Consider the following 55,614-nt stretch of genomic DNA (forward strand, 5'->3'; position numbering starts at 1 on the left):
CCCAGCCGTGCAGATGGCCGACCCGAGCAAGACCTACGCGAGGCCCAAGCCGAAGCCTGCGCCGAAGCCAGCCGCCCCCGAGCCAGAGGTTGTTTACCGGGAAGTGCCGGTCCCGGTGCAGGTGCCGGTCCAGGTCAAGCCTTGCGTGAAGTATGTGGAACAGAAAATCCACACCCGGCAGAAAATGGCCGATGGCAGCACTAGGGGTGGTGTCGAGATTCGCAAGGTGCCCGTCCCCTGTACTTGATTTCTAATTCTCAGAACCCGCCGATGGCGGGTTTTTTTATGCCTGGAGATTGGCATGAGCGATATCCACATCCTATTCCCCGAGCCGGTCCCCGTGACGCTGGGCCGCCTCCAGGTGCTGATCAACCCCGTGCGCCTGCCGGACTTCGAGCGCTTCGGCGAGGCCGGTGCCCGACTCTTCGAGATGCTCGGCAACTTCACCGCCGAGGAGATCTACCGCTACGCCAAGCAGTCCGGCGACCTGCAGGTGATCCTGCTGCGTTGCACCAGCCTCACCCGCTGGTCACTCAGGCGCGTGCCGGCGGCGTCTGCCGTCGAGCTGATGGTGCACGTCGTGCGGGTGAACTCCAGTTTTTTCGGACGGGCCCTGGTGGCGGCGGCAAGCGTCGTGGCTGGGCAGACGCCGTCCAGCAACTGATATCCGCCGGCCACACCTGGGCCGATATCCAGACCTACACCCTCCCGCAGATCGAGGCCTTTGCCGCTGCCCTCCACGAGGACAGCCGCGCTGCCGCCCTGCTCGATCTGCAGGTGGCCCGAGCCGCTCGCTGCGAGAAGGGCTAGCTGGTGATCGAGGGCGTCAACCGCGCCCAGCCGGCTTTCGACCGCGCCGACAGCCAGCTGGCCAACCTGATGGAATCCGCCAAGTCGGCCGGCCTGGCCCTGGCGGGTGCGCTGTCGGTGGCCGCCGTGGGTGCCTTCGTGAAGTCATCCATCGACGCCGTGGACATGACCGGCGAGCTGGCAGAGCGGGCCAACATGGCCGCCAGCGAGTTCGCCGGCCTGCAGTACGCGGCCAAGTACGCCAGCATCGAGGGGGAGGCGCTGAGCGCCACCCTCACCAAGTTCAACGCCAATATCCAGGCCGCCGCCGACGGGTCGAAGAAGCAGGCCGAGGCGTTCGATACCATCGGCGTCTCGCTGCGCAACCAGGACGGCAGCCTCAAGGGCACCACCCAGCTCCTGCTGGGCGCTCAATGACATCAGCGGTTACCTCATCACCTTCACCAAGGACGGCAAGAAGGCGACCGAGTCGGCCGAGATCATGGGCACCGGCCTCAAGATCCTCACCAGCATCTGGATCGTTCTGGCCGGCGAGTTCAAGCGCTACGGCAAGTTGTTCGGTGCCGTCTTCGCTGCCGCTGCGCAGGCGATCCAGGGGAACTTCGAGGGCGCCGTCAACACCATCAAGGACGGTGTGCAGGACGTCGGCGAGAACATCGGCGACACGAAGGACGAGCTCACCAAGCTCTGGTCCGGCGAGTACGGCGAGCAGGCCATGGCCGACCGCGCCGCCGCCGCCGCCGAGCAGTTCGACGCCGCCGTGTCCGGCATGGGCACCAGTGCGGGCGAGGCCCAGCAGCATGCCGACGACCTGACCGCGATCCAGAAGCAGCTCCTGCAGGAGTCGCAGGAGTACCTGGCCGAGCAGATGAAGGCCCAGAGCAAGGCCAACAGCGAACTGGACAAGGCTCAGAAGGCCCAGGTCGACACCGCCAAGCGCTACAAGGACGCCCTGGCCAAGCTCAACGCCGGCGCCACCGGCACCCCGGACTTCGGCCAGGCCAATGCCCTCAAGGTAGCGGCGGCGCGTGCGCTGTCGGCCAAGGACGCGGACGGGGCCAAGACCAAAGCCCAGGCTGCGCTCGACGTCCTGCAGAAGATTCAGGAGGCCGGCGGCAACACCTACGGCTTCGGCGGCGTAATCAAGCAGCTGCAGGGCATCGAGGAGCAGGCCGACAAGATCAAGCTGGACAAGGCCAAGAAGTCCGTGGACGAGGCGAAGGCCAGCGTGGCCGAGCTGAAGGCGCAGATCGCTGAGGTGACCAATGTAAAGGTCAGCCTCAACCTTCCGGATGATGAAGTCCAGGCGATCATGGACAAGTTCCAGAAGCTGAGGGAAACCATCGGCGCCGCGCTGACCATCACGCCGACTGTCACCGCCCCCACCACCGATGGCGGGACGCCAGCGCCCGTGAAGAAGTTCGCCGGCGGCGGCCACGTCGTCGGTCCCGGCTCCGGTACCAGCGACAGCATCCTGGCCCGCCTCTCCAATGGCGAGTTCGTCATGCGCGCCGAGGCGGTGCGCCGCTACGGCGTGGGTCTGCTGTCGCGCATGAACGGGCTTGGCGTCCCGCGCTTCGCCACGGGCGGGGCGGTAGGCCAGGTCCTGGCATCCGGTGGCGGATCGCGCAGCCTCGGCACCGTGATCCTCAAGACCGCAGACGGCGGCAGTTACACGCTGCTCGCCGACCAGACCAATTTCGACGCGCTGACGCGCAATGAGTCCCGCAAGTTCGGTGACCGGGGGGTGAGTTGATGGACGTGAAGCTGGGAGGCCTGGCGATCACGCCACTGGCCAGCGGTGGCTTCCCCGATCAGAGCTATCAGCCAGCGTCCGAAGGGGTGACCGAAGACCGGAGGACATCCGGCTCGATGGTCAAGATGGTGCACTTCCGCAAGACCATCATCACCATCAGCGGCGCCGGCCTGATGGGCCTGGGTTTCGATGCCCTGGACTTCGACCAGCCCCTGGAGCTGCTGTGCACCAAGCCCCGCATGCTGATCACCGAGAACCTGACGGGGGTGATCCCGGGGAGTATCCGGCCGGACGCTGCACCCTGGGCCTTTGCCAGGGTCGGCAATCGTGAGGTGCGCACCCCCATCGCCATAGCTGGCAACGCCTTCACCATAACGCCCCAGGCTGGCGCCACGAGCTACAAGGTGGCATGGATGCCGCGCTTCATCGTGTCATGCGAGCCGCCCCAGGAGGCGCTGCGCGCGGGTCAGTTCCCCTACGCCTGGTCATTCGACGCCAGGGAGGTCTAATGCAAATCAACGGAATCACGCTGAACGGGGCCACCCTGAACGGCGGGGCCCGGCGCGGCCGTGGAATCGTCACCCAGGAAGTGCAGCCCAACTTCTCGATTCGCTGGAGCGTGCAGCTGCTGCTGAACGGGGTGGACGTCACCCAGTACCTGAGCGGGACCATCCGCATCGAACGCGAGGAGTTCGCCCGGTGCATCGCCGACTTCAACCTGCTGCTGGATGCAGGCGCCGTGAACCCCGACAGCTACGTGGGGCAGGATGTCGAGATCTACTACATCCACCACCAGGCCGCCGCCGACGTGTCGGTGCTGCGCTTTCGCGGCAAGCTGGAGCGCCCGCGCTTCAACCTGCAGACGCGGGTGCTCGCGTGCGAGTGCAGCGACCGCCTGAACGAGACCGTGGAGCCCATGGCCATCGAGGACATCGACGCCTTGGTGGGCGGCTTGTGGTCGCCTGACGTCTTCCAGCCGGTCGAGGGCCGTTCTCGCTGGGCCTACGCCAAGGAGCGCCTGAGCACCCTGCCTGTGAGCCTGCAGCGCTCCGTCGAGGGTCAGCTGCAGGTGACGCCATGGGCCGCCACCAGCGTGCCGCATTGGCTCATCAGGCCGGACACCGCGATATTCCAAAGCATCGACTACTTGCCTGTGGAGCTGAGCGAGCGGATCAACGTTGTCGAGGTCGAGGCGGACTATCGCTTCATCCGCCTGCGGCAGCGCCATCAGGAATTTTCCTGGCGGCACCCGGACATCGTGGGCGACTCGACCGAGACCGGTTTTTGCGTCTGGCGCCGAGACTCGACAGAGCTGCCCAACATCGAGATGGTCACTGGCGCAAGTTCTGATGCTGGCTTTACCGCGGTCCTGAGCAATGCCTTCTGGCTTCGCCTGCCAGAGAGCGGGATCTACTGTACCCCTCCGGCCGGCTGGGTAAACCGCTACCCGGACCTACTGCTTCGAGCCAGTTGGACCAGCGCGATCCGCTGGGCGCAGCGGGTTACCGAGCAGTACACGCTGCGCCTGGAGGCGCCGGCCAGCGTTGCCCAAGCCGGGGAAGTGATCAGCCGCGACCGCATCGCGATGGACACCGAGAGCGACCAGGAACAGACCTTCCTCAGCGCCACCTACACCTCGCCGGAGCCCGGCGCCGTGCAGGATGCCTTGGGCGATTGGGTGGTGGACATCCGCAACGAAGAGCGCCGCCTGCTGGGCCTGAGCACCATCCTGGCCATCGGCCGGGTCTCCATCCTGGGCGCACACCGGGGCAACCGGTTCGCCTTCACCCTGCCGACCGCCGAGGCCGTGGGTATTCGCCTTGAGCACACGGTGCGCGTCGAGGACGAGATCCTCGGGCACCCGATCAGCTGCCAGGCCAAGGTCGTCAACATCATTGACGAGTGGGACCTGAAGACCGGTCGTTGCTACACGAACTTCCAGCTTGCCGTGAGCCAGGGCGGCAGCAGCGAGACCGATCCGCTGACGCCGCCGACCACCCCTAACAGCACGCCTCCCGGCGAGCCTTGGCCGCTTATCGAGTTGCCGAACCAGTTGGGCGGCCGCAACGAGAGCCCTATCTACGATGAGTCGATTGACGGCTTCAGCGGCAACTACGACGACAACGACTTCGACATAAATCCTGCCCTTGAGCGGTTCCCCAGAAAGTTCTGGGTGAGAGCGCGAGAGATCCCGGCGGAGCACATGGACGAGTTCCCGGTGGAGGTCGGCAAGACCTACCGCGTGAGCGTCCCAACTGATCACTTGGAGCTTTGACATGTCCCTCGCAGACGAACGCAAGACCATCCGTGAAGGCATCACCGCCTCCCGGGCGGCCACGTCCGAGGTATCGCGCACCGCCACCTCCGAGTCGTCGCGCGAAGCGTCGCGCCAGGCTATCGCCGCCGGACGCCAGCAGAGTTCGGAGGCAGCCCGGCGCGCCATTGGCCGGTCGCTGGAGGAGCAGCGGCGGGGCAAGACCCTGCAGGACGACCTGAATTCGCTCAAGCCCGGGGCTCGCCAGTCGAAGACCCTGTCAGCTAGGGAGGCAAGCGGCGGCAGACCGGCAACCCGTGGGTCTGCCACCTGGGACCCGGCCACCCCGGCAGCCGCTGGAGGAGGCGGCGGCATCGCCAGTCCCCTGACCGAGAAGACGAAGACCGAGGGCACGGCCACCGTCCCTGACCGCGACTACTACGGCACCGTGGTGGTGGCGACCAGCGACGGGATCTTCACCATGGAAATCAAGCCCATCAAGACGTTGCGCCTGGCCGATGCCGACGGCGCCGACGTGGTGGTGAACCTGGCGGAGCCTGCACCATGATGAACGTAGCGGGCATCCCCACGGACGAGGTGGTCATCTTCGGATGGCCCTGGCACGGCCTTGTGCGTAGCGCCACCAACCCCAGCCAGGGCGAGGTTGTGCTGCCAAACGGCACCGCGCGTGAGCATCCGCTGCCGGAACAGCTCTGGTACACCTACCGGGTCAGCGTGCCGGGCACGCCCAATGTGACACGCACGCCCGAGCAGCTGGCGTCCGATGCGGCGGCGGGGCGTTCCTGGYCAATGTGACACGCACGCCCGAGCAGCTGGCGTCCGATGCGGCGGCGGGGCGTTCCTGGTGGAACCAGGCCATCCTCTGCGGCTCCCAGTTCCAGCTCTACGGCCGGGACCTGGGCGGCTGGCTCTACTGTGCACCGGACGGCACCCGGTGGATCATCAACCTCGACGCCGGCACTGCCCGGCGCATGGGAGAGGTGGGTGGTTCTGCCGTGCTGAACACCATCAGCGTGAGCTGGCCGGTCGACGATGGCCAGGGGTCTCCGGCTATCGATTGGGGCACGGGCGATCCGGATGTCTACGTGTGGCGGCACCCGGTGCCGTGCGACATCAGCCCAGACGGGCGGCGGGCCGTACTGATGCTTTACGCCAACGATCCCAGCCCGCTCATCATGGCTGGTGAGCGTCCCATACCTCTCGGCTTCCTGCTGGTCGAGATATCGGGCAGCGCCGGCGAGCCGTTCACAGCCACTGTGACGGTGCTGCACACCCGTAGCGAGACGCTTGGAACCCTGACCTATCAGAACGATATGACCGTTACCCACGGGCCCAGTGGTGTCATCACCAGCACCGGCCAGGTCAACCAGGAGCAGAACGGCCGCATCCGAGCGGTTTGGTTCGGGCCAACCGGCGACCTGGTGCGCTGCTACGTTGACCGCCGCGACGAGGAACAGGCTGAGTTCGCCGAGCCCAACTTCGGCTACCGGCGCCGTCTCAGTCGCTGGAGGTTGCGAGTCGGCGAGACGCTGGTGGCCGAGGCGCGCCTGGAGGGTACCTACGAGTCCCTGACTCCGGGAACCCCTACAGACTCTGGCACAGTTCGCTACATCGGGCGGCTCAATGGGCAGGAGTTCTACAACCACGTCTTAGAAGGGGTGCAGAGTGCCAGCGAACCGCCGGCCCCGCTGACAGTGGAGCAGCAGGCCGGGCCGAGTTCGGCGTGGGGCCCTCTGATCCTTGGGGAGAAAATAGACGTCCTGCACATCAGCAACAACATGGTGGTGTTCTACGTTCGAACCACTGAAGACGGCGTCCTATTCCAGCACCACTACATAGGCGCCGGCACACCGGCCAGCGCTGAATCCCCCGTGATCGTCAACGAGTCGGATCAGACCAGCACCGTGCCGTCCGACCGCCGCGAAATCCTGTACGGACCGCGCTCATACAGTTCTTGGAACCCTGTCACCCACGTGGCGGCCCCGCTGGCCGCTACCCCTGTTGGATGGATTTGACCCATGGCCAAACCCTTGTTCGTGAACAACTGGACGGCGACCCTGCAGGCCGAGCTGTCGGCCGGCTCCGCCTCCATGGTGGTGGAGACCGAGCGCGCCGCCCTGCTGCTGGGCCTGACCGGTGGCGACTACTACCTGCTGACCCTGGTAGGCACCGATGCCAACGGCACCGAAAACGCCTGGGAGATCGTCAAGGCGACGGCGAACGCCGCCGGCGTGCTGACCATCACCCGCGCCCAGGAAGGCACCCCGGCGCGCCAGTGGCCAGCCGGCACCGAGGTCAGCCTGCGGGCGACCGCCGGCCTGTTCGCCCAGCTGCGGGACGCTGGCGGCGGAACTGGCCCAGGCCCCGGCGGCGGAATCGAGGACGTCCCCGCTGACGGCCGGGCCTACCGGCGCCGGTTCGAGGAGTGGGTGCGCGATCCGGTGTTCGAGATCCCCCCGGACGCCTGGACCGACAGCATGCCGGTCACGTTCACCAACTCCACCGCGCTGATCATGAGCGGCACGCTGATGATGGTCCCGTACCTGGCACCCCACGACATGACGGTCGACCAGATGTCGGTGATCGTCACCACGGCGGCGGCCTCCTCGAATGCCTCCCTGAAGATCTACGAGAGCGACCTGGCGGGCTGGCCAGGCGCTGGGCTTCCCAGTGCCAACGGCCTCGCCCCGCTGGGGAGCACCGGCCAGGCCATCGCCACCCTGAGCGCCCCGGCCGAGCTGGTCGGCGGGCGCCGCTACTGGCTGGCGGTGCACACCAACGGCATGCCCCAGCTGCGCGCCTCCACGGTGGGAGCCCCCGTGCTGGGCGTCAGCGCTGACGGCAACAGCCGCTATTGCTCGCTGTCGCGTTCGGTGTCCTGGGCCACGGGCGCGCCCGACGTCTGGGAGTTCGAGCGCAGTGACCTGTCCACCACCAACCCGCCGCTGATCCGCCTGCACCGCGCCGCCGGCGCCTGACACACCCGACACGAGGAGTAGCCAGCATGACGCCGGCCCGCCTAGACCTGCCCGTCATCCCGGGCGCCACGCTGCAGCAGCCCCTGCTGCTGATGCAGCCCGTTTACCAGTACCGCCCCATCACCGGCCTCGCCGGCACCGCCCCGGTGCGCCTGCAGGTGCCCGCCCACGGCCTGCCCGGGGATTGGCTGGTGTGGTGCGAGGGTGTGCCCAACTGGCCCGACCTCAACCAGGACAAGGCCCGAAGCCCCGGCCGCCTGGCCCACGTGGTGGACGCCGACACCCTGGAGTTCAACGACCTGGCCGGCCAGGGACGCACCGCCGCCAGCGGCCTGCTGGTCTACCGGCTCCCGGTGGACCTGACCGGCTGCGAGATCCGCGCCGAGATCCGGGGCGAGGGTGCAGCCCCCATCCTGCTGACCCAGCAGAACGGCGGCGTGCAGCTCCAGGGCCTCGGCCGGGTGCTGCTGATCCTCACCGCCGAGCAGACCGCCGCCATCACCTGGGCGCGCGGTGAATGGGACCTGACCATCACCCACCCCGACGGCACCGTGAACCGCTGGGTGGCCGGCCAGGTGCTGGTGAGCAGCGGAGGAGGGTGCGCCCATGGCTGCTGATACCCCGGTCGTCGTTGCCGTGGCCGAGGCCGTTGCCCTGGTGGTGGAACCGACCCGCGTCGCCGGGGTGGCCATCGCCGCCGGTGGCCAGGGCCCGCCGGGCCGTGACGGCGCCCCGGGCGGCACAACCTTCGAGTGGACCCAGGACATCCCGCTCGCCGTATGGACCGTGCCCCACAACCGGGGCCGGTTCCCCAGCGTCACCGTCGTGGACCACCTCGGCAACCGGGTGGAGCCCGACGTCACCTACATCGACCAGAACATCGTCCAGATCACCCACGGGCGGCCGGAGATCGGCAAGGCCTATTTCAACTAGGAGCACCCCATGAAATTCACCAACACCATCGACGCCAACGGGTTCAAGGTCACCGGCATGGCCGACGGCACCAACCCGCAGGACGCAGTCACCAAGGCGCAGTTGGACGCGGCTGTGCAGGGCTATTCCTGGAAGGCCCCCGTGCGCGCGGCCACCACGGCGAACATCACCCTGTCCGGCGCCCAGACCATCGACGGCGTCAGCATCGTTGCCGGGGACCGGGTGCTGGTGAAGAACCAGACCGCAGGCGCTGGCAACGGCATCTACATCGCCGCCGCCGGCTCCTGGGCTCGCGCCACCGACATGGACACCGCCGCCGAGGCGCTGGGCGCTGCTGTGTTCGTCAGCGAGGGCACGACCCAGGGCAACCAGGTCTGGCTGATGACCACCGACGCCCCCATCACCATCGGCACCACCGCCCTGGTGTGGACCCAGGTCGGCGCCGGCACGAGCTACACCGCCGGTACCGGCATCTCCATCTCCGGCGGCGTCATCGCTGTCGATACCTCGGTCGTGGCCCGCAAGGCGAGCGCCACCATCGGTGACGGCACCGCCACCACCATCACCGTGACCCACAACCTCAACACCCAGGACGTGGCCGTGAGCGTGCGCGAGGTCTCCACCAATGCCGGCGTGATCGCGGACTGGGTGGCCAACGGCGCGAACACGATCCAGCTGACGTTCGGCGTGGCGCCGACCTCTGGGCAGTACCGCGTGACGGTGACCGGCTGATGAAGTATCTCGGTCGGGTTACGGATCCCAAGGACCTCGTCAGGCAGGAGCAAATCGCCGCGATCCTTGTGCGCCAGACGATCTATGCGACGGGCGGAACCTCCACCACCTGGACGCGCGCCGCAGGTGTCAGTCGCATCGAGGTAGAGGTCTGGGGCGGTGGTGGTGCCGGTGGTAACGGCTCCAATGGCGGTACCTCCTCGTTCGGCTCGATCAGCTGCACAGGGGGCCAGGTCGGCAGCGGGGGCTACGGCGGCGCCGGTGGGACGGCATCCGGCGGTCAGTTGAATATGCCTGGCGGGGCCGGCGCCGGCGTTGATGGGTCTGGCTACGGCGCTCCAGGTGGCTCATCACCCCGGGGCGGCGGCGGAGGTCTTAGTCGGTCGGCTGGCAGCGGCGGAGGAACTGCAGGCGGTCAGCCTGGCGGCGGCGGCGGTTCTGACGGCCTACCCAGCCAGACGGGGGGAGCTGGTGCGTACGCGTTCTCCTCCATCGCCGCTCCCGCCTCTGCTTCTGTGGTGGTTGGTTCAGCCGGGGTCTCATCTGGCGGTGGCCGCGACGGAGGTGCAGGCATGGTGATCGTCAGGGAGTACCTGTCATGAGAGCACGAATAGAGAGCGGCATCGTCGTCGAGACTGCCAGCTACGACCCGTGGCCCGAGTTCAATCCGTCTCTGCTCTGGGTCGAGTGCCCGGAGTGGGTGCGGCAGGGTTGTCGTTACGACGGCGCCGTGTTCCACCCAGATGCCACGCGCGAGGAACAGGTGATCACCAACCTCACGGCGGTGGTTCAGTCCTACATGGACGGTGTGGCACGGCAGCGCAACTACGACAGCATTCTCAGCCTCTGCACCTACGCCACCAGCACTGTCCCCAGGTTCCAGGCCGAGGGTCAGGCTGGGGTCGTGTGGCGGGATGCGTGCTGGCAGTTGGGGTATGACCTCATCGCCCGGGTGCGCGCCGGCGAGGCCCCCATCCCCACCGAGGCGGAGCTGCTGGCTATGCTGCCGCCGATGCAGTGGCCAACCATCGAAACCGACTGAGCCCCGCCACCGAGCGGGGCGTCTTCTTTCTGGAGCACCACCCATGCAGATCACCGAGCAGCAGCTGCTGCAGATCCTCCCGAACGCCCGCACTGTTGCGGGCGTTTTCGTTTCCGCCATCAACCGAGCGGCGGCCCGATACGACATCACCAGCCGCGTGCGTCTCTGTGCATTCCTGGCCCAGGCTGGGCACGAGAGCGCCGAGCTGACCCGGCTGGTGGAGAACCTCAACTACGGCGCCGCAGGCCTGGCAAACACCTGGCCCGGCCGCTTCGCCGTGGATCCGACCGCCCGCCAGCGTGTGCCCAACGGGCTCGCCCTGCGCCTGGAGCGCCAGCCCGAGGCCATCGCCAATGCGGTCTATGGCAATCGGATGGGCAACGGCCCGGCCGCCTCCGGTGACGGCTGGCGGTACCGTGGCCGGGGCCTGTTCCAGATCACCGGCCGCGCGCAGTACCAGCGGTGCGGTCGTGCACTGGGCCTGCCCCTGCTGGAGCAGCCCGAGCTGCTCGAACGGCCAGAGCCTGCGGCGCTGTCGGCGGCGTGGTTCTGGGAGGACAACGGGCTCAACGCCCTCGCTGATGCCGGCGACTTCGAGGCCGTCACCCGGCGCATCAATGGCGGGCTCACTGGCTTGGCAGAGCGGTCGCTCCTCTGGGGCCGTGCCCGGGCGGTGCTGTCGTGATCGCCTCGGTACCGCTGCGCCTGGTGCTGGCCGGCGTGGCGCTGCTGCTGGCCGCTGCTGGTGGTGCTTGGCTGGCTGCCCGGTATTACCGCCCGCTGCTGGACGAGGCGCAGGCCAGGGCAGTGCGGTGCCAGCAGGCGCGCCAGGACCTGGAAACCGCCGTGGGCGAGCAGAACGCCCGGGTGGCGCAGTTGCGTGCCGAGGCTGAGCAGCGGCTGCAGGCCGCCGCCCAGGCCCAGCAGGAGGCGCGCCAGGCCGCTGCCGGCGACTACGCGGCGGCCCAGCGCCTGCAGCAGGAACGGATCGGCGGCGACCAGTGCGCCGCGGCCGAGGCAGTGATCAACCGGGAGCTGGGTCTATGAGGCTGGGAATCGTGGTGGGGGTGGTGTTCGCGCTGGCGGGGTGCGCCGGCCGGCAGGACGCCGAGCCGCGCCTAGTGCGCGTGGAGGTCCCGGTGGCGGTGCCGTGCCGGGTGGAGGAGGTGGCTGTGCCGCCCTGGGCAGCATCGACGCTGCGGGCAGGTGATTCACTGGAGGTGAAGGTGCGGGCGCTGCTGGCAGAGCGCCGACAGCGGATCGGCTATGAGCGGGAGCTGGTGGGCTCTCTTAAAGCGTGTAGATAAGTTTTGAATTTCATTTGCCGCGAAGAGTCTGAATCAGCTTTCCTATCTCTTGGACCAAAGTTGAGATTGCACCATAGTCTTGAGTTTTTTCAGACTCTTCTTTTCGGTTGTTTGAGTAGCTAGTTACAAATCTAGCAAGAGTAATGAAAAGTATCAGCGCGAGTGCGGTTGAAAAGGACGCAGGTATCAAAGGTGCCAAAGTGCGCAACGATAAGTTGGCAATCTCTTCATCTGATTTTTTCGCTTTTTCAGGATTCAATCCGGCAGAAATTTTAGACTTTGTTTGCTTTTCGTCTGCATTAGCAATGGATGCAGATTGAGTGAAAACTCTGTCGTGATAGTCCCTTTCGAACAGGCCAAGGAAGTGGCAGGAAATGTATAGGGAGAAAGTGAGGCATACGACTATGCCGGTGATAGTCGCGAAGAAGAAAGTTTTTGCGAAGAAACGGCTGAGTCGCTGCCTCTCAAGATCTTCATTCGCGAGCTTGGTTTGAGCCTCAGCTAGTTGCTGTTGAGATAACATTTCAGCAGTGTTTGGAGAAGGGGGCTCATTTTTTGGCCCCCCCATATCGACAGCTGTGAAGTCTACGTTATCGGTCAATTAATCAATCCGAGATTCTTCAGTCTGTACGTCATTGCAGGATTTGAAACTACAAATATTTCGGAGAGCTCTTGTATAGTCCTAACGGAGCGAAAAAGCTCACGGACTTTATGTTCAGGCATCAAAAGCTCAGCCGCAAAAGTATTTGCTGCAGTTTCCGGTGGGTCATAATTTTGGAAGCTGCTATCCCGCAACATCGGTTTGCCTTCGTTTACATGGCCAAGAAGAACGTGACCAAGTTCATGAGCGATAGTAAACCGATTTCTATAACTGATTTCATCTGAGTTGTAATCGCAGAAGAAACAGATTTCTGGAGCTTGCTGCATGGAGGCTCGTCCACTTAAACCGCCCAACTGGTGCGTTGAGAGCGGTCGGACGTATATGGGCATCTCGATTCGGCGACCTGTTACAGGGTCGTCTCGATACATAACGATACCTTGAGCAATAGCGACCGGATCCACGGGAAGCGCACCGTTCCAGGCAAGCTGGAGCGCTTTGCGGGCGGTCTCGGCTGCGGTGTAGGTGGACATTGCTGACCTCGTGTGAGCGATTGACTATCGCGCCTGCGTGTGCTTCGAGCATAGCAGGGCGGGGGATTATATATACAGGGCTGCCCTTATAGCTATAGACGCCGCTGTGAGGGGTAGCGTCACATTTTACTGTTTTTTTGTACAGTATTTTGTGATCGGACGCCCCATTGGCGGGCGTTGCGGAACGAGCCCCCTCAGGCTAAGGACGCTACGGGATGGAGTGTGTTCGAGATTTTTTGTACGTCAAATTGTACGTCTAGCGGAAAAAACAAAGGCCTGCATCGCTGCAAGCCTTTGATTTATATGGTGCCGGCACCAGGAATCGAACCCGGGACCTACTGATTAACAGTCATTTGCTCTACCGACTGAGCTATCGCGGAACAACGGTGCGTATCTTACTGATTAGAAAGGAGAAGTCAAGCACCTGGCTTGACCTTCTCCTGCCTTGCTCAGAGCACTTGGGTGATGGCGTGGGTGACGCTGTCCAGGTTGCTGCCGTTCAGTGCAGCTACGCAGATGCGGCCGGTGCTGACGGCGTAGATGCCGAACTCGTTCTTCAGGCGCTCGACCTGCTCGGCAGTAAGACCGGAGTAGGAGAACATGCCGCGCTGGCGAGCAACGAAGCTGAAGTCGCGCTTGGCGCCTTGGGCGGCGAGTTGCTCGACCATGGCGAGGCGCATGCTGTGGATGCGGCTGCGCATCTCGGCGAGTTCGGTTTCCCACATGGCGCGCAGTTCATTGCTGTTCAGCACGCTGGCTACCACGGTGGCACCGTGGGTCGGCGGGTTGGAGTAGTTGGTACGGATGACGCGCTTGACCTGGGACAGGACGCGGCCGGCCTCTTCCTTCGAGCTGGTGACGACAGACAGCGCGCCAACACGTTCACCGTACAGCGAGAACGACTTGGAGAAGGAACTGGACACGAAGAACTGCAGCCCGGATTCGGCGAACAGGCGGACGGCGAAGGCGTCCTCGTCGATACCTGCACCAAAACCCTGGTAGGCGATGTCCAAGAACGGGACGTGCTCGCGCTCGCGCAGGACTTCCAGTACCGCCTTCCAGTCATCCAATTCCAGGTCGACGCCGGTCGGGTTGTGGCAGCAAGCGTGGAGGACCACGATGGAGCGCGTGGGCAGGGCTTTCAGGTCTTCCAGCAGGCCGACGCGGTTTACGCCATGGGTAGCGGCATCGTAGTAGCGGTAGTTCTGGACCTGGAAGCCGGTGGACTCGAACAGCGCACGGTGGTTTTCCCAGCTCGGATCGCTGATGGCCACAACGGCGTCGGGCAGCAGGCGCTTGAGGAAGTCTGCGCCGGTTTTCAGCGCGCCGGTGCCGCCTACAGCCTGGGTCGTGACGACACGGCCTTCGGCCAACAGTTGAGAGTCGGCGCCGAAGAGCAGCTTTTGCACGGCCTGGTCGTAGGCGGCAATGCCTTCGATCGGCAGGTAGCCGCGAGGTGCATGGGCTTCGATGCGGGCTTTTTCGGCTTCGGCTACGGCGCGGAGCAGGGGGATACGGCCTTGCTCGTTGTAGTAGACGCCTACGCCGAGGTTCACCTTCGTGGGGCGGGTATCGGCGTTGAATGCTTCGTTAAGGCCCAGGATCGGGTCGCGTGGGGCCATTTCGACAGCAGAAAACAGACTCATGATGCGGCTGCTCGAGGAGAGGGAAGGGTAGGGGGCCTGAGCAACCCCGAGCGTCTGCATTGGGGTTGCGCAATCGGGCCGGTATTATAGCGGTCACGGTCGCCAGGGGCGACATCAAACGCCCGCTTTTCGCCAGTTTTGACGCCCTCTGCGCGAGGGGGTCACATCGCAAGTCCGAGGATCGCCATGTCAGACTTTCAGCTCGTCACGCGTTTCCAGCCCGCCGGCGACCAGCCCGAGGCCATCCGTCAGATGGTGGAGGGCCTGGAAGCGGGCCTTTCGCACCAGACCCTGCTGGGCGTCACCGGCTCCGGCAAGACCTTCAGCATCGCCAATGTGATCGCTCAGGTGCAGCGGCCCACCCTGGTTCTGGCGCCCAACAAGACCTTGGCAGCCCAGCTTTACGGTGAGTTCAAGGCCTTTTTTCCGAACAATTCCGTCGAGTACTTCGTCTCGTACTACGACTATTACCAGCCTGAGGCCTACGTCCCGTCCTCGGACACCTACATCGAGAAGGATGCCTCGATCAACGACCACATCGAGCAGATGCGCCTCTCGGCGACCAAGGCGCTGCTGGAGCGACCGGACGCGATCATCGTGGCCACCGTGTCCTCGATCTACGGCCTGGGTGACCCCGCGTCCTATCTGAAGATGGTGCTGCACCTGGACCGTGGGGACCGCATCGACCAACGCGCCTTGCTTCGGCGCCTGGCGGACCTGCAGTACACCCGCAACGACATGGATTTCGCCCGCGCCACCTTCCGGGTGCGTGGTGATGTGATCGACATCTTCCCCGCCGAATCCGACCTGGAGGCCATCCGCGTCGAGCTGTTCGACGACGAGGTCGAGAGCCTTTCCGCGTTCGACCCGCTCACCGGCGAGGTGATCCGCAAGCTGCCCCGCTTCACCTTCTACCCCAAGAGCCACTACGTCACGCCGCGCGAGACGCTGCTCGAGGCGGTAGAGAAGATCAAGGAGGAGCTCAAGGAGCGGCTGGAGCAGTTGCGTGGCGCCAACAAGCTGCTGGAGGCCCAGCGACTGGAGCAGCGCACTCGCTTCGACCTGGAGATGATTCTCGAACTTGGCTACTGCAACGGCATCGAGAACTACTCCCGCTATCTGTCCGGGCGTGATCCCGGGCAGGCACCGCCCACCCTGTATGACTACCTCCCACCGAATGCCCTGCTGGTGATCGACGAATCCCACGTCACCGTCCCGCAGATCGGCGCCATGTACAAAGGCGACCGTTCCCGCAAGGAAACCCTGGTGGAGTACGGCTTCCGCCTGCCGTCCGCCCTGGACAACCGTCCGATGCGCTTCGATGAATGGGAACTGATGGCGCCGCAGACCATCTTCGTCTCGGCCACGCCGGGGCCTTACGAGGGTGAGCATGCCGGTCGCGTGGTCGAGCAGGTGGTGCGCCCCACCGGCCTGGTGGACCCTGAAATCGAAGTGCGACCGGCCGCGACCCAGGTGGACGATCTGCTCTCGGAGATCCGCAAGCGTGTCGCGCTGGACCAGCGCGTCCTGGTCACAACCCTGACCAAGCGAATGGCGGAGGACCTCACCGACTACCTGGGGGATCACGACGTTCGCGTGCGCTACCTGCACTCCGACATCGACACCGTCGAGCGGGTCGAGATTATCCGCGACCTGCGCACCGGCGCCTTTGATGTCCTGGTGGGGATCAACCTGTTGCGCGAGGGCCTGGACATGCCCGAGGTCTCGCTGGTAGCCATCCTGGACGCGGACAAGGAGGGCTTCCTGCGTTCGGAGCGCTCATTGATCCAGACCATTGGCCGCGCCGCGCGGAACCTGCACGGCCGGGCGATCCTCTATGCCGACAACGTCACGGGATCGATGCAGCGGGCAATCGACGAGACCGAGCGTCGCCGTGCCAAGCAGATCGCCTTCAACGAGGCCCACGGCATCGTGCCCAGGGGCGTCCAGAAGGACATCAAGGACATCCTCGAAGGCGCGACCGTACCGGGGGCGCGCAGCAACAAACGCAAAGCCCAGGCCAAGGCGGCCGAAGAGAGTGCCCGCTACGAGGCCGAACTGCGCTCGCCCAGCGAGATCAACAAGCGCATCCGGCAGATGGAAGAGAAGATGTTCCAGCTCGCCCGCGATCTGGAGTTCGAGGCCGCTGCGCAGCTGCGGGACGAAATCCAGAAGCTGCGCGACCTGCTGCTGAAGGTCTGATCGGGGATCAGTGGGCCGCAGCGCCGGCCCCGCTGCCACCGGTCGGCAGGCTGCGGGTCAGCAGCACGGCAATCATGCTGACCCCGAGGGCGATGCCGATGAAATGGAAGGCGTCGTTGTACGCCATGATTGCCGCCTGCTGGTGGGCGATCTCGCTCAGCTTGCCCAGCGCCGCCTGATCGCTGCCGAGCTTCTCGGAAAGCAGGGCGAGGCGCTCTGCGACCTGGGGATTGCTGGGCACCAGGGATTCACGCAGGTAGTCGAAGTAGACCTTGGCGCGGCTGTCCAGCAGCGTGGCCAGCAGGGCGATGCCGATGGCGCCGCCCAGGTTGCGCAGAATGTTGAACAGGCTGGAAGCCGAGCCGGCATCCTGGGGCAGGATGTAGGCGGTGGCGATCAGCGAAATGGTCACCATCACCAGGGGCTGGCCCAGGGCACGAATGATCTGGATATGGTTGAACTGCGGGCCGGCAAAGTCCGGATTGAGAACACCCGAGGCGAAGCTGGCCGCGCCGAACAACCCAAAGCCGATGGCGCACAGCAGCTTCGGCGAAATGATCTTCATCAGCTTGGGCACCAGCGGGATCAGGAACAGCTGGGGCACGCCCATCCACATGATCACCTCGCCGATCTGCAGGGCGTTGTAGCCCTGGATCTGCGCCAGGTAGAGCGGCAGCACATAAATGGACCCATAGAGCCCCACGCCCAGGCCCAGGCTGGAGATGCTGCTGAGCCCGAAATTGCGGTTGGCCAGGATGCCCAGATTGATCAGCGGGTTGGGGCGCGAGAGCTGCAGGATGACGAACAGCACCAGGCTCACCAGGGCGATGCTGCCCAGGCCGACGATCAGGTTCGATTCCAGCCAGTCCTTGCGATGCCCCTCTTCGAGGAACACCTGCAGGCAGCCCAGCCCCATGCCGAGGGTGACGATGCCCGCGTAGTCCGTGCGCTTGAGCAGTTCCCAGTGGGGCGCCTTCTTCTCCAGGCCGTACATCAGGCCGGCGATCATCAGCAGGCCCGGGGGCACGTTGATGTAGAAGATGTATTCCCAGCCGAAGTTTTCGGTGAGCCAGCCCCCCAGCGTCGGACCGATGGAAGGCGCGAAGGTGGCGGTGATGGCGAACAGCGCCATGCCCTTGGCGCGGTGGTGTTCCGGCAGCTTGATCAGCGTGAGGGTGAAGGCCAGGGGGATCAGTGCCCCGCCGGTGAAGCCCTGCATGGCACGGAAGACGATCATGCTCTCCAGGTTCCAGGCCAGGGAGCAGAGCAGCGAGGAAGCGAGGAAGCCCAGGGAAACCCACACGGCCAGCCGGCGTGCCGAAAGCAGCTGCACCAGCCAGGCAGTGAGGGGAATCATGATGATCTCGGCCACGAGGTAGGAGGTGGAGATCCACGAGCCCTCTTCCAGCGTGGCCGACAGTGCGCCTTGGATGTCCTTGAGCGAAGAGTTGGTGATCTGGATGTCCAGCACCGCCATGAAGGCGCCGAGCATGGCGCTCATCACGGCGATCCAGTCTCGTCGGCTGGGCTCGCCGGTGGGGCGCAGCAGCGCGTCAGCGGCCACGGTCATTCATCCCGCTGGATGGAGACCTTCACCAGCACCGACATGCCGGGGCGGATGCGGCCTTTCAGGGGGCTTTCGCGGTCGAAGGTGATCTTCACCGGGATGCGCTGCACCACCTTGGTGAAGTTGCCGGTGGCATTGTCCGGCGGCAGCAGGCTGAACTGCGCGCCGGAGGCGGCGAACAGGCTGTCCACGCGGCCTTCGATCGGCGTGCTGGGGAAGCTGTCGAACACCAGTTCGACCTTCTGGCCCGGCTGCATGTGTTCGATCTGGGTTTCCTTGAAGTTGGCCTGCACCCAGATGTCCTGGTTCGGTACCAGGGACATCAGGTGGGCACCCACCTGCACGTACTGGCCGTTGCGTGCCGCGCGCTGGCCGACGAAGCCGTCGATGGGGGCGCGGATCTCGGTGCGTGCCAGGTTCAGTTCGGCCTGGGCGATGTCCGCCCGGGCGGTGGCGATCTGTGCCTCGAGGCGCTTGATGTCGGCGCGCAGGGCGTCGGTCTGCACGCGCTGGGCCTTGAGGTCGGCTTCGGCCTTGGCCAGTTGCGAGCGGGCGACGCGGGAGTCGGCCGAGAGTGTGGTGACGCGCTCTTCCGACACGTAGCCGGGCTTGCGCAGGGTCTGGGCGCGGGACAGGTCGATCTGGGTGCGGCCCAAGGTGGCCTGGCTCGCGGAGACATCCGCCTCGCTGGCGGCGATCAGGCTGGACTGCTGGGTGAGTTTGCTCTGGGCCTGGGCCAGTTCGGCCTCGCGGGTCGCCAGGGTGGCCTGGGCACGCTCCAGGGCGACGCGGAAGTCTGCCGACTCCAGGCGCACCAGCAGGTCCCCTTTCTTGACGGCCTGGTTGTCCCCCACCAGCACCTCTTCTATACGCGCGCCCAACTGACTCGAGACCCGGGTGATTTCGCCCTGGACATAGGCATTGTCCGTGCTCTCCAGGAAGCGGCCGATCAGCAGCCAATGTGCGAAGAAACCACCGACCACCAGCACCAACAGCGTCAGGAAGATGAACAGGCGGCGTTTCAACGGGGCAGGCATGGGCAGGCTCGAATCTGTGATCAAAGACGCGGGAATCTAGCACTGTTCCAGTCAGGCAAGTAGCCAGTACACTTCGTAAACTTTGTTGCTTATGGGGAACAATAATGGGGCTGGATGATGCGCTGATCTTCACCCGCGTCGTGGAGTTGCACAGTTTTACCCAGGCGGCACACAGCCTGGGCATGCAGAAGTCCACGGTGAGCCGGCGCATCGCACTGCTGGAGGAGCGGCTTGGGGTGCGCCTGCTAAACCGTACCACCCGCAAGCTGCGGCTCACGGAAGTAGGGCAGGCCTACTACGACCGGTGCCGCCAGATCATGCTCGACTTCGCCGAGGCCGAGCAGGCAGTGATGCAACTGCAGCAGGCACCGTCCGGATTGTTGCGTATCACGGCCCCCATCGAGTTCGGCCAGATGTTCCTCGGCCGGGTGCTCGGGCAATTCATGAGCCAGTACCCGCAGATCACCGCCCAGGTGGAGCTCACCTCCCGGGAAGTGGACCCGCTGGAGGAGGGGGTGGACATCGCCATCCTGGTGGGCCAGCCGCAGGACTCGAGCCTGATCGCCCGCAAGCTGTTCGAGGCCGGACGACGCCTATGCGCCAGCCCGGCCTACCTGGCGGCCCATGGCGTGCCGCGTACGGCCGAAGACCTGGCCCAGCACCGCGCCGTGCTCCTGCCCATCGACTCCCAGCGTTACTGGCCGCTGCTGGATACGTCCGTGCCCTGCCAGCGGGTGCTGCACTGCAACAACATCACCTTCGCCCGCGAGGCGGTGCTGGGGGGCGCGGGCATTGCCTCGCTGCCGCTGATGATCACCGAGCAGGCGGTGCGCCGTGGGGAACTGGTCGAGCTGTTGCCCGGGATTCCACTGCCCAGTGGCGAGATCTACGCCGTCTACCCCTCGCGGCGATTCCAGGCGATGAAGGTCAAGGCCTTCCTGGATTTCCTCATGGCCCGGCTGGCCATGGAGGAGGAGGCCGCGTGGCTGGAGCCCGCCGGCTCGCGCCTGCTAACATCGCGCCCTTGACCGTTCCTCTGTATCAGGACCTTCCATGACCACTGTCCGCACCCGCATCGCGCCGTCGCCCACCGGTGACCCGCACGTCGGTACCGCCTACATCGCCCTCTTCAATCTCTGCTTCGCCCGTCAGCACGGTGGCCAGTTCATCCTGCGGATCGAGGACACGGACCAGTTGCGTTCCACCCGCGAGTCCGAGCAGCAGATCTTCGATGCCCTGCGCTGGCTGGGCATCGAGTGGGACGAGGGCCCGGACGTGGGCGGCCCGCATGGTCCGTACCGCCAGAGCGAGCGCGGCGATATCTATAAGAAGTACGCTCAGGAACTGGTGGACAAGGACCACGCTTTCCCCTGCTTCTGCACCGCTGAGCGCCTGGATAAGCTGCGCGCCGAGCAGACCGAGCGCAAGGAAACCCCGCGCTACGACGGCCACTGCATGCACCTCCCCCGTGAGGAGTCGGCCAGGCGCATCGCCGCTGGCGAGCCCCATGTCATCCGCATGAAGATGCCCACCGAGGGCGTCTGCGTGGTTCCGGACATGCTCCGCGGCGACGTCGAGATCCCGTGGGACCGCATGGACATGCAGGTGCTGATGAAGACCGATGGCCTGCCCACCTACTTCCTGGCTAACGTGGTCGATGACCACCTGATGGGCATCACCCACGTGCTCCGTGGCGAGGAGTGGCTGCCGTCGGCGCCCAAGCTGATCAAGCTCTACGAGTATTTCGGCTGGGAGCAGCCCACGCTCTGCTACATGCCGCTGCTGCGCAACCCGGACAAGAGCAAGCTCTCCAAGCGCAAGAACCCGACCTCCATTACCTTCTATGAGCGCATGGGCTACCTGCCCGAGGCGATGCTCAACTACCTCGGCCGCATGGGCTGGTCGATGCCGGACGAGCGCGAGAAGTTCTCCCTGGCGGAGATGATCGAGCACTTCGACCTGTCGCGCGTCTCCCTCGGTGGCCCGATCTTCGACCTGGAGAAACTCTCCTGGCTCAACGGCCAGTGGATTCGCGAGCTTCCGGTGGAGCGCTTCGCGGCTGAGGTGCAGAAGTGGGCGCTGAATCCCGACTACCTGATGAAGATCGCTCCCCACGTACAGGGGCGGGTCGAGACCTTCAGTCAGATCGCGCCGCTGGCCGGCTTCTTCTTCGCCGGTGCGCTGCCCCTGGATGCATCGCTGTTCGAGCACAAGAAGCTCGCGCCCGACCAGGTGCGTCAGGTGCTGCAACTGGTGCTGTGGAAGCTGGAGTCGCTGCGCCAGTGGGAGAAGGATCGCATCACCGCTTGCATCCAGGCCGTGGCTGAACACCTCGGGCTGAAGCTGCGCGATGTCATGCCGCTGATGTTCCCGGCCATCACCGGGCAATCCAGCTCGGTCTCGGTGCTGGATGCCATGGAGATCCTCGGTGCCGATCTCACCCGTTTCCGTCTGCGCCAGGCGCTCGAGCTGCTTGGGGGCACGTCTAAGAAGGAAACCAAGGAGTGGGAGAAGATCCGCGACGCCATTCCAGGCTGAGTGATCGAGTACCGAAGAGGCCCGCCTGATGCGGGCCTTTTCGTATGTGTGGGCAGGGTGGTGGCTTCGGTTTTACCGGGCGGCAATGGCAGAGGCGGGTAAGTGTTTGTTCTGCCGACGAAAAATTTTCGATTTCGATGAAAAAACTTGTTGACGACCTCCAGGGTCGCCCTTAATATGCGCCCCGTCTTCGCGACGAACTGAACGTAGCGAAGTAATCCAGCGGTACTTTGGGGCTATAGCTCAGCTGGGAGAGCGCTTGCATGGCATGCAAGAGGTCGACGGTTCGATCCCGTCTAGCTCCACCAATTTACCGGAATGTGAAGCGCACGCTTCATGTTCGCGAAGGTTAAGTCCCCTTCGTCTAGTGGCCTAGGACACCGCCCTTTCACGGCGGTAACAGGGGTTCGAGTCCCCTAGGGGACGCCACTTTCCAGCAGCGATTGCCGCTAGGCAAATCGCGCACCGAAGCGGTTTTCGGGGCTATAGCTCAGCTGGGAGAGCGCTTGCATGGCATGCAAGAGGTCGACGGTTCGATCCCGTCTAGCTCCACCAAATCCGATGCGTCCAGCATCAAATACAAGGCCAGCGCTTAGCTGGCCTTGCTTTTCGAAGGTTACTGTCCCCTTCGTCTAGTGGCCTAGGACACCGCCCTTTCACGGCGGTAACAGGGGTTCGAGTCCCCTAGGGGACGCCATTTTTCCCGCTCTGCGGGGTTTCAAGGGTCATTCCGTCATGGAGTGGCCCTTTTGTTTTTGGGCCTTAAAAAATTCCTCCCTTCCCTCGTGCCTTTGGCCGGCTGGCCCTTGGCGGCGGCCTGCTCGTGCAGGAAGATGGCAGCCCATTGGCGGCCGCCGTGACCGGCTGAGTGCTGTTCGCTTCCAAGGAACACGTCGGCCCGGTGTCGGTCGACATCTGGAATGGCCGGCCCGGTGGGCCGTGGCATCTGCATTGAGGGGATAGAGGCAAATGAGTCTGACGATGGATGTGGTGTTGCGCAGGGCGCGCCCCGTCTTGCCGGTGCTGGTGATCGAAGACACCGCCCTGGCGCTGGACCTGGCCGGTGCGCTGAGTGCCGGTGGGGTCGAGGTGCTGGAGGTGACCTTGCGTACGCCGCGTGCGCTGGACGCGGTCGCGGCGATCCGCAAGGAGTTCCCGGACCTGCTGGTGGGGGCGGGCACGCTGATCCACACCGAGCAGTTCCTCGAGGTTCGCGATGCCGGTGCGCATTTCGCCGTAAGCCCGGGCTGCACCGAGCGCCTGGCTGCCGCCGCCGAAGACTCCGGCCTGCCTTACCTGCCCGGTGTCATGACACCTTCCGAGGTGCTGCTGGCGCTGGAATACGGCTACCGCTCGCTGAAGCTGTTCCCCGCCAACGGCAATGCCAGCGTGAAGATGCTCAAGAGCCTGAAGGGGCCCTTCACCGGCATCCGCTTCTGCCCCACCGGCGGCGTCACGCCGGACAACCTGCTGAGTTTCCTGCAACTGCCCAACGTCGCGTGCGTGGGCGGCACCTGGATCGCACCGTCGAGCCTGATCCGCGCTCGCGCCTGGGACCAGATCACCCAGCTGGCGCGAGAGGCCCGGGAGCTGGTGCACAAGGCGGAGCACGGCTGATGAACTGGGACCGACCCCATCCATTCGTGATCGACCTGGTCGTGGCAGCCGATGACATCGACGGCCTCGGCCACGCCAACAACGCCGTCTACGTCAGCTGGCTGGAGCGCTGTGCCTGGCGCCACTCCCAGAGCCTTGGCCTGGACCTGGCCGAATACCGTCGCCTCGACCGCGCCATGGCAGTGGTGCGCCACGAGATCGACTACCTGGCCGCTGCCTATGAAGGGCAGGCGCTGCAGATGGGCACCTGGATCGTCGAATCGGACCAGCGCCTGAAGATGGACCGCTGCTTCCAGCTGATCCGCCCCGAAGATGGCGCGACGCTCCTGCGTGCGCGCACCACCTTCGTCTGCATCGAACTGTCGACCGGTCGGCCCAAGCGCATGCCCGTCGAGTTCGTAGAGGGTTACGGCCGGGCGCTGCTGCCGGCCGATTGAACTCATTCCAGGGCGGGCGCCAGGTACAGCTCCGTCGGGCTTTGCATGATGCGCAGGCTGCGGTGCTCCCCCGGTTGCAGGAGGATCGATTGCGGCCGCCCAACCGGGCCGGCGCTGCAGTAGCCCGAAGGCGTTTGCCGCAACGCCAGCACCTGCTCGCCTGCCGGTACCTCCAGTACCACCGCCTGTCCCGGCGCGAGCTGCGCCACGGCCTCATCCCGCAGGTAGAGGTTGATGTCGCAGGCGTTCGCGGCGTTTTCGTCCCGGCGTACTTCCAGTTCGGCCAGAGCGTCCGGCGCAGGCTGCAGCGCGTCCGCAAAGCTGGTGGCTGCCGCGGTCAGGCAGCAGGCGAGGGCTAGGCAGGGTGCTTTCATAAGGGGGGGCTCGCGGTTTTGGTCCTGCGGTTTGGACCACGGACGAGCGGCTTCGGCTCCCGCCCATTCAAGGGTTCTAACCCTCGGGGCCGCCCATTACACTACGCGCCCCTCAACACACCCCTTCAGCTCCTATGCAAATCGCCTTGGCACCCATGGAAGGCCTGGTCGACGAAATCCTGCGTGACGTCCTCACCCGTGTGGGCGGCATCGACTGGTGCGTCACCGAGTTCATCCGCGTGTGCGACCGCTTGTTGCCCGCCACCACCTACCAGAAGCTGGCGCCTGAGCTGGCCGACGGTGCACGTACCCGTGCAGGTACGCCCATGCGGGTGCAGTTCCTCGGCTCGGACCCGGTGTGCCTGGGCGAGAACGCTGCCTTTGCCTGCGAGCTCGGAGCGCCGGTCATCGACCTGAACTTCGGTTGCCCGGCCAAGACGGTGAACAAATCCCGGGGTGGCGCCGTACTGCTCAAGGAGCCCGAGCTGCTGCATGCCATCGTTTCCGAGGTGCGGCGCGCGGTACCGGCAGCCATTCCGGTGACGGCGAAGATGCGCCTGGGCTACGACAGCCCCGAGGTCGCCCTCGACTGTGCCCGTGCACTGGCCGACGGCGGTGCCCAGCAGATCGTGGTCCACGCCCGTACCAAGGTGGAGGGTTACAAGCCGCCTGCCCACTGGGAGTGGGTCGCGCGGGTGCAGGACGTGGTGCGCGTGCCGGTGTTCGCCAACGGCGAGGTGTGGACCCTGGACGACTGGCGACGTTGCCGGGAGGTGAGCGGGGTAGAGGACATCATGCTCGGTCGCGGCCTGGTTTCGCGGCCCTCGCTGGCCCGGCAGATCGCGGCCGTGCGCGATGGTCGCGAGCCGGAGGAGATGAGCTGGGAAGCGTTCTTCCCGCTGCTGCAGGACTTCTGGCGCCAGGCCCGGCACAAGCTCGCACCGCGCTACGCCCCCGGTCGCCTCAAGCAATGGGTGGGCATGCTGACCCGGACCTACCCCGAGGCGGTGGCGCTGTTCGCCGAGATCCGCCGGGAGCATGACTGCCTGCACATCGACAGCCTGCTGGGCTGCGATCTGCTCGCGATTCAGCGGCCGCCCGAAACGTCCAGAATGGCGCCGGTAGTGTAGGACGCCTCGTCGCTGGCCAGCCACAGGATGGCCGCTGCAATTTCCTCCGCTTCGCCCCCGCGCTTCATTGGCACGCTGTGGCGCACCCGTTCGATCCGGTCGGGCTCGCCGCCGCTGGCATGGATGTCGGTGTGGATCACCCCCGGGCGAACCGCGTTGACCCGGATGCCCTCGCCGGCCAGTTCCTTCGCCATGCCCAGGGTCATGGAGTCGATGGCGCCCTTGGCGGCGGCATAGTCGATGTATTCATCGGGAGCGCCGATACGGGCTGCCACCGAGGACAGGTTGACTATGGCGCCACCGGTGCCGCCGTGCCGGGTCGACAGGCGGCGGATGGCCTGCTTCGCACACAGGAAGCTGCCTATCACGTTGGCCCGCAGGACGCGCTCGAAGCGGGCTGCGTCCATCGCCTCCAGGCGCATCTGCCGCTCCAGCATGCCGGCGTTGTTCACCAGCACGTCCAGCCGGCCGAACGCCTCGTCCAGGCGCTGGAACATCTGTTCGACCTGTTCTTCGACGCCCACGTCGGCCTGGATAGCCAACGCTTCGCCGCCCGCCGCGCGTATGGCATTGACCAGCGCTTCGGCCTCTTCGCACCGCTCCCGGTAGTTGATGCCCACGGCGTAGCCGCGTTGCGCGGCGAGGCGTGCCGTGGCCGCACCGATGCCACGACTGGCTCCTGTGACTAGCATGACCTTGCGCATGATTTGCCCCCTTGAAAAGTATCGGCCTGTCCCTATCTAGGGTACTGCGGGATGCCGAAGTCGGGTCCCGCACCCGTAGAACCCTTGCTGATCTATTCAGGAGAACACTATGAGCACTGCATTTTCCCTGGCCCCCCTGTTCCGCCATTCCGTGGGTTTCGACCGCTTCAACGACCTGTTCGAGTCGGCCCTGCGCAACGAAGGGGGCAGCAGCTACCCGCCCTACAACGTCGAGAAGCATGGCGATGACCAGTACCGCATCGTGGTCGCGGCCGCCGGCTTTCAGGAAGACGACCTCGAACTGCAGGTCGAGCGTGGCGTGCTGACCGTCAGCGGTGGCAAGCGCGACAAGGGCCCCGAGAGCAGCGTGACCTATCTGCACCAGGGCATCGCCCAGCGCGCCTTCAAGCTGTCGTTCCGCCTGGCCGACCACATCGAGGTGAAGGGGGCTTCGCTGCAGAACGGCCTGCTCAACATCGACCTGGTGCGTGTCGTGCCGGAAGAGGCCAAGCCCAAGCGCATTCCCATCGGTGGCAATGGCGGGCCGGCCATGCTGGAGCACTGATCGACTCCTGGCCATGTGAAACAAGGGCGCCCGAGTGGCGCCCTTTTTCTTGCCCGGCAATCAGGCGTTGGCGGCCGTCGCCGGTTTGAGCAGCGTGCGGAAGGCGGAGAAGGGCAGGGGGCGGCTGAACAGGTAGCCCTGATAGAGGTGGCAGCCCTGCTGCTCGAGGAACTCCAGCTGCTCGGGCTGTTCCACGCCTTCGGCCACCATGCCCAGGCCGAGGCTGCGCGCCATGGCAACGATGGCGCGGATGATCTCGGCGTCATTGGGGTCGTTGGTGGCGTCGCGGACGAAGGACTGGTCGATCTTCAGCACGTCCACCGGCAGGCGCTTGAGGTAGGTGAGGGACGAGTACCCCGTGCCGAAGTCGTCCATGGCGAAGCTCACGCCGAGCTTCTTCAACCGGCGCATCTTACCGATGGTGTCGTCGATGTTCTGGATCACGATGCCTTCGGTCACTTCCAGCTTGAGGAGGCGGCGGGGCAGGTGGCTGTTGCTCAGGCTCTTCTCGATGCGCTCGACGAAATCGTTCTGGCGGAACTGCCTCGGGCTGATGTTGACGCACAGGCTGAAGTCGCTCGGGTCGATCAGGCCATCGGCGATCAGCGTGGCGCAGTTGCGACAGGCTTCCTCCAGTACCCAGCTGCCGACTTCGAGGATCTGCCCGCTCTCCTCCAGCACCTGGATGAACTGGCCCGGTGACTGCGGGCCCAGGGTCGGGTGCACCCAGCGCAGCAGCGCTTCGGCGCCGACGATGCGGTTGCTGCGGGCGTCCACCTGGGGCTGGTAGTGCAACTCGAACTCGCTGCGGGCGAGCGCCAGGCGCAGGTCGTTCTCCAGGCGCAGTCGCTCGCTGGCCGCTTCCTGCATGGTGGAGCGGAACAGCTGGATGGCGTTGCGCCCGGAGTCCTTGGCCCGGTAGAGCGCGATGTCGGCGCGCTTGAGCAGGTCGGCTGGGGTCTGGCCGTGGTCCGGGATCAGCGCAATACCGATACTCGGCGTCACCTGCAGGTGGTGGCCGTCCAGCAGCATCGGCTCGGCCAGCAACTTGCGCAGCTTGTCGGCGATCTGGCGGACCTGGCGGGTCACTTCCGAGCGCTTGCCCTCCAGGCCGCTGAGCAGCACCACGAACTCATCGCCACCGAGGCGGGCCACGGTGTCCTCCAGGCGCACGCTGGCTTCGAGGCGTGCGGTGACCATCTTCAGCACCGCGTCGCCCACCGGGTGGCCGAGGGAATCATTGATGTGCTTGAAGTGGTCCAGGTCGAGGAAGAGCAGGGCGCCGCGCAGATCATGCCGCTTGAGCAGGGCGATCTGCTGGGTGAGGCGGTCCATCAGCAGGGCGCGGTTGGGCAGGTTGGTCAGCGGGTCGTGGTAGGCCAGGTGGTGGATCTGCTCTTGAGCGTCCTTCAGGGCGCTGATGTCGCGCGCGGTGAGCAGCAGGCAAGCCTTGCCGTCCAGCTCGATGCGCTCCACCGACACTTCCACCGTCTTGGTGTGCCCGTCGCGGTGACGGCCGACCATTTCCAGGTGCAGCGCGCGGCCGTCGCGGTCCAGCACTTCCAGCAATCGGCGGCGCTCGGCCGGGTCCGACCAGATCTGCATTTCGCCGGCGGTACGGCCGATCACCTCCTCGGCGCTGTAGCCGGTGAGGCGGCAGAAGCCTTCGTTGACCTCGATGTAGCGGCCGCTTTCCAGCTCGGTGATGGTGATGGCGTCCGGCGAGCTGTGGAACGCCTTGGCGAACTTCTCCTGGCTGGCCTTGAGCGCGGCTTCCGCCTGCTTGCGCTCGGTCACGTCGCGGAAGGTGGTGGTGATGCACAGCTGCCGTTCGACGCGGATGAAGCGGCTGGAGACCACGCAGGTGATCGGCTCGCCGGAGCGCTTCAGGTAGTGCACCTCGACGTTGTCCAGGCCCTTGTCCCGCATCAGTTGGGCGGAGAGTTGCTCGCGCTGTTCCAGGTTGGCCCAGAAGCGGATCTCGGGGGCGCAACGGCCGACGATCTCTTCCGGTTTCCAGCCGAACACGTCGGTGAAGCTGGGGTTGATCTCGATGAATGCGCCGTCACGCAGGCGGGTGACGCAGATCGGGTCCGGGCTGGCCTGGAACAGGGTGGAGAACTTTTCCTCCGAGGCAGTCAGGCGCTGCTCGCGGCGCACACGCTCGGTGATGTCCATGAGGGTGCCCGCCATGCGCAGCGGTGCACCGTTGGCATCGCGGTAGAGCTTGGCGGTGCTCTCCAGGTAATGCACCTCGCCATTGGCGAAGCGCGAGCGGTAGATCAGCTGGTAGCGCGTCTGCTGGCCGTCCTGCAGCTCCTGGTAGGCCTTGCGCATCGTCCGGCGGTCCTCGGCGGGAACGCTGGCGAAGAACAGGTGGAAGTCGCCGTCGAAGGGTTCCGGTGCCAGCCCGTGGAGGGCCGAGGCGCGTGCCGAGCCATACAGCCGCCCGCTGGGGATGTGCCAGTCCCAGGTGCCCAGGTCGGCTGACTCCAGCGCCAGCGCCAGGCGTTCCTGGCTGTCACGCAGGGCACGCTCCTGGGCGCGTACGGCGGTGATGTCGCGCACGGTGAGGACCAGGCAGTCGCGCCCCTGCAACTGGATCTGGTCGCCGTAGATCAGGTTGGTGCTGGTGGTGCCGTCGCGGTGGCGGAGTTCCACTTCCACGCCCATCAGCCGGCCGTTGTCGTCCTGGCCGAGGAGCATCTGCCGGCGCTGCGCGGGGTCGATCCACAGGCCCAGCTCGGTGGAGGTGTGGCCGATGGTCTCGGCGTTGGTCCAGCCGAACTGCCGGGCGAAGCTGGGGTTGGCCTCGATGAACAGCCCGCTCTCGCGCTCGGTGATGACGATGGCATCCGGCGAGCTGTGAAAGGCCTTGGCGAACTTTTCCTCGCTGGTGCGCAGTGCGGCTTCGGCCTGCCGACGCTCGGTGGTGTCGAGGAAGGTGCTGATGAAGAAGGCCTCGCCGTCCAGCTCCACGTACTGGGTGGACAGCACGCCATCCAGCAGGCGGCTGTCACGGGTGCGCATCTGCACTTCCTGCACCACGGGCTCGCTGGAGCCGGGGCCGATGCGATAGAGGTGCTCGCGCTGGCGGGTGTCGACCCAGAGGTCCAACTCCAGTGCGTTGCGCCCGATCACCTCGCAGGAGGGCCAGCCGAACAGCGTTTCGAAGTGCTGGTTGGCCTCGGTGATGCGGCCGTCCTTCACGCGTACCAGCATCACCACGTCCGGGCTGAGCTGGAACAGGGTGGAGAAACGCCGTTGCGAGCTGGCCAGGGCCTCGTCGCGCTCCTGCTGGGCGGTGACGTCGCGGATCACGCCGATGACATGGCGACGGCCATCGTCGTCCTGTTGCAGGCTGCCGCTGATCTCCAGCCAGTGCAGGCTGCCGTCCGGCCAGCGGATGCGGTGCCGGTAGGCGTGGGAGATGGGGCGGTTCTCCAGTACCAGCCTGAACAGCCCGATGATCCGTTCGCGGTCGTCCTCCGGGATCAGCTCCATATAGTCGACCCGTTGCGCCAGCGGTACCCGCGGATCGAAGCCGAACAATGCCTGGGCACCCCGTGACCAGTTGACCCGGCCGCTGGCCAGGTCCCAGTCCCATGCCCCCAGCCGTGCGCCGTTGAGCGCGGCGATCAGTCGCGGGGCATCCTGCCAGCTCTGTTCGAACTCGACCGGGTCCAGGGCTGGAATGAAGGGCAGCGGGGGGCTATCGGAAGATTGGGTCATGGCGCCTGGGTCTGTCAGGAGGGTACGAATTGGCGCGGTTGAGGCCTGGAACCGAGGCAGGCATGGGAAGGCCTTTTCTTATCGTTATGGCGTTCACGTTAGCCCCAGCCCCCCGGATCAGGCAAGCGGGTCGCGCTGCCCATCCAGCAGGACCATGAAGGCCCGGGCGGCGTTGGAGAGGGTGCGGTCGGTATGGAAGATGTAGCCGAGCTGGCGGCTCAGCTGGATGTCCTGCAGCGGCAGGCGCACCACCTGCTCGTCGAGCATGGTGCGTGGCAGCACGCTCCAGGCCAGGCCGATGGAGACCATCATCTTGATGGTCTCCAGGTAGTTGGTGCTCATGGCGATGTTCGGCGTCAGGCCTTCCGCCTCGAACAGGCGGCGGACGATGTGGTGGGTGAAGGTGTTGCCGCCGGGGAACACCGCCGGATGCTTGGCGACGTCGGCGAGGAAGATGGTCTTGTCGCGGGCCAGCGGGTGTTCGGGGGCGGCGACGAAGTCGAGGGCGTCGTCCCACACCGGCACGGCCTGGACCGGGTCGGCGGTCTCCGGAGCCAGGGTGATGACCGCCAGCTCGGCACGGCCGTGGAGGATCTCCTCGTAGGCCACCTCGGAGTCGAGGAACTGGATGTCCAGCGCCACCTGCGGGTAGGCGCGGGTGAAGGCGCGCAGCAGCGGCGGCAGCCGATGCAGGCCGATGTGGTGGCTGGTGGCCAGGGTGAGCCGACCGCTGATGTCGCCGGACAGGTTGCTCAGCGCGCGGCGGGTGTCGTCCAGCACGTTGAGGATCTGGTAGGCGCGGGGGAGGAGGGCGCGCCCGGCTTCCGTCAGCCCCACCTCGCGTCCCAGGCGGTCGAACAGGCGGACGTTCAGCTGCTGCTCCAGCGAGGCGATGCGCTTGCTCACCGCCGGCTGGGTGAGGTGCAGGCGTTCGCCGGCTTCGGAGAAGCTGCCGGTCTCGGCGATGGCGATAAAGGCGTTGAGGCTGGCGAGGTCCATCGGTATCGGCTCCTGGCGGCGATGGCGGATGCATCGCGGGCGTGTTCCGGTGCCTGTCGGCTGCCGGGTCATGGATTCCTGTCAGGAATCATTCGGATAAAAAATATGAATTTGAGTTATTCAATGCAAGCCCCTAGCATCCCCACACGAGCCAAGGGGCCTTTGCAGAGCCCCCGCATAGAAACACGCCGATGAGGAAAGTCCGATGGCTGGCAAGACGCTCTACGACAAGCTCTGGGAAATGCATGAGGTGAAGCGCCGCGACGACGGTTCGTCGCTCATCTACATCGACCGTCACATCCTCCACGAGGTGACCTCGCCCCAGGCCTTCGAAGGCCTGCGCCTGGCCGGTCGCAAGCCGTGGCGCATCGATGCCAACATCGCCACCCCGGACCACAACGTCCCCACCACCACCGCCGAGCGCAAGGGTGGCCTCGAGGCCATCGCCGACGAGGTGTCGCGCATCCAGGTCAAGACCCTGGACGAGAACTGCGATGACTTCGGCATCCTCGAATTCAAGATGAACGACGTGCGCCAGGGCATCGTCCACGTGGTCGGGCCGGAGCAGGGCGCCACCCTGCCGGGCATGACCGTGGTCTGCGGCGACTCCCACACCTCCACCCACGGTGCGTTCGGTGCCCTGGCCCACGGCATCGGCACCTCCGAGGTGGAGCATGTGCTCGCCACCCAGTGCCTGGTGGCCAAGAAGATGAAGAACATGCAGGTCCGCGTGGAGGGCCAGTTGCCCTTCGGCGTCACGGCCAAGGACATCGTCCTTGCTGTGATCGGCAAGATCGGCACCGCCGGCGGCAACGGCCATGCGCTGGAGTTCGCCGGCAGCGCGATCCGTGACCTGTCCATGGAAGGCCGCATGACCCTCTGCAACATGGCCATCGAAGCCGGTGCCCGCGTCGGCATGGTGGCGGTGGACGAGAAGACCGTTGCCTACGTCGAAGGCCGCCCCTTCGCGCCCAAGGGTGCTGACTGGGACAGGGCCGTGGCTGCCTGGAAGGACCTGGTGTCCGATGCCGACGCCCACTTCGACACCGTGGTCGAGCTGCGTGCCGAGGACATCAAGCCCCAGGTGAGCTGGGGCACCTCGCCGGAGATGGTCCTGGCCGTCGACCAGAACGTGCCGGACCCGGCCGTCGAAGCCGACCCGGTCAAGCGCGATTCCATCGTCCGCGCGCTCAAGTACATGGGCCTGAACGCCAACCAGGCGATCACCGACATCCGCCTGGATCGCGTGTTCATCGGCTCCTGCACCAACTCGCGGATCGAGGACCTGCGCGCTGCCGCCGCCGTCGCCAAGGGCCGCAAGGTCGCCGCCACCGTCAAGCAGGCGCTGGTGGTGCCGGGCTCCGGCCTGGTCAAGGCCCAGGCCGAGCAGGAAGGGCTGGACAAGATCTTCATCGAGGCTGGCTTCGAATGGCGTGAGCCGGGCTGCTCCATGTGCCTGGCGATGAACCCGGACCGGCTGGAAAGTGGCGAGCATTGCGCCTCCACCTCCAACCGCAACTTCAAAGGGCGCCAGGGCGCGGGCGGCCGTACCCACCTGGTGAGCCCGGCCATGGCCGCCGCCGCTGCGGTGACCGGCCACTTCATCGACGTTCGTGAATTGATGCAGGCCTGAGGAGCAGAGTCATGAAAGCCTTTACCCAACACACCGGCCTGGTCTGCCCGCTCGATCGCGCCAACGTCGACACCGACCAGATCATCCCCAAGCAATTCCTCAAGTCGATCAAGCGCACCGGCTTCGGTCCCAACCTGTTCGACGAGTGGCGCTACCTGGACGTGGGCCAGCCCAACCAGGACAACTCCAAGCGCCCGGTGAACAAGGACTTCGTGCTCAACTTCCCGCGCTACCAGGGCGCCAGCGTGCTGCTGGCCCGCGAGAACTTCGGCTGCGGTTCCTCCCGCGAGCATGCCCCCTGGGCGCTGGATGAGTACGGCTTCCGCGCGGTCATCGCGCCGAGCTTCGCCGACATCTTCTTCAACAACAGCTTCAAGAACGGCCTGCTGCCGATCGTGCTGAAAGATGAAGAGATGGATGAGCTGTTCGAGCAGTGCGAGGCCACCGAGGGCTACCAACTGACCGTCGACCTGGCGGCCCAGACCGTGACCCGTCTGGATGGCAAGTCCTATGCCTTCGAGGTGGACGCCTTCCGCAAGCATTGCCTGCTGAACGGCCTCGACGACATCGGCCTGACCCTGCAGGACGCCGATGCCATTCGCACCTTCGAAGCCGGCTATCGCCAGCGCCAGCCCTGGTTGTTCCAGGACTGATCAGCCAGAGGAGGCTCACCATGACCGCCAGCCAGCACGAGGATGTGGTCCAGCGCCAGTTCGGCAGCCAGGCCACCGCCTATCTGAACAGTGCCGTTCACGCCCAGGGCGAGGAGTTCGTCCTGCTACGCGAGACGGTGGCGGCTGACGCCAGGGCCCGGGTACTCGACCTGGGCTGCGGTGCCGGTCATGTGAGCTTCCAGGTCGCCGAGTTCTGCGACGAGGTGGTGGCCTACGACCTGTCCGCCCAGATGCTGGACGTGGTCGCCCGCACGGCCGCCGAGCGGGGGCTGGACAACATCCGCACCCAACAGGGGGCTGCCGAGCGCCTGCCGTTCGATGACCAGTCCTTCGACTATGTCTTCAGCCGCTATTCCGCCCATCACTGGCGGGACGTCGGCCAGGCCCTGCGCGAAGTGCGTCGGGTCCTGCGTCCGGGCGGCGCGGCGTGCTTCATCGATGTGGTCGCGCCTGGCCTGCCGTTGCTGGATACCCACCTGCAGACGGTGGAAGTGCTGCGCGACACCAGCCATGTGCGCGATTATTCGCCCTCCGAATGGGCACGGCTGGTCGGCGAGGCCGGGCTGGTACTGACCGCCTCCAAGCGGCAGCGCCTGCGCCTGGAGTTCGCCACCTGGATCGAGCGCATGCGCACGCCGGACGTATTCCGCGAGGCCATCCTGGCGTTGCAGCGCTCGGTGGGCGACGAGGTGCGCGAGTATTTCGAGATTGCAGCGGACGGCTCTTTCAGCACCGACGTGCTGGTGCTCTGGGCCGAGCGCTGAACACTGAACACCCCGGCGCCGAGGCGCCGACAGATGAATGACGAGGAAAGCATGAGCAAGCAGATTCTGGTTCTCCCCGGTGACGGCATCGGTCCGGAGATCATGGCCGAGGCGGTCAAGGTGCTCGAGGTGGCCAACGACAAGTACCAACTGGGCTTCGAGCTGGTGCACGACGTGATCGGTGGCGCCGCCATCGACAAGCATGGTGTGCCCCTGGCCGACGAGACCCTGGAGCGCGCCCGCAAGGCCGATGCCGTGCTGCTGGGCGCCGTGGGCGGCCCGAAGTGGGACAAGATCGAGCGTGACATCCGCCCGGAGCGCGGCCTGCTGAAGATCCGCTCGCAACTGGGCCTGTTCGCCAACCTGCGCCCGGCCATCCTTTATCCGCAACTGGCTGAAGCGTCCAGCCTCAAGCCGGAAGTGGTCGCCGGGCTGGACATCCTCATCGTCCGCGAGCTGACCGGCGGCATCTATTTCGGCCAGCCCCGCGAGCAGCGCGTGCTGGAGAATGGCGAGCGCCAGGCCTACGACACCCTGCCGTACAGCGAGAGCGAGATCCGCCGCATCGCCCGCGTCGGCTTCGACATGGCCCGCGTGCGCGGCAAGAAGCTGTGCTCGGTGGACAAGGCCAACGTCCTCGCCTCCAGCCAGCTGTGGCGCGAGGTGGTGGAGGAGGTGGCCAAGGACTATCCGGACGTCGAACTCAGCCACATGTACGTCGACAACGCCGCCATGCAACTGGTGCGTGCGCCGAAGCAGTTCGACGTGATGGTCACCGACAACATGTTCGGCGACATCCTTTCCGACGAGGCCTCCATGCTCACCGGCTCCATCGGCATGCTGCCGTCCGCCTCCCTGGACGCCAACAACAAGGGCATGTACGAGCCCTGCCACGGCTCCGCACCGGACATCGCCGGCCAGGGCATCGCCAACCCGTTGGCGACCATCCTCTCGGTGTCGATGATGCTGCGCTACAGCTTCATCCAGGGCGCCGCTGCCGATGCCATCGAACAGGCCGTGAGCCGCGTGCTGGACCAGGGCCTGCGCACCGGTGACATCTATTCCCCGGGCACGACCAAGGTCGGTACCCAGGCCATGGGCGATGCAGTGGTCGAGGCCCTGCGTAATCTGTAATCTGTCGGGCCCGCTGCGCGGCAGCGGCCCACTTTTTTCCTGAAAGGTGCAGTTGTCATGAAGCGTGTAGGTCTGATCGGTTGGCGCGGCATGGTGGGTTCGGTGCTCATGCAGCGGATGCTTGAGGAGCGGGACTTCGACCTGATCGAGCCGGTGTTCTTCACCACTTCCAACGTCGGTGGGCAGGGTCCGGCGGTCGGCAAGGACATTGCCCCGCTGAAGGATGCCTACAGCATCGAAGAGCTGAAGACCCTCGACGTGATCCTGACCTGCCAGGGTGGCGACTACACCAACGAGGTCTTCCCCAAGCTGCGTGAAGCGGGTTGGAACGGCTACTGGATCGACGCCGCCTCCAGCCTGCGCATGCAGGATGACGCGGTCATCGTCCTCGATCCGGTCAACCGCAAGGTCATCGATCATTCCCTGGATGCCGGCACCAAGAACTACATCGGCGGAAACTGCACCGTCAGCCTGATGCTGATGGCCCTGGGCGGCCTGTTCGAAGCCGGACTGGTGGAGTGGATGAGCGCCATGACCTACCAGGCGGCCTCGGGCGCCGGCGCGCAGAACATGCGTGAGCTGATCAAGCAGATGGGCGCCACCCACGCGGCCGTCGCCGATGACCTGGCCAACCCCGCCAGCGCCATCCTCGACATCGACCGCAAGGTCGCCGAGACCATGCGCGGCGAAGCCTTCCCCACCGAGAACTTCGGCGTACCGCTGGCCGGCAGTCTGATCCCCTGGATCGACAAGGAACTGCCCAACGGCCAGAGCCGCGAGGAATGGAAAGGCCAGGCCGAGACCAACAAGATCCTCGGCCGCTTCAAGAGCCCGATCCCGGTGGACGGCATCTGCGTGCGCATCGGCTCCATGCGCTGCCACAGCCAGGCGCTGACCATCAAGCTGAACAAGGACGTGCCGATCGCCGATATCGAAGGGCTGATCAGCCAGCACAACCCCTGGGTCAAGCTGGTGCCGAACCATCGTGAGATCAGCATGCGTGAGCTGACCCCGACTGCCGTGACCGGCACCCTGTCGGTTCCGGTCGGCCGCCTGCGCAAGCTGAACATGGGTTCGCAGTACCTGGGCGCCTTCACCGTGGGTGACCAGCTGCTCTGGGGCGCTGCCGAGCCGCTGCGCCGCATGCTGCGCATCCTGCTGGAGCGTTGATCGAACCTGGCGCGGGCGGGGCTCGCCCGCGCCAATCGGTCCGATTGCCTGCATACGGGGTGACGGTTAAAGTGCCGCTCCCCGTTTCGCCATAGGCAATGACCATGAGCCCGTCCCTTGAAATCGCCGTGATCGGCGCCACCGGCACCGTCGGCGAAACCCTCGTCCAACTCCTCGAGGAGCGCGAGTTCCCCGTATCCACCCTGCATCTCTTGGCCAGCATCGAGTCTGCCGGCGCTTCCGTGCCGTTTCGCGGCAAGAACCTGCGCGTGCGGGATGTCGCCGAATTCGATTTCGCCCGTGTCCGCCTGGCCTTCTTCGCCGCCGGCGAGGCCGTGACCCGCAGCTTTGCCTCCCGTGCGCTGCAGGCCGGTTGCTCGGTGATCGACCTGTCCGGGGCGCTGGAGCAGGGCGTGGCGCTGGTTGCAGGGGCCAACGACTCGGCCCTGGCACAGCTCCAGGCCCCATTCGCACTGATCAGCCCCAGCCCCTCTGCCGTCGCGCTTGCCAGTGTGCTCGCGCCGTTGCGGGAAGTCCTGACACCTGAGCGCGTCTGTGTGACGGCCTGTCTTTCGTTATCCAGCCGGGGGCGTGAGGGTGTGAATGAACTGGCCCGCCAGACGGCCGAATTGCTCAATGCGCGCCCGCTGGAGCCGCGCTTCTTCGACCGGCAGGTGGCCTTCAATATCCTCGCGCAACCCGACGCGGTGGACGAGGAAGGTCATGCTCAGCTTGAGCGGCGCCTGGCACGGGAATTGAAAGAGGTCCTGGCTTCGCCGGGGCTGTACGTCGCGGCGACCTGCGTCCTGGCGCCGGTGTTCTTCGGCGACAGCCTGAGTGTCTGCATCCAGTCCGCCAAGGACGTGGATCTCGGTGCAGTCAACGCTGCACTGGAAGAGGCCGATGCGCTGGAGTGCGTCGAGTTGGGGGACTATCCCACGGCAGTAGGTGACGCTGTTGGGCAGGATGTGATCTACGTCGGCCGCGTGAGAAAGGGCCTCGAAGATCCACGTCAACTCAATTTGTGGATTGCGTCAGATAATGTGCGAAAAGGCGCTGCGCTCAATGCCATACAGTCTGGCGAGTTGTTGATAAAACACTATCTGTAAAAGATACTTACCTGAAAATTTGAAGTACTTTTCTAGCTTGACAATACTGATCTGGTTGATCGCTGGCGGGGAAGCGCAAAGCGCGCGTTGTGGCGGCGATCAATTACCCTCTCGTTCGAGCGAGAAGAAAAGATAAAACAAGGGATTACGCTATGGTTCGGGTTCGCAAACTGGTACTGGCAATTGCGGCAGCTTCGGCTCTGTCTTCCGGCATGGCACATGCCCTTGGGCTTGGTGAAGTCACTCTCAAGTCTGCATTGAACCAGCCGCTGGATGCTGAGATCGAGTTGCTCGACGTCCGCGATCTGTCGTCCAGTGAAGTCGTTCCCAGCCTCGCTTCCGCCGAAGAGTTCGGCAAGGCGGGCGTTGATCGCCAGTATTTCCTCACGGATCTCAAGTTCACCCCCGTGCTCAAGCCCAACGGCAAGAGCGTGGTGCGTGTGACCTCCAGCAAACCGGTGCGCGAGCCCTACCTCAACTTCCTGGTTGAGGTGCTGTGGCCCAACGGCCGACTGCTGCGCGAGTACACCCTGCTGCTCGATCCGCCGGCCTATTCGCCTGAAACTGCTGCCGTCGCTCCTGCTCTGGCTGCCACCGCGCCGGCCCAACAGGCTCGCCCGGCTGCACCGCGCGCTGCTGCACCGGTCGCTCCGGCTCCGTCCGCTTCTCCGGCCGCCAGTGCCAGCAAGGTTGCAGGTGGCGGCGATTACCGCACCACCGGCAAGGACACCCTGTGGGACATCGCTCAGCGCAACCGCGCCAGCGGCAGCGTCCACCAGGCCATGCTGGCCATCCAGGACCTGAACCCCGACGCCTTCGTGGGTGGCAACATCAACCGTCTGAAGAGCGGCCAGGTCCTGCGCATGCCGACCGAGCAGCAGATCGCCAGCCGTTCCCAGTCCGAGGCCATTGCCCAGGTCGCCGCCCAGAATGCTGCCTGGCGCAGCGGCGGTGCCGTGGCCGATACCGCTGGTCAGCGCCAGCTGGATGCCACCAAGCGCTCCTCCGCGGGTGCCGCCCCGGCCAAGGCCGAGAGCAAGGACAGCCTGCGTCTGGTTTCCGCCGAGAGCGGCAAGGCAACCGCCGGCAGCGAGAAGGGTGCCGCCAACGGTAACGCCAAGGCCCTGGCCGAGAAGCTGGCGGTCACCCAGGAAAGCCTGGACACCACCCGCCGCGAGAACGCAGAACTGAAGAGCCGGATGACGGATCTGCAGAGCCAGCTCGACAAGCTGCAGCGCCTGATCCAGCTCAAGGACGACCAGCTCGCCAAGATGCAGGGCGATCTGTCCAAGAAGCCCGAGGCCGCCGCTCCGGCTGCACCGGCTTCCACCACGCCGCCGGCACCTGCCGCCGAGCAGCCCGCACCTGCACCGCAGACCCAGGCGCCCGCCGAGGCGGGCGCCCCGGCGACTCCGCCGGCCGGCGCCGCGCCGGACTACAACTACAACCAGGAGCCGGCCGCACCCGATGCGGCCAGCCAGACCCAGAACCAGCAGCCGGCCACAGAGCCGGCTGAAGCCGTTGAGAAGCCCGCTGCCCAGCCGACCCCGACTCCGGCGCCGGTTCCCCCGGTCGAGGCCGAGCAGCCGAGCTTCCTCGACGAACTGATGGGCAACACCATGTTGCTGGGCATCATTGGCGGCAGCGCGCTGCTGGTGCTGCTGGTGGTACTGATGATCCTTTCCCGTCGTAACGCCATGAAGGAAGCCGAGCTGCAGAACAGCCTGGCCGACCAGGATGGCGATACCAATGCGGACAGCGATCTCGACCTGCAGGACAACGCCTTCTCCGGTTTCGACGTCGAGCCGGCTGCCGCCCCAGCGGCCGCAGCCCAGGGCGCGTCCGAGGAGCGTGTCACCGCCCAGACTGGCGACGCCCTCAGCGAAGCCGACATCTATATCGCCTACGGCCGCTTCAACCAGGCTGCCGAGCTGCTGCAGAACGCCATCAACGACGAGCCGCATCGCGCGGACCTGCGCCTGAAACTGATGGAGGTCTACGCCGAACTCGGTGATCGCGACGGTTTCGCCCGCCAGGAAGGCGAGCTGCGTGAAATCGGTGGTGCCCAGGCTGACGTGGACCTGCTCAAGTCCCGCTACCCGGCCATGGCCGCCGTGGCGGCCGCGGGTGTCGGCTTTGCCGCTGCCTCGGTTGCAGACGACCTGGACAGCTTCAGCCTCGACGACCTGACCCTGGACGAGCCGGCTGCTCCGACTCAGAAGCCGCAGGATCTGGACGATGCCTTCGACCTCAGCCTCGACGACGAACTGGATGCCACGCCCGCCGCCCGTGCCCCGGTCGAAGAGCCCCTGCCCAGCCTCGACGACCTGGATCTGGATGCCGATCTGAACCTCGACCTGCCGGCTTCCAGCCCCGCCACCGCTGACGACGACCTCGGTTTCGACCTGGATCTCGACAGCAAGCCCCTCGCCGAGGACAACCTTTCTCTGGGTGACGACCTGGCCGATTTCAGCCTGGACCTGGACGAAGGCGCCAAGCCCTCGGCTGCTGCGGAAGACGACTTCCTGCTGAGCCTGGACGACGACCTGCCGGCCGCCGAGCCCGCCAAGCTCGAGACCAGTGACTTCGACCTGCCTTCCGACTTCGACCTGTCCATGCCCGAAGAGCCGGCGCACGCCGAGCCGCAGGCAGACAGCTTCGCCGCCAAGCTGGATGAAGTCACCGCCGAACTGGACCAGCTCGCCGAGAGCCTCGACCAGCCGGCCGAAGAGGCGCCCATCCCGGCTCCGGCTCCTGAAGTCGCGGCACCTGCTGCGGACCTGGAAGGGGACGACGACTTCGATTTCCTCTCGGGCACCGACGAAACCTCCACCAAGCTCGACCTGGCACGTGCCTACATCGACATGGGCGACACCGAAGGTGCTCGCGACATCCTCGACGAGGTGCTGACCGAAGGCAGCGAAACCCAGCAACAGGAAGCGCGCGACCTGATCGCCCGTATCAGCTGATCCATGACACAAGCAGTACCCGCAACGGCAGCCGAAAAGGCTGCCGTTGGCATTTCCAGAATCGCCCTTGGCGTTGAGTACAAGGGTTCCCGCTACCGTGGCTTCCAGCGCCAGATCGCCGGTGTGCCGTCCATCCAGGAAGCCCTCGAGAAGGCGCTGACCAAAGTGGCTGGCGGGCATCCCGTCACCCTCAGTTGCGCGGGCCGGACAGACGCGCTGGTTCACGCCAGCGGCCAGGTCGTGCATTTCGACACGCCGGTCCAGCGCTCCATGCACGCCTGGACCATGGGCGCGAACATGAACCTGCCCGGCGATATCAGCGTCACCTGGGCCCAGGCCATGCCTGCGCATTTCGATGCGCGCTTCAGCGCCATGGCGCGGCGCTATCGGTACGTCATCTACAGCGACCCGATCCGCCCGGCCCACATGGCCGAAGAGGTGACCTGGAACCACCGGCCACTGGATGTCGAGCGCATGCGCGAGGCGGCTGCCTACCTGGTGGGCACCCACGACTTCACCTCGTTCCGCGCCAAACAGTGCCAGGCCAAGTCGCCGGTGAAGACGGTCCATCACCTGCAGATCCACGAGCATGGCCGTTTCATCGTGTTGGACGTGCGAGCCAATGCCTTCCTCCACCACATGGTGCGCAACTTCGCAGGCGTGCTCATGGCCATTGGTGCCGGCGAGCGCCCGCCGGAGTGGGCGAAGGAAATCCTCGAAAGCCGTTGCCGGCGTACCGGCGGTGTCACTGCGCACCCCTACGGGCTGTACCTGGTGAAGGTGGAATACCCGGAGGAGTTCGAGCTTCCCAGGCGTTACCTGGGGCCGCATTTCCTCTCCTGGATGCCTGAAGACGCAAGCTGACGCTGTAGCGGACCTTTGCTACCATCCAGCAACTTTTTGCCCAGCAGGTGTCTGCACGTTGTCTACCGTTCGCGTCAAAATCTGTGGCATCACCCGTGTCGAGGACGCCCTGGCGGCTGTAGCCGCCGGTGCCGATGCCATCGGGCTGGTGTTCTACGCGCCCAGTCCCCGGGCCGTGACCGCCGAGCAGGCGAGGGCGATCATCTCCGCTCTGCCGCCCTTCGTGACCACGGTCGGATTGTTCGTCGACATGCCGGGGGAGGAACTGGACAGCGTGCTGGCGACGGTGCCGCTCGACCTGCTGCAGTTCCACGGCGACGAATCGCCGGAGGCATGCCGGTGCCATGGGCGCCCCTATCTCAAGGCCCTGCGTATCCGTCCCGGTGACGATGTCCCGGCGCTGATCGACCGCTACCCGGATGCATCCGGCGTTCTGCTGGACACCTACGTGCCTGGCACGCCCGGCGGCACGGGCGAGGCCTTCGACTGGAGCCTGGTGCCCAGCGCGCCTTCCCGCCCGGTGGTGCTCGCCGGTGGCCTGACTCCCGGCAACGTCGCCGAGGCCATCCGTCGTGTGCGCCCCTATGCCGTCGATGTTAGTGGCGGGGTCGAGGCGGCCAAGGGCATCAAGGATCCTGTGCTGATCCGAGCCTTCATCGATGCCGTGCGCTCTGCCGAGTGATCGTCTTTCCCGCCATCGTGTCGAGCGGCAGCGCTCGACTGGATGTGACGACGGCGAGCGGGCTGCCGTCCATAACCCAGTTGTCCGCTCGGACGCTCCCCGGGAGCGCCGCGAGCCGGGCCGGAACCAGGTGCTGCCGGCACGTTCTATTGGCGTGGATGGCGGCGGCGGTCGGGGCGAACCCGGCCATGAATTTGATTTCGCTCAGGAACAGGCGCAGCGCTTCGAGCCGCTAGCGCGTGTTCGGGCCTGAAGCTATGGAGAACGAGAGCATGAGCAACTGGCTGGTAGACAAGCTGATCCCTTCGATCATGCGTTCCGAAGTTAAGAAGAGCTCGGTACCCGAAGGCCTCTGGCACAAGTGCCCGTCCTGCGATGCCGTGCTGTACAAGCCCGAGCTCGAGAAGACCCTGAATGTCTGCCCCAAGTGCGACCACCACATGCGCATCGATGCGCGCACTCGCCTGGACATCTTCCTCGATGCCGAAGGCCGGGAAGAACTGGGCGCCGACCTCGAGCCGGTGGATCGCCTGAAGTTCCGCGACAGCAAGAAGTACAAGGACCGCCTGGCCGCCGCGCAGAAGGACACCGGTGAAAAGGATGCCCTGATCGCCATGAGCGGCAGCCTCGAAGGCAACCCCATCGTGGCCTGCGCCTTCGAGTTCTCCTTCATGGGCGGCTCCATGGGCGCCATCGTCGGTGAGCGCTTCGTGCGTGCCGCCAACGTTGCGCTGGAGAAGCGCTGCCCGCTGGTGTGCTTCTCCGCCTCCGGTGGCGCGCGCATGCAGGAGGCGCTGATCTCCCTGATGCAGATGGCCAAGACCTCCGCCGTCCTGGCGCGTCTGCGCGAAGAGGGCATTCCCTTCATCTCCGTGCTGACCGATCCGGTCTACGGCGGCGTGTCGGCCAGCCTGGCCATGCTGGGCGATGTGATCGTCGGCGAGCCCAAGGCTCTGATCGGCTTCGCCGGCCCGCGCGTGATCGAGCAGACCGTGCGCGAGAAGCTGCCTGAAGGCTTCCAGCGCAGCGAGTTCCTGCTGGAACACGGCGCCATCGATATGATCATCCCCCGCCAGGAACTGCGCAGCCGCCTGTCGCGTCTGCTCGCCCAGTTCCAGAACCTGCCGTCTCCCGAACCCACCCCCGTACCGGCCACTGCATGACCCAGAGAACCCTCGCCGACTGGCTCGATTACCTCGAACACCTCCACCCCAGCGCCATCGACATGGGGCTGGAGCGCAGCCGGCAGGTGGCCGAGCGCCTGGGTATCGGGCAGCTTGCCCCCAAGGTGATCACCGTCACCGGCACCAACGGCAAGGGTTCCACCTGTGCATTCCTGGCTGCGCTGCTGCGCAGCCAGGGTCTGCGCGTCGGGGTCTACAGCTCACCGCACCTGCTGCGCTACAACGAGCGCGTCCAGTTCGACGACGGCCTCGCCAGCGATGAGGCCCTCTGTGAGGCCTTCGCCGCAGTCGAAGCGGCGCGTGGCGATATCACCCTGACCTATTTCGAGATGGGCACCCTGGCGGCCTTCTGGCTGTTCCAGCGCCGAACCCTGGATGCCGTGGTGCTGGAAGTCGGCCTGGGTGGACGGCTCGACGCCGTGAACCTGGCCGATGCCGACCTGGCCCTGGTCACCAGCATTGGTATCGACCATGCCGACTGGCTCGGCGACACCCGTGAAAGCGTGGCCTTCGAGAAGGCCGGCATCTTCCGCCCGGGCAAGCCAGCCGTGTGTGGTGATCTCGACCCGCCTGCCCCCCTGTTGGGCCGGGCTGCCGAGATCGGTGCGCCGATGCTGGTGCGGGGGCGCGACTTCGACCTGGCCGAGGCCGAGCAGAGCTGGCACTGGCGTGGCCGCTCGCCGTCCGGCGAGTTGCTGCAATTACACGACCTGCCGCTGCTGGACCTGCCCCAGGAGAATGCGTCCCTCGCCCTGCAGGCCTATGCGCTGCTTGGCCTGCCCTGGCAGCCCGAGCACCTGGCGCAGGCCCTGGCCGCTACCCAGGTCAGTGGGCGTCTCGAGCGTCGCAACATCCTGTGGCAAGGCAAACGCATCTCCCTGGTGCTGGATGTCGGGCACAACCCCCATGCCGCCGAATTCCTTGCCGGCCGCCTGGTTGCGCGGCCTGTTGCGGGGCGCCGCCTGGCTGTGTTCGGCCTGCTGGCGGACAAGGACCTCGACGGCGTGCTCCGCCCGCTGCACGCGCATCTGGCGGACTGGGCGGTGACTGCGTTACCGTCGCCCCGTTCCCGGCCGGCCGGCGAACTGCAGGCTGCCCTCGATGCCCTGGGGGCGCGGGTGCATGGCCATGAGTCCGTCGCCGCCGCCCTGCAGGCGCAGTGCGAACAGGCCGGGGAGGGGGATGAAATCCTGGTGTTCGGATCGTTCTATTGCGTGGCCGAGGCCCTGGCCTGGCTCGCGCAGCAGGCTTGATAGTGGGGGTAGCCGTGCTGGACAAGGGACTCAAGCAACGTATCGTCGGCGCCGTGGTGCTGCTGGCATTGGCCGTGATCTTCCTGCCGATGCTGTTCACCCGCGAGGACGAGTTGCGCCAGGTGCACGTCGAAGCACCGCCGATGCCCCAGGCGCCGGCCATGCCCTCGACCGAGCTGGAGGACGTCCAGGTCCCCGAGCCCCAGGCCCTGCCGGACGAGCCCGTGCCCCCGCTGGACGCCAACGGTGGCGTGGCCCAGGTGCCGGCCACTCCCCCTGCCGTTCCGGCGCCCAGCCAGGCGCCGCGCCAGCAGCCGGCCCCGGCACCTGCACAGCCCGTTGCGGCCCCGCCCGTCGCCCAGGCTCAACCCCAGGCTGCTCCGGCGCAGCCGGCGGCCAAGGCCGAGGAAAAGCGCCTGGACCCCAACGGTCTGCCCGTCAGCTGGTCCATCCAGCTGGCCAGCCTGTCCAACCGGGCCAGTGCCGAGAACCTGCAGAAGTCCCTGCGCAACCAGGGCTACAACGCCTACATCCGCAGCGCGGACGGCATGAACCGGGTGTTCGTCGGGCCGGTCATCGAGCGTGCCGAAGCCGAGCGCCTGCGTGATTCCCTCAGCCGCCAGCAGAAGCTCAACGGTTTCGTAGTGCGGTTCCAGCCGGAGAAGGGCTGAGTCAGCACCGCCGTCGGACCTTTCTGATTCGCGGGTTACCGGAGTCCAAGGCCTCTGTTAAAATGCCCGCCTTTTCCGTTCGTGGGCTGCATACGTGGCATTCACCTGGGTCGATTGGGCGATCATCGCCATCATCGCCATTTCCAGCTTGATCAGTCTGAGGCGCGGCTTCGTCAAGGAAGCCCTCTCGTTGCTCACCTGGATCATTGCCGGTGCAGTCGCCTGGATGTTCGGGGGCGCGCTGTCGCAGCACCTCACCCAATTCATCGAAATGCCCTCGGCCCGCGTCATCGCGGCCTGCGCCATTCTCTTCATCGCCACCCTGCTGGTGGGGGCGTTGGTCAACTTCCTGATCGGCGAACTGATCAGGGTCACCGGCATGGACGGCACCGACCGCTTCCTTGGCATGGTCTTCGGCGCGGCGCGCGGGGCCTTGCTGGTGGTGGTACTGGTCGGCCTGCTCAGCCTGGCACCGGTGCAACAGGATCCTTGGTGGCAGCAGTCCACGCTGCTGCCGCACTTTCTCATGGTCGCCGACTGGTCCAAGAACCTGATCCTGGGTCTGACCGGTCAGTGGCTCAACGGCAGCGTCAGCCCACCCGGCTGAGCTGCTAGACGAAGGGCGCCACCCCGGGGTAAACCCCGTGCGGCGCCCAGTATTGGCTCGAACTACTAGCAGGGGTTGCGTCACATGTGTGGCATCGTCGGTATCGTCGGCAAGTCGAACGTCAATCAGGCGCTGTATGACGCGCTCACCGTTCTCCAACATCGCGGCCAGGATGCGGCCGGGATCGTGACCAGCCATGACGGCCGCCTGTTCCTGCGCAAGGACAATGGCCTGGTGCGCGATGTGTTCCAGCAGCGCCACATGCAGCGCCTGGTCGGCCACATGGGCATCGGCCATGTGCGCTACCCCACCGCCGGCTCCTCCAGCTCCGCCGAGGCGCAGCCGTTCTACGTCAACTCGCCCTACGGCATCACCCTGGCCCACAACGGCAACCTGACCAACGTCGAGCAGCTGGCCAAGGAGATCTACGAGTCCGACCTGCGCCACGTGAACACCAACTCCGACTCGGAAGTGCTGCTCAACGTGTTCGCCCACGAGCTGGCCCATCGCGGCAAGCTGCAGCCCACCGAGGAAGACGTGTTCGCCGCCGTCTCCGGCGTGCATGACCGCTGCCTGGGCGGCTACGCCGTGGTGGCGATGATCACCGGCTACGGCATCGTCGGCTTCCGCGACCCCAACGCCATCCGCCCGATCGTGTTCGGCCAGCGCCACACCGACGAAGGCGTCGAGTACATGATCGCCTCCGAGAGCGTGGCTCTGGACGTGCTCGGTTTCACCCTGATCCGTGACCTCGCCCCGGGCGAGGCGGTGTACATCACCGAGGAAGGCAAGCTCTACACCCGCCAGTGCGCCAAGGCGCCGAAGCTCTCCCCGTGCATCTTCGAGCACGTCTACCTGGCGCGTCCGGACTCCATCATGGATGGAGTCTCCGTCTACAAGGCGCGCCTGCGCATGGGCGAGAAGCTGGCCGAGAAGATCCAGCGCGAGCGCCCCGACCACGACATCGACGTGGTCATCCCGATCCCGGACACCAGCCGCACCGCGGCACTGGAGCTGGCCAACCACCTGGGCGTGAAGTTCCGCGAAGGCTTCGTGAAGAACCGCTACATCGGCCGGACCTTCATCATGCCGGGCCAGGCGGCGCGCAAGAAATCCGTGCGCCAGAAGCTCAACGCCATCGAACTGGAATTCCGCGGCAAGAACGTGATGCTGGTGGACGACTCCATCGTCCGTGGCACCACCTGCAAGCAGATCATCCAGATGGCCCGCGAAGCCGGCGCCAAGAACGTCTACTTCTGCTCCGCCGCTCCGGCGGTGCGCTACCCCAACGTCTACGGCATCGACATGCCGAGTGCCCATGAACTGATCGCCCACAACCGGACAACCGAGGACGTGGCCGAGCTGATCGGTGCCGACTGGCTGGTCTACCAGGACCTGCCGGACCTGATCGAAGCGGTCGGCGGTGGCAAGGTGAAGATCGAGCACTTCGACTGCGCCGTGTTCGACGGCCAGTACATCACCGGTGACGTCGACGAGCAGTACCTGGACAAGATCGAGCAGGCCCGCAACGACCTCGCCAAGGTCAAGGCCAGTGCGGTCAGTGCCATCATCGACCTGTACAACAACTGAGCCAGGCGCGGCCCAGGCCGCGCCCTCCGTGACACCCCGCAGCCCGGACCCGATCCGGGCTTCGTTTCTGGAGAGATAGGGTTATGACGCAAGAATGGGAAGCCGGAAGGCTGGACAGTGACCTCGAAGGCGCCTCCTTCGACACCCTCGCCGTGCGTGCCGGCCAGCGCCGTTCGCCGGAAGGTGAGCACGGCGAGGCCATGTTCCTCACCTCCAGCTACGTGTTCCGCACCGCCGCCGATGCCGCTGCGCGCTTCGCCGGCGAGGTGCCGGGCAACGTCTACTCGCGCTACACCAACCCCACCGTGCGCACCTTCGAAGAGCGCATCGCCGCGCTGGAAGGCGCCGAGCAGGCCGTGGCCACCGCTTCCGGCATGTCCGCGATCCTCTCCATCGCCATGAGCCTGTGCAGTGCCGGCGACCATGTACTGGTCTCGCGCAGCGTGTTCGGCTCCACCATCAGCCTGTTCGAGAAGTACCTCAAGCGCTTCGGTGTGCAGGTGGACTACCCGGCGCTGTCGGACCTGGCCGGCTGGGAAGCGGCGATTAAGCCCAACACCCGTCTGCTGTTCGTCGAGTCGCCGTCCAACCCCCTGGCCGAGCTGGTGGACATCACCGCCCTGGCCGAAATCGCCCACGCCAAGGGCGCCCTGCTGGTGGTGGACAACTGCTTCTGTACCCCGGCGCTGCAGCAGCCGCTGAAGCTGGGGGCCGACATCGTCATGCACTCGGCCACCAAGTACATCGACGGCCAGGGCCGCGCCATGGGCGGCGTGGTGGCCGGTCGTGCCGAGCACATGAAGGAGGTGGTGGGCTTCCTGCGGACCGCCGGCCCGACCCTCAGCCCCTTCAACGCCTGGTTGATGCTCAAGGGCCTGGAAACCCTGCGCGTGCGCATGCAGGCCCACAGCACCAGTGCGCTGGAGCTGGCGCGCTGGCTGGAGACCCAGCCGGGCATCGAACGGGTGCACTACGCCGGCCTGGAAAGCCACCCCCAGCATGAACTCGCCAAGCGCCAGCAGAAGGCCTTCGGCGCCGTGGTCAGCTTCGAGGTGAAGGGCGGCAAGGAGGCGGCGTGGCGCTTCATCGATGCCACCCGGATGATCTCCATCACCACCAACCTGGGGGACACCAAGACCACCATCGCCCACCCGGCCACCACCTCCCACGGGCGGCTGTCGCCCCAGGAGCGGGCCAATGCCGGCATCGCCGACAACCTGATCCGCGTGGCGGTCGGTCTCGAAGACGTGGCCGACATCCAGGCGGACCTGGCGCGAGGCCTGGCGGTTCTGTGATGGAGTGGAGTGTTGAAACCTGCCTCGCCAACAATGGCAAGGTCGCGCTGGTTACCGGCGCGGCCCGGGGCATCGGGCTGGGCGTCGCCGCCTGGCTGCTGGCCGAAGGCTGGCAGGTGGTGTTGTCCGACATCGATCGGACCCGGGGTTCCAAGGTCGCCAAGGCGCTGGGCCCCAATGCCTGGTTCGTCGGCATGGACGTGGCTCACGAAAGCCAGGTGGCCGTGGGCATTGCCGAGGTCCTCGGCCAGTTCGGCCGGCTGGATGCCCTGGTGTGCAACGCCGCCGTTGCCGATCCCCATGGCGCACCGCTGGAAAGCCTTGAGCTGTCGGCCTGGAACCGCACCCTGGCGGTCAACCTCACCGGGCCCATGCTGCTGGCCAAGCACTGCGCCCCGTACCTGCGGGCGCACAAGGGCGCGATCGTCAACATCGCTTCGACCCGCGCCCACCAGTCCGAGCCGGATACCGAGGCCTATGCCGCGAGCAAGGGTGGCCTGGTGGCGCTGACCCATGCCCTGGCCATCAGCCTGGGGCCGGATGTCCGAGTGAATGCGGTCAGCCCCGGCTGGATCGACAGCCGCGACCGTGCCGAACGCGAGGCCGTGCCGCTCACCGAACTGGATCATGACCAGCACCCGGTGGGGCGGGTCGGGCTGGTGGAGGATGTGGCGCCGTTGGTGGCCTGGCTGCTGTCCGACCAGGCGGCGTTCGTCACCGGCCAGGACTACCGTGTCGACGGCGGGATGACCCGCAAGATGATCTACCTCGACTGAGGGGGGCTCTAAAAACGTAGGCGAGGCGGTCAGCGCAAGGCGAAAGCAGGCGAAAAAGCGCAGTTTACGTGCGGTAAATGAGCATTTTGATCGGACTCGCGCACGAGCCTGCTTTTAACGCCGCGATGACAACGCAGGTAGTTTTTAGAGGTGCCCTGAGGTCGGGGAGGGGCCTGAACGGGCGGTAGCGCTGGCGCGTCACCGCCCGTTTGCGTTTCAGGGGCGCAGGTCGATGGCCGGGGTGCCCTGGCCGTCGAACAGCTGGGCCGGTTCGGACGGCAGGATGCTCGGGCGGCTGCGTTGCGGGCCCGGGTCGCCAAGTACGCGGATGTCGCTGTACTTCTTGCCCGACAACGCCGCCAGGCCGGCGCGGTCGCGCACCACGGTGGGCCGCAGGAACACCATCAGGTTGCGTTTCACATGGCTGTCCTTGGTGGAGCGGAACAGCCGGCCGAGCAGGGGGATGTCGCCCAGCAGCGGCACCTTGGAATCGGTGGTGGTGATGTCGTCCTGGATCAGGCCGCCGAGCACGATCACCTGGCCGTCCTCGGCGAGGATGGTGCTCTTGATCGAGCGCTTGTTGGTGATCAGGTCGACGGCCTGGGCACTGACGCTGGCCGTCGGAGCAATGGAGGAGATTTCCTGCTCGATCTCCAGGCGCAGGGTGGCGCCTTCGTTGATGTGCGGGGTGACCTTGAGGGTCACGCCGATGTCCTTGCGCTCGATGGTGGTGAAGGGGTTGCTGGCACCGGTTGAGCCCGTGGTGTAGGAGCCGGTCTGGAAGGGCACGTTCTGGCCCACCAGGATCTCCGCCTTCTGGTTGTCCAGGGTCAGCAGGCTCGGCGTGGAGAGCAGGTTGCTCTTGCTGTTGGCCGACAATGCCGTGACCAGGGCGCCGAAGTGGTCGGTGCCGACGCCGATGATGGCGCCGTCCGGCAGCGAGTCCGGCACCTTCTTGTCCTGGATGGCCTTTAGCACGGTGCCAACCGACAGGCCGGTGTTGGCGAAGTTGGCACCCCCCATGCCACCGGTGCGGCCACGGGCGTCCACGGCCCACTGCACGCCGAGGGCGTCGCTGATGTCGCCGGAGATTTCCACGATGGCGGCTTCCACCATCACCTGGGCGCGGGGCACGTCCAGCTGGCGGACGATGTCTTCCAGTGCATTCACCGTGTCCGGTTCGGCCAGCAGCACCAGGGCATTGAGGCTCTCGTCGGCGCGGATGAGGATGTTCTGCGGCTTGCCCTTCTGCTCGGTGCCTTCGGGGGACTTGAGACCCTCGGAAATCTCGCCGAGGGTGGTCGCCAGGGCCTTGGCATCGTTGTGGCGCAGGCGGATCACCCGGGTATTGGCCGAGCGCGCGGTGGGTGTGTCCAGGGACTGCGCCAGGGACACCAGCTTGGCCCGGGCCGAAGGCGGGCCGACGATGATCAGTCGGTTGGTGCGGGAATCAGCGATCACCTGGGCGGCGTTGGTGCCCTTGGCCTGGCCGCGGGTGACGGCGTTGTTGAGCACCTCGGCGGCGTCCATCACCCAGGCGTTCTGCAGGTTGAGCACGGTGTAGTCGCGGTCGCCCTTCTGGTCCAGCTGGCGCATCAGGTCTTCGATGCGGGCGATGTTGGCGGCGCGGTCGCTGATGATCAGTGCGTTGGCCGAGGTCACCGCGGCCAGGTGGCCGTACTGCGGCACCAGCGGGCGGATCAGCGGGATCAGCTCGGTGACCGGCGCGTGCTGGACCTGGATCACCCGGGTCTCCAGCGTGTCCGGTGCTTCCGGGCCGCTACCGGCTTCGGCCTTGGCCTCGGCGTTGGGGATGATCCGCGCCTGGTCACCCTGGGTGATCACGGTGAAGCCGTGGGTGGCCATCACCGAGAGGAACAGCTGGTAGACCTCCGACAGGCTCAGCGGCGCCTTGGAGACCACGCTCACCTGGCCCTTCACCCGCGGGTCGACGATGAAGGTCTGCCCGGTGATGTCGGCCACCTGGTCGACGAATTCGCGAATGTCCGCATCCTTGAGGTTGATCGTCCAGCTGTCCTGCTGGCTGCTGCTGGAGGCGGAAACGGGTTCGGCGGCGAAAACGGGGAGCGGGGCGGTCGCAAGTCCGGCGACCAGTACGGCAATACTCAGGCGCGAGAGGGCTGTGGGCATTGATTCATTCGCTTTCCATGGGCTGTTCGGGCGGTGAGTCCGGGGGCAGGCCGCCGGATTCTTCCATCTGTTTTCTGAGGGCTTCCATGCGCTCACGCAGCTCGGCGGCATTCTCGTCCTGAAGGCCTTCGAGTGCCTCGATCGCTCCGTCGGCGGGCGCTGCGTCCATCACCGGCGAAACGGTTGCACTGGGGCGGGTATGGGGAAAGGTCAGGGTCTCCAGGCGGCCACCCCGTTCGATCTCCACCCGGTCGCGGTAGACAGCGTGCAAGCGTACGCCGTCGCTGATCGACTCGCCTGCCAGTATCCGCCTCGGCTTGTTGTCGTCCGCGCGGATGATGGCGCTGGAACGTGCCGGGTCGGCGTTGATGAAACTGCCGAGCAGCACCAGGCGCAGGTTGGTCGCCGGTGGCGGTCCCTCCTGCTGGATGCGGGCCGGGCCGAACAGGCGATCCAGGCGGTCGAGGCTGGGCGGAACCGCCGCCGCTTGCGGGCTGTCGCTACTGGTGGGGGCGGGGGCGCGCAGCAGGCGGATCCAGTCGGCGGTCTGCCAGGCGAGGCTCAGGCTCATCGCTGCGACCAGCGCCACCCCGACGACGACGGGGGCCTTTTCCTGCAAGCGATATCGGGCACCTGGAACGGGCAAAAGAGGGTCTCCGCGAGGCGAGTCAGTGGTGATTGTGGGGGTACGTCGGGGAAAAAGTGCGTTGATCATAGCAGCACGAATGGATCACGCTGCAAGCGTCCGGAAGATGTACGACCGGCGACGATGTGCTAAAGATAGCGCCGTTTTTTTACGACTTGCCGTGCATCCGGCAGCACAACGAAAAGAATTCGGCAGGGATTCGCCGAACAACCGTCAGACCCCGTGCTAGACGTTTCCGGGGTGATTTCATTAAGGCATGACACGGATGAATTCCTCTTCGCTGGACGCGCCGCTGCGGCGCCTGCCATTCGGTTTCGCCAAACGCCACGGTGTCTTCCTCCAGGATGGCGCCGAACCCTGCCTGGCCCATCGCCAGGGCGCCGAGCTGGTGGCCCTGGCCGAGGCCCGCCGCTTCGTCGGGCGCAGCCTGCCGTTCCGGGCGCTTGCCCCCGAGGCCTTCGACCAGGCCCTGGCCCAGGCCTATCAACACGACTCGTCCGCCACCATGCAGTTGGCCGAGGACCTGGGCGGCAGCCTGGACCTCGCCGCGCTGGCCGAGCAGATGCCCGAGACCACCGACCTGATGGAGCAGGAGGACGACGCACCGATCATCCGCCTGATCAACGCCATCCTCGGCGAGGCGATCCGCGAGAACGCCTCGGACATCCACCTGGAAACCTTCGAGAAGCGCCTCGTGGTGCGCTTCCGCGTCGACGGCATCCTGCGCGAAGTGCTGGAGCCCAAGCGCGAGCTGGCGGCGCTGCTGGTGTCGCGGATCAAGGTCATGGCCAAGCTCGACATCGCCGAGAAGCGCATCCCCCAGGACGGCCGCATTTCCCTGCGGGTGGCCGGCCGCGAGGTGGACATCCGCGTCTCCACGCTGCCCTCGGCCAATGGCGAGCGCGTGGTGCTGCGTTTGCTCGACAAGCAGGCCGGGCGCCTGACCCTGCAACACCTGGGCATGAGTGCGCGGGACCGTGCGCTGATGGAAGAGACCGTGCGCAAGCCCCACGGCATCCTGCTGGTCACCGGCCCCACCGGCTCGGGCAAGACCACCACCCTCTACGCCAGCCTCACCACCCTGAACGACCGCACCCGCAACATCCTCACGGTCGAGGACCCCATCGAGTACCACCTGGAAGGCATCGGCCAGACCCAGGTCAATCCCAAGGTGGACATGACCTTCGCCCGGGGCCTGCGGGCCATCCTCCGCCAGGACCCGGACGTGGTGATGGTGGGCGAGATCCGCGACCACGAGACCGCCGAGATCGCCGTGCAGGCCTCGCTCACCGGTCACCTGGTGCTCTCCACCCTGCACACCAACAGCGCCATCGGGGCCATTACCCGCCTGGTGGACATGGGCGTCGAGCCCTTCCTGTTGTCGTCTTCCCTGCTGGGCGTGCTGGCCCAGCGCCTGGTGCGGGTGCTCTGCCCGCACTGCAAGGAGGCCTACCAGGCCGACGCTGCCGAATGCCAGCTGCTGGGCGTCGACCCGACGCAGCCGGTCACCCTCTATCACGCACGTGGCTGCAGTGAATGCCACCAGCAGGGCTATCGCGGGCGAACCGGCATCTACGAGCTGGTGGTGTTCGACGACCACATGCGCAGCCTGATCCACAACGCCGCCTCCGAGCAGGAGATGACCCGCCACGCCCGCCGCTCCGGCCCGAGCATCCGTGACGACGGCAAGCGCAAGGTGCTGGAAGGCGTGACGACCGTGGAAGAAGTCCTCCGCGTAACCCGGGAAGAATAAATGGCCGCCTTCGAATACATCGCCCTGGACGCCCGCGGACGCCAGCAGAAGGGCGTGCTGGAGGCCGACAGTGCCCGTCAGGTCCGCCAATTGCTGCGCGAGCGGCAGCTGGCGCCGCTGGAGGTCAAGGCCACCCGCACCCGCGAGCAGGCCGTCGGCGGCCAGCGTTTCGGCTTCGCCCGGGGGTTGTCCGCCCGCGACCTGGCCCTGGTGACGCGCCAACTGGCGACTCTTGTGCAGGCGGCGCTGCCCATCGAAGAGGCCTTGCGTGCTGCGGCGGCCCAGTCCACCTCATCGCGCATCCAGTCGATGCTGCTGGCGGTGCGCGCCAAGGTGCTGGAGGGTCACAGCCTGGCTGGCAGCCTGCGCGAGTTTCCCGCTGCTTTCCCCGAGCTCTACCGCGCCACCGTTTCGGCGGGGGAGCACGCTGGCCACCTCGGCCCGGTGCTGGAACAACTGGCGGACTACACCGAGCAACGCCAGCAGTCGCGGCAGAAGATCCAGCTGGCACTGCTCTACCCGGTGATCCTGATGTGCGCCTCCCTTGGCATCGTCGGCTTCCTGCTGGGCTTCGTGGTGCCGGATGTGGTGCGGGTGTTCATCGATTCCGGGCAGACCCTGCCGCTGCTCACCCGTGGCCTGATCGCCCTCAGCGACCTGGTCAAGCACTGGGGCTGGCTAGCCATCCTGCTGCTGGTGGCCGGCATCACCGCGACCCGCCTGGCGCTGCGCCAGGAGGCGGCGCGTCAGCGCTGGCACGGCATCCTGCTGCGGGTGCCGCTGGTGGGGCGTCTGGTGCGTGCCACCGACACCGCGCGCTTCGCCTCCACCCTGGCGATCCTCACCCGAAGCGGCGTACCGCTGGTGGAGGCCCTCGGCATTGCCGCCGAGGTCATCGCCAACCGGGTGATCCGTGCCGAAGTGGTGCTGGCCGCACAGAAAGTGCGCGAAGGCGGCAGCCTGACCCGCGCTCTGGAGCAGACCGGTCAGTTCCCGCCGATGATGCTGCACATGGTGGCCAGCGGCGAACGTTCCGGCGAGCTGGACCAGATGCTGGCCCGCACCGCCCGCAACCAGGAAAGCGACCTGGCCGCGCAGATCGCGCTGCTGGTGGGGCTGTTCGAGCCCTTCATGCTGGTGTTCATGGGCGCCGTGGTATTGGTCATCGTCCTGGCTA

The 55,614-nt window shown here is 65.9% G+C and carries 52 protein-coding genes, 4 tRNA genes and 1 pseudogene (1 of these 57 only partly in view); 46 read left to right on the forward strand and 11 right to left on the reverse strand.

The features are described from left to right. From RTK35_RS16810 to RTK35_RS16890, 17 genes and pseudogenes are all read left to right on the forward strand, one after another. Positions 1-247: pseudogene (locus RTK35_RS16810) on the forward strand (hypothetical protein); the annotation flags it as partial. Positions 248-301: 54 nt separating this feature from the next. Next, complete coding sequence (locus tag RTK35_RS16815) at positions 302-664, forward strand: hypothetical protein (protein WP_316908537.1); 363 nt, start codon at positions 302-304, stop codon at positions 662-664. A 149-nt stretch (positions 665-813) separates the two neighbouring features. Beyond that, a complete protein-coding gene (locus RTK35_RS16820) occupies positions 814-1,227 on the forward strand; it encodes a hypothetical protein (protein ID WP_316908538.1) in 414 nt (137 codons plus the stop codon). A gap of 64 nt (positions 1,228-1,291) precedes the next feature. Beyond that, a complete protein-coding gene (locus tag RTK35_RS16825) occupies positions 1,292-2,566 on the forward strand; it encodes a hypothetical protein (protein ID WP_316908539.1) in 1,275 nt (424 codons plus the stop codon). Next, positions 2,566-3,075, forward strand: coding sequence for a hypothetical protein (locus RTK35_RS16830; protein WP_316908540.1), 510 nt, complete (start codon positions 2,566-2,568; stop codon positions 3,073-3,075). Before RTK35_RS16825 ends, RTK35_RS16830 begins: the two co-directional genes overlap by 1 nt. Further along, a complete protein-coding gene (locus RTK35_RS16835; RefSeq protein ID WP_316908541.1) occupies positions 3,075-4,841 on the forward strand; it encodes a hypothetical protein in 1,767 nt (588 codons plus the stop codon). The genes RTK35_RS16830 and RTK35_RS16835 overlap by 1 nt, the downstream gene beginning before the upstream one ends. A gap of 1 nt (position 4,842) precedes the next feature. Next, positions 4,843-5,388: a hypothetical protein gene (locus tag RTK35_RS16840; protein WP_316908542.1), complete on the forward strand. Its 546-nt coding sequence runs from the start codon at positions 4,843-4,845 to the stop codon at positions 5,386-5,388. Next, positions 5,385-5,636 (forward strand): hypothetical protein, encoded by a 252-nt coding sequence (locus tag RTK35_RS16845; protein ID WP_316908543.1) that lies wholly within the window; start codon positions 5,385-5,387, stop codon positions 5,634-5,636. The genes RTK35_RS16840 and RTK35_RS16845 overlap by 4 nt, the downstream gene beginning before the upstream one ends. Further along, the gene (locus RTK35_RS16850) at positions 5,633-6,856 is read left to right on the forward strand and encodes a hypothetical protein (protein WP_316908544.1); all 1,224 of its coding nucleotides are present in this window, start codon (positions 5,633-5,635) and stop codon (positions 6,854-6,856) included. The genes RTK35_RS16845 and RTK35_RS16850 overlap by 4 nt, the downstream gene beginning before the upstream one ends. Before the next feature lie 3 nt (positions 6,857-6,859). Next, a complete protein-coding gene (locus RTK35_RS16855; RefSeq protein WP_316908545.1) occupies positions 6,860-7,819 on the forward strand; it encodes a hypothetical protein in 960 nt (319 codons plus the stop codon). Positions 7,820-7,845: 26 nt separating this feature from the next. Next, a complete protein-coding gene (locus tag RTK35_RS16860) occupies positions 7,846-8,436 on the forward strand; it encodes a hypothetical protein (RefSeq protein ID WP_316908546.1) in 591 nt (196 codons plus the stop codon). Beyond that, positions 8,426-8,752 (forward strand): hypothetical protein, encoded by a 327-nt coding sequence (locus RTK35_RS16865; RefSeq protein WP_316908547.1) that lies wholly within the window; start codon positions 8,426-8,428, stop codon positions 8,750-8,752. The genes RTK35_RS16860 and RTK35_RS16865 overlap by 11 nt, the downstream gene beginning before the upstream one ends. A 9-nt stretch (positions 8,753-8,761) precedes the next feature. Next, positions 8,762-9,484, forward strand: a complete 723-nt coding sequence (locus RTK35_RS16870) for a head decoration protein (protein ID WP_316908548.1) — start codon at positions 8,762-8,764, stop codon at positions 9,482-9,484. Between the two features lie 598 nt (positions 9,485-10,082). Further along, complete coding sequence (locus RTK35_RS16875) at positions 10,083-10,526, forward strand: hypothetical protein (protein WP_316908549.1); 444 nt, start codon at positions 10,083-10,085, stop codon at positions 10,524-10,526. 43 nt (positions 10,527-10,569) lie between these two features. Beyond that, complete coding sequence (locus tag RTK35_RS16880) at positions 10,570-11,211, forward strand: glycoside hydrolase family 19 protein (RefSeq protein WP_316908550.1); 642 nt, start codon at positions 10,570-10,572, stop codon at positions 11,209-11,211. After that, on the forward strand, positions 11,208-11,573 hold the full coding sequence (locus tag RTK35_RS16885) for a hypothetical protein (protein ID WP_316908551.1): 366 nt from the start codon (positions 11,208-11,210) through the stop codon (positions 11,571-11,573). The genes RTK35_RS16880 and RTK35_RS16885 overlap by 4 nt, the downstream gene beginning before the upstream one ends. Beyond that, positions 11,570-11,833, forward strand: coding sequence for a hypothetical protein (locus RTK35_RS16890; RefSeq protein ID WP_316908552.1), 264 nt, complete (start codon positions 11,570-11,572; stop codon positions 11,831-11,833). The genes RTK35_RS16885 and RTK35_RS16890 overlap by 4 nt, the downstream gene beginning before the upstream one ends. Before the next feature lie 10 nt (positions 11,834-11,843). Here RTK35_RS16890 and RTK35_RS16895 read toward each other — a convergent pair whose 3' ends face one another. From RTK35_RS16895 to RTK35_RS16905, 3 genes are all read right to left on the reverse strand, one after another. Further along, entirely contained in the window at positions 11,844-12,434 is a 591-nt protein-coding gene (locus RTK35_RS16895; RefSeq protein ID WP_279861521.1) for a hypothetical protein, read from the reverse strand. After that, positions 12,431-12,964 carry an ImmA/IrrE family metallo-endopeptidase gene (locus RTK35_RS16900; RefSeq protein ID WP_279861523.1) on the reverse strand — a complete coding sequence of 178 codons (534 nt, stop codon included), beginning with the start codon at positions 12,962-12,964 and terminating at the stop codon, positions 12,431-12,433. The genes RTK35_RS16895 and RTK35_RS16900 overlap by 4 nt, the downstream gene beginning before the upstream one ends. Before the next feature lie 449 nt (positions 12,965-13,413). Beyond that, positions 13,414-14,610: an amino acid aminotransferase gene (locus tag RTK35_RS16905; protein WP_316908553.1), complete on the reverse strand. Its 1,197-nt coding sequence runs from the start codon at positions 14,608-14,610 to the stop codon at positions 13,414-13,416. 186 nt (positions 14,611-14,796) lie between these two features. Here RTK35_RS16905 and uvrB point away from each other — a divergent pair, with 186 nt between their 5' ends. Further along, positions 14,797-16,812, forward strand: a complete 2,016-nt coding sequence (uvrB, locus tag RTK35_RS16910; RefSeq protein ID WP_044408703.1) for an excinuclease ABC subunit UvrB — start codon at positions 14,797-14,799, stop codon at positions 16,810-16,812. 7 nt (positions 16,813-16,819) lie between these two features. Here the strand turns inward: uvrB and RTK35_RS16915 are convergent, their stop codons facing one another. Both RTK35_RS16915 and RTK35_RS16920 read right to left on the reverse strand, forming a co-directional pair. After that, a complete protein-coding gene (locus tag RTK35_RS16915; RefSeq protein WP_162484939.1) occupies positions 16,820-18,316 on the reverse strand; it encodes an MDR family MFS transporter in 1,497 nt (498 codons plus the stop codon). 62 nt (positions 18,317-18,378) lie between these two features. Further along, positions 18,379-19,416, reverse strand: coding sequence for an HlyD family secretion protein (locus RTK35_RS16920; RefSeq protein WP_316908554.1), 1,038 nt, complete (start codon positions 19,414-19,416; stop codon positions 18,379-18,381). Positions 19,417-19,520: 104 nt separating this feature from the next. On the opposite strand from RTK35_RS16920, the gene RTK35_RS16925 reads away from it, so the two are divergent. From RTK35_RS16925 to RTK35_RS16960, 8 genes are all read left to right on the forward strand, one after another. Next, complete coding sequence (locus RTK35_RS16925; RefSeq protein ID WP_044408697.1) at positions 19,521-20,444, forward strand: LysR family transcriptional regulator; 924 nt, start codon at positions 19,521-19,523, stop codon at positions 20,442-20,444. A gap of 25 nt (positions 20,445-20,469) precedes the next feature. Further along, positions 20,470-21,954, forward strand: coding sequence for a glutamate--tRNA ligase (gltX, locus tag RTK35_RS16930; protein ID WP_316908555.1), 1,485 nt, complete (start codon positions 20,470-20,472; stop codon positions 21,952-21,954). A 232-nt stretch (positions 21,955-22,186) separates the two neighbouring features. Beyond that, a tRNA-Ala gene (locus tag RTK35_RS16935) sits at positions 22,187-22,262 on the forward strand. Positions 22,263-22,307: 45 nt separating this feature from the next. After that, positions 22,308-22,383: transfer RNA gene (locus RTK35_RS16940), tRNA-Glu, on the forward strand. Between the two features lie 50 nt (positions 22,384-22,433). Continuing rightward, positions 22,434-22,509: transfer RNA gene (locus RTK35_RS16945), tRNA-Ala, on the forward strand. A 66-nt stretch (positions 22,510-22,575) separates the two neighbouring features. Continuing rightward, positions 22,576-22,651 (forward strand) — tRNA-Glu (locus RTK35_RS16950). A gap of 272 nt (positions 22,652-22,923) precedes the next feature. Continuing rightward, complete coding sequence (locus tag RTK35_RS16955; RefSeq protein ID WP_044408691.1) at positions 22,924-23,571, forward strand: bifunctional 4-hydroxy-2-oxoglutarate aldolase/2-dehydro-3-deoxy-phosphogluconate aldolase; 648 nt, start codon at positions 22,924-22,926, stop codon at positions 23,569-23,571. After that, a complete protein-coding gene (locus RTK35_RS16960; RefSeq protein WP_044408688.1) occupies positions 23,571-24,008 on the forward strand; it encodes an acyl-CoA thioesterase in 438 nt (145 codons plus the stop codon). The genes RTK35_RS16955 and RTK35_RS16960 overlap by 1 nt, the downstream gene beginning before the upstream one ends. Before the next feature lie 2 nt (positions 24,009-24,010). On the opposite strand, the gene RTK35_RS16965 is transcribed toward RTK35_RS16960, so the two are convergent. After that, the gene (locus RTK35_RS16965) at positions 24,011-24,382 is read right to left on the reverse strand and encodes a hypothetical protein (RefSeq protein ID WP_208272704.1); all 372 of its coding nucleotides are present in this window, start codon (positions 24,380-24,382) and stop codon (positions 24,011-24,013) included. 134 nt (positions 24,383-24,516) lie between these two features. Here RTK35_RS16965 and RTK35_RS16970 point away from each other — a divergent pair, with 134 nt between their 5' ends. Beyond that, positions 24,517-25,512 (forward strand): tRNA dihydrouridine synthase, encoded by a 996-nt coding sequence (locus RTK35_RS16970; protein WP_316908556.1) that lies wholly within the window; start codon positions 24,517-24,519, stop codon positions 25,510-25,512. On the opposite strand, the gene RTK35_RS16975 is transcribed toward RTK35_RS16970, so the two are convergent. After that, complete coding sequence (locus RTK35_RS16975; protein WP_316908557.1) at positions 25,470-26,216, reverse strand: SDR family oxidoreductase; 747 nt, start codon at positions 26,214-26,216, stop codon at positions 25,470-25,472. The two genes, RTK35_RS16970 and RTK35_RS16975, sit on opposite strands and share 43 nt — an antisense overlap. A gap of 109 nt (positions 26,217-26,325) precedes the next feature. On the opposite strand from RTK35_RS16975, the gene RTK35_RS16980 reads away from it, so the two are divergent. Next, the gene (locus RTK35_RS16980) at positions 26,326-26,781 is read left to right on the forward strand and encodes an Hsp20 family protein (RefSeq protein ID WP_044408679.1); all 456 of its coding nucleotides are present in this window, start codon (positions 26,326-26,328) and stop codon (positions 26,779-26,781) included. Between the two features lie 60 nt (positions 26,782-26,841). Here RTK35_RS16980 and RTK35_RS16985 read toward each other — a convergent pair whose 3' ends face one another. Together RTK35_RS16985 and RTK35_RS16990 are read right to left on the reverse strand one after the other, a co-directional pair. Then, positions 26,842-30,513: a PAS domain S-box protein gene (locus RTK35_RS16985; RefSeq protein WP_316908558.1), complete on the reverse strand. Its 3,672-nt coding sequence runs from the start codon at positions 30,511-30,513 to the stop codon at positions 26,842-26,844. A 117-nt stretch (positions 30,514-30,630) separates the two neighbouring features. Next, positions 30,631-31,512, reverse strand: coding sequence for a LysR family transcriptional regulator (locus RTK35_RS16990; protein ID WP_044408673.1), 882 nt, complete (start codon positions 31,510-31,512; stop codon positions 30,631-30,633). Positions 31,513-31,717: 205 nt separating this feature from the next. On the opposite strand from RTK35_RS16990, the gene leuC reads away from it, so the two are divergent. The 16 genes from leuC to RTK35_RS17070 all read left to right on the forward strand — a co-directional run bounded on the left by leuC (position 31,718) and on the right by RTK35_RS17070 (position 49,887). Next, complete coding sequence (gene leuC, locus RTK35_RS16995) at positions 31,718-33,145, forward strand: 3-isopropylmalate dehydratase large subunit (RefSeq protein WP_316908559.1); 1,428 nt, start codon at positions 31,718-31,720, stop codon at positions 33,143-33,145. An 11-nt stretch (positions 33,146-33,156) separates the two neighbouring features. Then, positions 33,157-33,798 carry a 3-isopropylmalate dehydratase small subunit gene (gene leuD, locus RTK35_RS17000; protein WP_316908560.1) on the forward strand — a complete coding sequence of 214 codons (642 nt, stop codon included), beginning with the start codon at positions 33,157-33,159 and terminating at the stop codon, positions 33,796-33,798. 20 nt (positions 33,799-33,818) lie between these two features. Then, positions 33,819-34,583, forward strand: a complete 765-nt coding sequence (locus tag RTK35_RS17005) for a class I SAM-dependent methyltransferase (protein ID WP_316908561.1) — start codon at positions 33,819-33,821, stop codon at positions 34,581-34,583. A gap of 51 nt (positions 34,584-34,634) precedes the next feature. Then, a complete protein-coding gene (leuB, locus tag RTK35_RS17010) occupies positions 34,635-35,717 on the forward strand; it encodes a 3-isopropylmalate dehydrogenase (RefSeq protein WP_279861933.1) in 1,083 nt (360 codons plus the stop codon). Positions 35,718-35,774: 57 nt separating this feature from the next. After that, a complete protein-coding gene (asd, locus tag RTK35_RS17015) occupies positions 35,775-36,887 on the forward strand; it encodes an aspartate-semialdehyde dehydrogenase (RefSeq protein WP_044408660.1) in 1,113 nt (370 codons plus the stop codon). A gap of 104 nt (positions 36,888-36,991) precedes the next feature. Beyond that, on the forward strand, positions 36,992-37,996 hold the full coding sequence (locus RTK35_RS17020; protein WP_316908562.1) for an aspartate-semialdehyde dehydrogenase: 1,005 nt from the start codon (positions 36,992-36,994) through the stop codon (positions 37,994-37,996). A gap of 152 nt (positions 37,997-38,148) precedes the next feature. Continuing rightward, positions 38,149-40,965, forward strand: coding sequence for a FimV/HubP family polar landmark protein (locus tag RTK35_RS17025; protein WP_316908563.1), 2,817 nt, complete (start codon positions 38,149-38,151; stop codon positions 40,963-40,965). Positions 40,966-40,968: 3 nt separating this feature from the next. Next, positions 40,969-41,829: a tRNA pseudouridine(38-40) synthase TruA gene (truA, locus tag RTK35_RS17030; RefSeq protein WP_316908564.1), complete on the forward strand. Its 861-nt coding sequence runs from the start codon at positions 40,969-40,971 to the stop codon at positions 41,827-41,829. A gap of 58 nt (positions 41,830-41,887) precedes the next feature. Beyond that, positions 41,888-42,511: a phosphoribosylanthranilate isomerase gene (locus RTK35_RS17035; protein WP_316908565.1), complete on the forward strand. Its 624-nt coding sequence runs from the start codon at positions 41,888-41,890 to the stop codon at positions 42,509-42,511. A 272-nt stretch (positions 42,512-42,783) separates the two neighbouring features. After that, the gene (gene accD, locus RTK35_RS17040) at positions 42,784-43,674 is read left to right on the forward strand and encodes an acetyl-CoA carboxylase, carboxyltransferase subunit beta (RefSeq protein WP_074968472.1); all 891 of its coding nucleotides are present in this window, start codon (positions 42,784-42,786) and stop codon (positions 43,672-43,674) included. Continuing rightward, complete coding sequence (gene folC / locus RTK35_RS17045; RefSeq protein WP_182852196.1) at positions 43,671-44,948, forward strand: bifunctional tetrahydrofolate synthase/dihydrofolate synthase; 1,278 nt, start codon at positions 43,671-43,673, stop codon at positions 44,946-44,948. Before accD ends, folC begins: the two co-directional genes overlap by 4 nt. Before the next feature lie 14 nt (positions 44,949-44,962). Next, positions 44,963-45,619: an SPOR domain-containing protein gene (locus tag RTK35_RS17050; RefSeq protein WP_316908566.1), complete on the forward strand. Its 657-nt coding sequence runs from the start codon at positions 44,963-44,965 to the stop codon at positions 45,617-45,619. Positions 45,620-45,713: 94 nt separating this feature from the next. After that, complete coding sequence (locus RTK35_RS17055) at positions 45,714-46,226, forward strand: CvpA family protein (protein WP_074968464.1); 513 nt, start codon at positions 45,714-45,716, stop codon at positions 46,224-46,226. 84 nt (positions 46,227-46,310) lie between these two features. Beyond that, entirely contained in the window at positions 46,311-47,816 is a 1,506-nt protein-coding gene (gene purF / locus RTK35_RS17060; protein ID WP_044408636.1) for an amidophosphoribosyltransferase, read from the forward strand. A gap of 83 nt (positions 47,817-47,899) precedes the next feature. Further along, entirely contained in the window at positions 47,900-49,111 is a 1,212-nt protein-coding gene (locus RTK35_RS17065) for an O-succinylhomoserine sulfhydrylase (RefSeq protein ID WP_316908567.1), read from the forward strand. Further along, entirely contained in the window at positions 49,111-49,887 is a 777-nt protein-coding gene (locus RTK35_RS17070) for an SDR family oxidoreductase (protein ID WP_268192811.1), read from the forward strand. Before RTK35_RS17065 ends, RTK35_RS17070 begins: the two co-directional genes overlap by 1 nt. Positions 49,888-50,103: 216 nt before the next feature. On the opposite strand, the gene gspD is transcribed toward RTK35_RS17070, so the two are convergent. Both gspD and RTK35_RS17080 read right to left on the reverse strand, forming a co-directional pair. Then, complete coding sequence (gspD, locus tag RTK35_RS17075) at positions 50,104-52,038, reverse strand: type II secretion system secretin GspD (RefSeq protein ID WP_107328353.1); 1,935 nt, start codon at positions 52,036-52,038, stop codon at positions 50,104-50,106. A gap of 4 nt (positions 52,039-52,042) precedes the next feature. After that, positions 52,043-52,609 carry a type II secretion system protein N gene (locus RTK35_RS17080; protein WP_232104267.1) on the reverse strand — a complete coding sequence of 189 codons (567 nt, stop codon included), beginning with the start codon at positions 52,607-52,609 and terminating at the stop codon, positions 52,043-52,045. Positions 52,610-52,949: 340 nt separating this feature from the next. Here RTK35_RS17080 and gspE point away from each other — a divergent pair, with 340 nt between their 5' ends. Together gspE and xcpS are read left to right on the forward strand one after the other, a co-directional pair. Continuing rightward, entirely contained in the window at positions 52,950-54,437 is a 1,488-nt protein-coding gene (gene gspE / locus RTK35_RS17085) for a type II secretion system ATPase GspE (protein WP_083422335.1), read from the forward strand. After that, a protein-coding gene (gene xcpS / locus RTK35_RS17090; RefSeq protein WP_142007877.1) for a GspF family T2SS innner membrane protein variant XcpS crosses the window boundary here: on the forward strand, positions 54,438-55,614 show its 5' portion. Its footprint extends 41 nt past the window's final position; 1,177 of the gene's 1,218 nt are visible here — the first part of the coding sequence; its start codon is at positions 54,438-54,440; its stop codon lies beyond the right edge, outside the window.

The organism is Pseudomonas sp. zfem003, from assembly GCF_032621675.1.
GTDB lineage: Bacteria > Pseudomonadota > Gammaproteobacteria > Pseudomonadales > Pseudomonadaceae > Metapseudomonas > Metapseudomonas otitidis.

What these genes read in the sequence shown, in the direction of transcription:
- RTK35_RS16815 (WP_316908537.1), top strand. Translation starts at nt 302, where the DNA reads ATGAGCGATATCCACATCCTATTCCCCGAGCCGGTCCCCGTGACGCTG.
- RTK35_RS16825 (WP_316908539.1), top strand. Translation starts at nt 1,292, where the DNA reads ATGGGCACCGGCCTCAAGATCCTCACCAGCATCTGGATCGTTCTGGCC.
- RTK35_RS16830 (WP_316908540.1), top strand. Translation starts at nt 2,566, where the DNA reads ATGGACGTGAAGCTGGGAGGCCTGGCGATCACGCCACTGGCCAGCGGT.
- RTK35_RS16835 (WP_316908541.1), top strand. Translation starts at nt 3,075, where the DNA reads ATGCAAATCAACGGAATCACGCTGAACGGGGCCACCCTGAACGGCGGG.
- RTK35_RS16840 (WP_316908542.1), top strand. Translation starts at nt 4,843, where the DNA reads ATGTCCCTCGCAGACGAACGCAAGACCATCCGTGAAGGCATCACCGCC.
- RTK35_RS16855 (WP_316908545.1), top strand. Translation starts at nt 6,860, where the DNA reads ATGGCCAAACCCTTGTTCGTGAACAACTGGACGGCGACCCTGCAGGCC.
- RTK35_RS16860 (WP_316908546.1), top strand. Translation starts at nt 7,846, where the DNA reads ATGACGCCGGCCCGCCTAGACCTGCCCGTCATCCCGGGCGCCACGCTG.
- RTK35_RS16865 (WP_316908547.1), top strand. Translation starts at nt 8,426, where the DNA reads ATGGCTGCTGATACCCCGGTCGTCGTTGCCGTGGCCGAGGCCGTTGCC.
- RTK35_RS16870 (WP_316908548.1), top strand. Translation starts at nt 8,762, where the DNA reads ATGAAATTCACCAACACCATCGACGCCAACGGGTTCAAGGTCACCGGC.
- RTK35_RS16875 (WP_316908549.1), top strand. Translation starts at nt 10,083, where the DNA reads ATGAGAGCACGAATAGAGAGCGGCATCGTCGTCGAGACTGCCAGCTAC.
- RTK35_RS16880 (WP_316908550.1), top strand. Translation starts at nt 10,570, where the DNA reads ATGCAGATCACCGAGCAGCAGCTGCTGCAGATCCTCCCGAACGCCCGC.
- RTK35_RS16890 (WP_316908552.1), top strand. Translation starts at nt 11,570, where the DNA reads ATGAGGCTGGGAATCGTGGTGGGGGTGGTGTTCGCGCTGGCGGGGTGC.
- RTK35_RS16900 (WP_279861523.1), bottom strand. Translation starts at nt 12,964, where the DNA reads ATGTCCACCTACACCGCAGCCGAGACCGCCCGCAAAGCGCTCCAGCTT.
- RTK35_RS16905 (WP_316908553.1), bottom strand. Translation starts at nt 14,610, where the DNA reads ATGAGTCTGTTTTCTGCTGTCGAAATGGCCCCACGCGACCCGATCCTG.
- uvrB (WP_044408703.1), top strand. Translation starts at nt 14,797, where the DNA reads ATGTCAGACTTTCAGCTCGTCACGCGTTTCCAGCCCGCCGGCGACCAG.
- RTK35_RS16920 (WP_316908554.1), bottom strand. Translation starts at nt 19,416, where the DNA reads ATGCCTGCCCCGTTGAAACGCCGCCTGTTCATCTTCCTGACGCTGTTG.
- RTK35_RS16925 (WP_044408697.1), top strand. Translation starts at nt 19,521, where the DNA reads ATGGGGCTGGATGATGCGCTGATCTTCACCCGCGTCGTGGAGTTGCAC.
- gltX (WP_316908555.1), top strand. Translation starts at nt 20,470, where the DNA reads ATGACCACTGTCCGCACCCGCATCGCGCCGTCGCCCACCGGTGACCCG.
- RTK35_RS16955 (WP_044408691.1), top strand. Translation starts at nt 22,924, where the DNA reads ATGAGTCTGACGATGGATGTGGTGTTGCGCAGGGCGCGCCCCGTCTTG.
- RTK35_RS16960 (WP_044408688.1), top strand. Translation starts at nt 23,571, where the DNA reads ATGAACTGGGACCGACCCCATCCATTCGTGATCGACCTGGTCGTGGCA.
- RTK35_RS16965 (WP_208272704.1), bottom strand. Translation starts at nt 24,382, where the DNA reads ATGAAAGCACCCTGCCTAGCCCTCGCCTGCTGCCTGACCGCGGCAGCC.
- RTK35_RS16970 (WP_316908556.1), top strand. Translation starts at nt 24,517, where the DNA reads ATGCAAATCGCCTTGGCACCCATGGAAGGCCTGGTCGACGAAATCCTG.
- RTK35_RS16975 (WP_316908557.1), bottom strand. Translation starts at nt 26,216, where the DNA reads ATGCGCAAGGTCATGCTAGTCACAGGAGCCAGTCGTGGCATCGGTGCG.
- RTK35_RS16980 (WP_044408679.1), top strand. Translation starts at nt 26,326, where the DNA reads ATGAGCACTGCATTTTCCCTGGCCCCCCTGTTCCGCCATTCCGTGGGT.
- RTK35_RS16985 (WP_316908558.1), bottom strand. Translation starts at nt 30,513, where the DNA reads ATGACCCAATCTTCCGATAGCCCCCCGCTGCCCTTCATTCCAGCCCTG.
- RTK35_RS16990 (WP_044408673.1), bottom strand. Translation starts at nt 31,512, where the DNA reads ATGGACCTCGCCAGCCTCAACGCCTTTATCGCCATCGCCGAGACCGGC.
- leuC (WP_316908559.1), top strand. Translation starts at nt 31,718, where the DNA reads ATGGCTGGCAAGACGCTCTACGACAAGCTCTGGGAAATGCATGAGGTG.
- leuD (WP_316908560.1), top strand. Translation starts at nt 33,157, where the DNA reads ATGAAAGCCTTTACCCAACACACCGGCCTGGTCTGCCCGCTCGATCGC.
- RTK35_RS17005 (WP_316908561.1), top strand. Translation starts at nt 33,819, where the DNA reads ATGACCGCCAGCCAGCACGAGGATGTGGTCCAGCGCCAGTTCGGCAGC.
- leuB (WP_279861933.1), top strand. Translation starts at nt 34,635, where the DNA reads ATGAGCAAGCAGATTCTGGTTCTCCCCGGTGACGGCATCGGTCCGGAG.
- asd (WP_044408660.1), top strand. Translation starts at nt 35,775, where the DNA reads ATGAAGCGTGTAGGTCTGATCGGTTGGCGCGGCATGGTGGGTTCGGTG.
- RTK35_RS17020 (WP_316908562.1), top strand. Translation starts at nt 36,992, where the DNA reads ATGAGCCCGTCCCTTGAAATCGCCGTGATCGGCGCCACCGGCACCGTC.
- RTK35_RS17025 (WP_316908563.1), top strand. Translation starts at nt 38,149, where the DNA reads ATGGTTCGGGTTCGCAAACTGGTACTGGCAATTGCGGCAGCTTCGGCT.
- truA (WP_316908564.1), top strand. Translation starts at nt 40,969, where the DNA reads ATGACACAAGCAGTACCCGCAACGGCAGCCGAAAAGGCTGCCGTTGGC.
- accD (WP_074968472.1), top strand. Translation starts at nt 42,784, where the DNA reads ATGAGCAACTGGCTGGTAGACAAGCTGATCCCTTCGATCATGCGTTCC.
- folC (WP_182852196.1), top strand. Translation starts at nt 43,671, where the DNA reads ATGACCCAGAGAACCCTCGCCGACTGGCTCGATTACCTCGAACACCTC.
- purF (WP_044408636.1), top strand. Translation starts at nt 46,311, where the DNA reads ATGTGTGGCATCGTCGGTATCGTCGGCAAGTCGAACGTCAATCAGGCG.
- RTK35_RS17065 (WP_316908567.1), top strand. Translation starts at nt 47,900, where the DNA reads ATGACGCAAGAATGGGAAGCCGGAAGGCTGGACAGTGACCTCGAAGGC.
- RTK35_RS17070 (WP_268192811.1), top strand. Translation starts at nt 49,111, where the DNA reads ATGGAGTGGAGTGTTGAAACCTGCCTCGCCAACAATGGCAAGGTCGCG.
- gspD (WP_107328353.1), bottom strand. Translation starts at nt 52,038, where the DNA reads ATGCCCACAGCCCTCTCGCGCCTGAGTATTGCCGTACTGGTCGCCGGA.
- RTK35_RS17080 (WP_232104267.1), bottom strand. Translation starts at nt 52,609, where the DNA reads ATGAGCCTGAGCCTCGCCTGGCAGACCGCCGACTGGATCCGCCTGCTG.
- gspE (WP_083422335.1), top strand. Translation starts at nt 52,950, where the DNA reads ATGAATTCCTCTTCGCTGGACGCGCCGCTGCGGCGCCTGCCATTCGGT.